Source organism: Kocuria salsicia (genome assembly GCF_039532055.1).
Lineage (GTDB): Bacteria > Actinomycetota > Actinomycetes > Actinomycetales > Micrococcaceae > Kocuria > Kocuria salsicia.
Window position 1 is genome coordinate 1 of record NZ_BAAARF010000010.1, and the last position, 57671, is coordinate 57671.

44 protein-coding genes, 3 tRNA genes and 1 other RNA gene (1 of these 48 running past the window's edge) are annotated in these 57671 nt (G+C 70.1%); 36 read left to right on the forward strand and 12 right to left on the reverse strand.

The features are described 5' to 3' along the window. Positions 1-272 precede the first annotated feature (272 nt). The 3 genes from ABD264_RS09110 to ABD264_RS09120 form a co-directional block, all read right to left on the reverse strand. Positions 273-1460 carry a globin domain-containing protein gene (locus ABD264_RS09110; RefSeq protein WP_344205642.1) on the reverse strand — a complete coding sequence of 396 codons (1188 nt, stop codon included), beginning with the start codon at positions 1458-1460 and terminating at the stop codon, positions 273-275. A gap of 56 nt (positions 1461-1516) precedes the next feature. Continuing rightward, positions 1517-1999, reverse strand: a complete 483-nt coding sequence (locus ABD264_RS09115) for an RrF2 family transcriptional regulator (RefSeq protein ID WP_144941099.1) — start codon at positions 1997-1999, stop codon at positions 1517-1519. A gap of 133 nt (positions 2000-2132) precedes the next feature. Further along, positions 2133-3998 (reverse strand): phosphoenolpyruvate carboxykinase (GTP), encoded by a 1866-nt coding sequence (locus ABD264_RS09120; protein ID WP_344205645.1) that lies wholly within the window; start codon positions 3996-3998, stop codon positions 2133-2135. A 270-nt stretch (positions 3999-4268) separates the two neighbouring features. Here ABD264_RS09120 and ABD264_RS09125 point away from each other — a divergent pair. The 3 genes from ABD264_RS09125 (at position 4269) to ABD264_RS09135 (ending at position 5848) form a co-directional block, all read left to right on the forward strand. Further along, positions 4269-4341: transfer RNA gene (locus ABD264_RS09125), tRNA-Arg, on the forward strand. Between the two features lie 160 nt (positions 4342-4501). Continuing rightward, entirely contained in the window at positions 4502-5554 is a 1053-nt protein-coding gene (locus ABD264_RS09130) for a GmrSD restriction endonuclease domain-containing protein (protein WP_344205647.1), read from the forward strand. Positions 5555-5575: 21 nt separating this feature from the next. Further along, on the forward strand, positions 5576-5848 hold the full coding sequence (locus tag ABD264_RS09135; protein ID WP_344205649.1) for a hypothetical protein: 273 nt from the start codon (positions 5576-5578) through the stop codon (positions 5846-5848). Here ABD264_RS09135 and ABD264_RS09140 read toward each other — a convergent pair. The 3 genes from ABD264_RS09140 to upp form a co-directional block, all read right to left on the reverse strand. Then, the gene (locus ABD264_RS09140) at positions 5830-6351 is read right to left on the reverse strand and encodes a SixA phosphatase family protein (protein ID WP_344205651.1); all 522 of its coding nucleotides are present in this window, start codon (positions 6349-6351) and stop codon (positions 5830-5832) included. The genes ABD264_RS09135 and ABD264_RS09140 overlap by 19 nt on opposite strands. A gap of 120 nt (positions 6352-6471) precedes the next feature. Further along, the gene (locus tag ABD264_RS09145; protein WP_144941109.1) at positions 6472-7269 is read right to left on the reverse strand and encodes a winged helix-turn-helix domain-containing protein; all 798 of its coding nucleotides are present in this window, start codon (positions 7267-7269) and stop codon (positions 6472-6474) included. Positions 7270-7606: 337 nt separating this feature from the next. Further along, positions 7607-8242, reverse strand: a complete 636-nt coding sequence (upp, locus tag ABD264_RS09150; protein WP_144941111.1) for a uracil phosphoribosyltransferase — start codon at positions 8240-8242, stop codon at positions 7607-7609. Between the two features lie 220 nt (positions 8243-8462). On the opposite strand from upp, the gene ABD264_RS09155 reads away from it, so the two are divergent. The 13 genes from ABD264_RS09155 (at position 8463) to ABD264_RS09215 (ending at position 26361) form a co-directional block, all read left to right on the forward strand. Continuing rightward, entirely contained in the window at positions 8463-9428 is a 966-nt protein-coding gene (locus ABD264_RS09155) for an ABC transporter ATP-binding protein (protein ID WP_344205653.1), read from the forward strand. Further along, a complete protein-coding gene (locus tag ABD264_RS09160; protein WP_344205655.1) occupies positions 9425-10708 on the forward strand; it encodes an ABC transporter permease in 1284 nt (427 codons plus the stop codon). The genes ABD264_RS09155 and ABD264_RS09160 overlap by 4 nt, the downstream gene beginning before the upstream one ends. A 51-nt stretch (positions 10709-10759) precedes the next feature. Beyond that, on the forward strand, positions 10760-11464 hold the full coding sequence (locus tag ABD264_RS09165) for a hypothetical protein (RefSeq protein WP_344205657.1): 705 nt from the start codon (positions 10760-10762) through the stop codon (positions 11462-11464). A 5-nt stretch (positions 11465-11469) separates the two neighbouring features. Next, entirely contained in the window at positions 11470-11946 is a 477-nt protein-coding gene (gene tadA, locus ABD264_RS09170) for a tRNA adenosine(34) deaminase TadA (RefSeq protein ID WP_110920818.1), read from the forward strand. Between the two features lie 91 nt (positions 11947-12037). Next, positions 12038-12127: transfer RNA gene (locus tag ABD264_RS09175), tRNA-Ser, on the forward strand. 158 nt (positions 12128-12285) lie between these two features. Then, positions 12286-13338 (forward strand): flavin reductase family protein, encoded by a 1053-nt coding sequence (locus ABD264_RS09180; protein WP_344205661.1) that lies wholly within the window; start codon positions 12286-12288, stop codon positions 13336-13338. 53 nt (positions 13339-13391) lie between these two features. Next, positions 13392-14525, forward strand: a complete 1134-nt coding sequence (locus ABD264_RS09185) for a fatty acid desaturase family protein (RefSeq protein ID WP_425554316.1) — start codon at positions 13392-13394, stop codon at positions 14523-14525. A 197-nt stretch (positions 14526-14722) separates the two neighbouring features. Continuing rightward, the gene (locus ABD264_RS09190) at positions 14723-15544 is read left to right on the forward strand and encodes a thioesterase family protein (protein ID WP_344205665.1); all 822 of its coding nucleotides are present in this window, start codon (positions 14723-14725) and stop codon (positions 15542-15544) included. A 136-nt stretch (positions 15545-15680) separates the two neighbouring features. Next, positions 15681-16007 carry a 2Fe-2S iron-sulfur cluster-binding protein gene (locus ABD264_RS09195; protein WP_055085542.1) on the forward strand — a complete coding sequence of 109 codons (327 nt, stop codon included), beginning with the start codon at positions 15681-15683 and terminating at the stop codon, positions 16005-16007. Between the two features lie 57 nt (positions 16008-16064). After that, the gene (locus ABD264_RS09200) at positions 16065-18950 is read left to right on the forward strand and encodes an FAD-binding and (Fe-S)-binding domain-containing protein (protein WP_303104633.1); all 2886 of its coding nucleotides are present in this window, start codon (positions 16065-16067) and stop codon (positions 18948-18950) included. Between the two features lie 12 nt (positions 18951-18962). After that, a complete protein-coding gene (locus ABD264_RS09205; protein WP_055085538.1) occupies positions 18963-19736 on the forward strand; it encodes a DUF4232 domain-containing protein in 774 nt (257 codons plus the stop codon). Continuing rightward, on the forward strand, positions 19726-24981 hold the full coding sequence (locus ABD264_RS09210; RefSeq protein ID WP_344205670.1) for an Lhr family ATP-dependent helicase: 5256 nt from the start codon (positions 19726-19728) through the stop codon (positions 24979-24981). Before ABD264_RS09205 ends, ABD264_RS09210 begins: the two co-directional genes overlap by 11 nt. A gap of 282 nt (positions 24982-25263) precedes the next feature. Further along, complete coding sequence (locus tag ABD264_RS09215) at positions 25264-26361, forward strand: DNA-formamidopyrimidine glycosylase family protein (RefSeq protein ID WP_303104637.1); 1098 nt, start codon at positions 25264-25266, stop codon at positions 26359-26361. 206 nt (positions 26362-26567) lie between these two features. Here ABD264_RS09215 and ABD264_RS09220 read toward each other — a convergent pair whose 3' ends face one another. Together ABD264_RS09220 and ABD264_RS09225 are read right to left on the reverse strand one after the other, a co-directional pair. Beyond that, entirely contained in the window at positions 26568-27587 is a 1020-nt protein-coding gene (locus tag ABD264_RS09220) for a CAP domain-containing protein (protein WP_344205673.1), read from the reverse strand. Positions 27588-27819: 232 nt separating this feature from the next. Then, a complete protein-coding gene (locus tag ABD264_RS09225) occupies positions 27820-28830 on the reverse strand; it encodes a pseudouridine synthase (RefSeq protein ID WP_344205675.1) in 1011 nt (336 codons plus the stop codon). A 75-nt stretch (positions 28831-28905) separates the two neighbouring features. Here ABD264_RS09225 and idi point away from each other — a divergent pair, with 75 nt between their 5' ends. From idi to ABD264_RS09240, 3 genes are all read left to right on the forward strand, one after another. Next, positions 28906-29448, forward strand: coding sequence for an isopentenyl-diphosphate Delta-isomerase (gene idi / locus ABD264_RS09230; RefSeq protein ID WP_055085530.1), 543 nt, complete (start codon positions 28906-28908; stop codon positions 29446-29448). A 432-nt stretch (positions 29449-29880) separates the two neighbouring features. Next, a complete protein-coding gene (locus ABD264_RS09235; protein ID WP_144941133.1) occupies positions 29881-31065 on the forward strand; it encodes a glycoside hydrolase family 76 protein in 1185 nt (394 codons plus the stop codon). Between the two features lie 62 nt (positions 31066-31127). Then, on the forward strand, positions 31128-31670 hold the full coding sequence (locus tag ABD264_RS09240) for an NUDIX hydrolase family protein (RefSeq protein WP_055086277.1): 543 nt from the start codon (positions 31128-31130) through the stop codon (positions 31668-31670). 7 nt (positions 31671-31677) lie between these two features. Here ABD264_RS09240 and ABD264_RS09245 read toward each other — a convergent pair whose 3' ends face one another. Then, the gene (locus ABD264_RS09245; protein WP_344205678.1) at positions 31678-32760 is read right to left on the reverse strand and encodes an FUSC family protein; all 1083 of its coding nucleotides are present in this window, start codon (positions 32758-32760) and stop codon (positions 31678-31680) included. Between the two features lie 275 nt (positions 32761-33035). Here ABD264_RS09245 and ABD264_RS09250 point away from each other — a divergent pair, with 275 nt between their 5' ends. From ABD264_RS09250 to ABD264_RS09295, 10 genes are all read left to right on the forward strand, one after another. After that, positions 33036-34373 (forward strand): MFS transporter, encoded by a 1338-nt coding sequence (locus tag ABD264_RS09250; RefSeq protein WP_144828295.1) that lies wholly within the window; start codon positions 33036-33038, stop codon positions 34371-34373. A 132-nt stretch (positions 34374-34505) separates the two neighbouring features. Continuing rightward, a complete protein-coding gene (locus ABD264_RS09255; RefSeq protein WP_055086270.1) occupies positions 34506-35780 on the forward strand; it encodes a M24 family metallopeptidase in 1275 nt (424 codons plus the stop codon). 98 nt (positions 35781-35878) lie between these two features. Further along, positions 35879-36676 (forward strand): IclR family transcriptional regulator, encoded by a 798-nt coding sequence (locus ABD264_RS09260; RefSeq protein ID WP_055086268.1) that lies wholly within the window; start codon positions 35879-35881, stop codon positions 36674-36676. A gap of 398 nt (positions 36677-37074) precedes the next feature. Beyond that, positions 37075-38361: a tRNA guanosine(34) transglycosylase Tgt gene (gene tgt / locus ABD264_RS09265; protein ID WP_425554317.1), complete on the forward strand. Its 1287-nt coding sequence runs from the start codon at positions 37075-37077 to the stop codon at positions 38359-38361. Positions 38362-38537: 176 nt separating this feature from the next. Next, complete coding sequence (locus ABD264_RS09270) at positions 38538-39905, forward strand: MFS transporter (RefSeq protein WP_344205683.1); 1368 nt, start codon at positions 38538-38540, stop codon at positions 39903-39905. Positions 39906-39983: 78 nt separating this feature from the next. Further along, positions 39984-41033 (forward strand): NAD(P)-dependent alcohol dehydrogenase, encoded by a 1050-nt coding sequence (locus ABD264_RS09275; protein ID WP_344205684.1) that lies wholly within the window; start codon positions 39984-39986, stop codon positions 41031-41033. Positions 41034-41177: 144 nt separating this feature from the next. Further along, on the forward strand, positions 41178-42017 hold the full coding sequence (locus ABD264_RS09280) for an AraC family transcriptional regulator (protein WP_303104661.1): 840 nt from the start codon (positions 41178-41180) through the stop codon (positions 42015-42017). 271 nt (positions 42018-42288) lie between these two features. After that, positions 42289-44043, forward strand: a complete 1755-nt coding sequence (locus tag ABD264_RS09285; RefSeq protein WP_344205687.1) for a biotin carboxylase — start codon at positions 42289-42291, stop codon at positions 44041-44043. Position 44044: 1 nt separating this feature from the next. Further along, positions 44045-45238, forward strand: a complete 1194-nt coding sequence (locus ABD264_RS09290) for a serine hydrolase domain-containing protein (RefSeq protein ID WP_094393115.1) — start codon at positions 44045-44047, stop codon at positions 45236-45238. Between the two features lie 2 nt (positions 45239-45240). Then, a complete protein-coding gene (locus tag ABD264_RS09295) occupies positions 45241-46095 on the forward strand; it encodes an MBL fold metallo-hydrolase (protein ID WP_425554320.1) in 855 nt (284 codons plus the stop codon). A 49-nt stretch (positions 46096-46144) separates the two neighbouring features. On the opposite strand, the gene ABD264_RS09300 is transcribed toward ABD264_RS09295, so the two are convergent. After that, positions 46145-46858, reverse strand: coding sequence for a queuosine precursor transporter (locus tag ABD264_RS09300; RefSeq protein ID WP_295107967.1), 714 nt, complete (start codon positions 46856-46858; stop codon positions 46145-46147). 173 nt (positions 46859-47031) lie between these two features. On the opposite strand from ABD264_RS09300, the gene ABD264_RS09305 reads away from it, so the two are divergent. The 3 genes from ABD264_RS09305 (at position 47032) to ABD264_RS09315 (ending at position 49271) form a co-directional block, all read left to right on the forward strand. Then, a complete protein-coding gene (locus tag ABD264_RS09305) occupies positions 47032-47859 on the forward strand; it encodes a hydroxymethylpyrimidine/phosphomethylpyrimidine kinase (RefSeq protein ID WP_145012015.1) in 828 nt (275 codons plus the stop codon). A gap of 150 nt (positions 47860-48009) precedes the next feature. Further along, the gene (locus ABD264_RS09310; protein ID WP_145012018.1) at positions 48010-48675 is read left to right on the forward strand and encodes a TetR/AcrR family transcriptional regulator; all 666 of its coding nucleotides are present in this window, start codon (positions 48010-48012) and stop codon (positions 48673-48675) included. Positions 48676-48878: 203 nt separating this feature from the next. After that, on the forward strand, positions 48879-49271 hold the full coding sequence (locus tag ABD264_RS09315) for a hypothetical protein (protein ID WP_344205694.1): 393 nt from the start codon (positions 48879-48881) through the stop codon (positions 49269-49271). 12 nt (positions 49272-49283) lie between these two features. On the opposite strand, the gene ABD264_RS09320 is transcribed toward ABD264_RS09315, so the two are convergent. Together ABD264_RS09320 and ABD264_RS09325 are read right to left on the reverse strand one after the other, a co-directional pair. Continuing rightward, on the reverse strand, positions 49284-52028 hold the full coding sequence (locus tag ABD264_RS09320) for an aminotransferase class I/II-fold pyridoxal phosphate-dependent enzyme (protein ID WP_425554318.1): 2745 nt from the start codon (positions 52026-52028) through the stop codon (positions 49284-49286). Between the two features lie 245 nt (positions 52029-52273). Beyond that, a tRNA-Ser gene (locus ABD264_RS09325) sits at positions 52274-52358 on the reverse strand. 139 nt (positions 52359-52497) lie between these two features. Here ABD264_RS09325 and ffs point away from each other — a divergent pair. The 4 genes from ffs to ABD264_RS09345 all read left to right on the forward strand — a co-directional run. After that, positions 52498-52594, forward strand: an RNA gene (gene ffs, locus ABD264_RS09330) — signal recognition particle sRNA small type. 63 nt (positions 52595-52657) lie between these two features. Next, positions 52658-56299: a DNA polymerase III subunit gamma and tau gene (locus tag ABD264_RS09335; RefSeq protein ID WP_344205696.1), complete on the forward strand. Its 3642-nt coding sequence runs from the start codon at positions 52658-52660 to the stop codon at positions 56297-56299. A 281-nt stretch (positions 56300-56580) separates the two neighbouring features. After that, on the forward strand, positions 56581-57186 hold the full coding sequence (recR, locus tag ABD264_RS09340; RefSeq protein WP_144941157.1) for a recombination mediator RecR: 606 nt from the start codon (positions 56581-56583) through the stop codon (positions 57184-57186). A gap of 151 nt (positions 57187-57337) precedes the next feature. Further along, on the forward strand, positions 57338-57671 hold the 5' portion of the coding sequence (locus ABD264_RS09345; RefSeq protein ID WP_344205699.1) for an aspartate kinase. 953 nt of this gene lie beyond the right edge of the window; 334 of the gene's 1287 nt are visible here — the first part of the coding sequence; its start codon is at positions 57338-57340; the stop codon falls past the right edge of the window.

The following is a 57671-nucleotide window of genomic DNA, read 5'->3' on the forward strand; positions in this document are numbered from 1 at the left end:
CAGCAGTGATGCTGCCCTCCAGATGCTCCAGTGCCTGGAAGAACGCGTCCTTCACCTCATGAGACGCCATGGTCCTCGCAACTCCCCAAAAATTCAGGGCGTTGCGAGGACCACTAGAAACTGCCGGGATCCCGGCGCGGCGTCGTCGTCTGCGGATCCGCTTCGCCCGCGGAGCCCCGGCGCGCTCAGGGCGCCGGAGCAGCGGGGCCAGCGGCCTCGGTGGGGCCAGCGCGGCGTCGGGGTGCGGAACCGACGACGAGGCCCCGGGACACTCAGGCGTCCGCGGTGCGGGCCTCGTCGTGGAGCATCCACAGGTCCGGGCCGAAGATCTCGTAGTGGATCGCGCGGCCGGGGACCCCGCCGGCGACCAGCTGCGAGCGCACGGACTGCATGAAGGCCAGGGGCCCGCACATGAAGACCTCTGCGCCCTCGGGGATCTCCGCCTGGGAGACGTCCATGTGGCCCTCGAAGTCCCCCTCGCCCGGGGCGGCGAGCCATGAGACGAGCTTCGCGTTGGGCATGCGGGAGACGTAGTCGCGCACGAGCTCGCGGCCGGGCCACGCAGCCTCGGAGCGGTCCGCGTGCAGCACGAGCACCTCGCGCTCGGGGTCCTCCCGCGCGAGCTGGTCCAGGAACGCCACCACCGGGGTGATGCCGATGCCCGCAGAGACGAGCACGAGCGGGCCGTGGAAGTCCGGGTCCAGGGTCACGTCCCCGTAGGGGTTGGAGATCTCCAGGACGTCACCCACCGCGATGTCCTCGTGCAGGATGGGCGAGACCTCCCCCTCGGGATCCTCGCGCACCACGATCCGCCGGTGGCCGGGGTCGCTCGGCACCAGGGTGAACTGGCGGGGCTGGCGCAGGCCGTCCATCACGACCACCTGGATGGAGATGTACTGGCCTGCCACAGAGGGCGTCATGGGGGTGTCGTCCGCGGGCTCGAACTCGAAGGCCACCACGCCCTCGGCCACCGGTTCCTTCGAGATCAGGCGGAAGGGCGCGAACATGACGTCGTTGGCCTGCTGGGAGTAGAGCCCCTTCTCGATCTTGATGAGGGCGTCCGCCATGAGCCAGTAGACCTCGTCCCACGCGGCCACCACCTCGGGCGTCGCCGCGTCCCCCAGGTCCGCGGCGATCGCGCCGAACAGGTGCTCGTGCACGGTGGGGTACTCCTCGGGCAGCAGGCCCAGGGAGGCGTGCTTGTGGGCCACGCGGGAGAGCACCTCGTCCGGGTACGAGTCCGGGTGGTTGAGCAGGTGGGACGCGAACATCGCGATGGACCCGGCAAGCGCCTGTGGCTGCGTGCCGTTCTTCTGGTTCGCTCGGCTGAACATCCCGTCCAGCAGGTCCGGGCGGGCCTCGAACATCGACTTGTAGAACACGGGCGTGATGTTTGGGATGCGTTCGGCGATGATGCCGATGGTCGCTTCTACGACCGGGCGGGACTTCTCGGACAGCATGGTGGCTTCCTCTCGTCGACATGTGACGGAAGCCAATTTAGCATTCAAGATGCCACTTAGATAGCCGAGGTGGGCGTCCCCGAATCCGGCTGCTCGGGGGGTCGCAGACCCAGCTGCACGGCGATCGGACCCACCTGCCGCGGATTGACGAGCTCCGCGATGCTCACCGTGTCCAGTTCCCCGTAGAACGCCTCGCGCGCGCCGGCCAGGGCCCTGCGAAGGCGGCAGCCGTGGTTCAGGGGGCAGGCGGTCTCGTCCGCCTCGCACTCCACGATGGCGGTGTCCGCCTCGAGCACCCGCAGCACTTGACCCACGCGGGCCTCACGCCCCTCGTCCGTGAGCATCACCCCGCCGGAGCGCCCGCGCTGGGAGCACAGCAGGCCCATGCCGCGCAGCCTGGCCACGGTCTTGGCCACGTGGTTGTAGGGGGCGCCCACGCCGTCGGCGATCCGCTGGGTGGACAGCATCGTCTCCGGTGCCAGCCCCCCCATGAGCAGCAGCACACGCAGCGCGATGTCCGAAAATGCCGTCAGCCGCACACTTGTCCCTTCTTCGCGGGCCGCCCTCTTCCACGCACGACGACGCCGCGCGGCCCATTTGGCCGCGCGGCGCGATCATATCCCGGTCACCGGGCGGTGTCTCGCCCCGCAAGTTCCCGCCCGGTGCCCGCGGTCAGCTCTGGCGCAGCCGCTCCTCCAGACCGGCGCGCTGCTCGAGGATGACCTCGGGGACGTCCTTCAGGCGGGCGAACCACTCGTCGATCCCGGGCAGCTCGTTCAACCACTCGTCACGGTCCACCCGCAGGGCGGCGTCCAGCTCCTCGTCCGAGATCTCCAGACCGGCGAGATCCAGGTCCTCCTTGGCGGGAAGGATGCCGACGGGTGTCTCGTGCCCACCGGCGGTGCCCTTGAGCCGCTCCACGATCCACTTGACCACGCGGGAGTTCTCGCCGAAGCCCGGCCACGCGAAGCCGCCGTCCGCAGTGCGGCGGAACCAGTTCACGTAGTAGATCCGCGGCATGTTCTCCTCGCCCATGCGGGCACCGGTGTCCAGCCAGTGCTCGAGGTAGTCGTTCGCGTTATAGCCGATGAACGGGAGCATGGCCATGGGGTCGCGGCGCACCACACCCACCGCGCCCTTCGCGGCGGCGGTGGTCTCGGAGGACAGCGTGGCGCCCTGGAACACCCCGTGCTCCCAGCCGAAGGACTCGGAGACCAGCGGCACGGTGGTCTTGCGGCGGCCACCGAAGATGATGGCCGACAGCGGCACGCCCTCGGGGTCGTCGTACTCCGGCGCCAGAATCTCCACCTGCTTGATGGGGGTGCAGAAACGGGAGTTGGGGTGCGCGGCGGGACGCCCGGACTCGGGCGTCCAGTCCCGGCCCTTCCAGTCGGTGAGGTGCTCGGGGACGTCGTCCGTCATGCCCTCCCACCACACGCCACCGTCGTCGGTCAGCGCCACGTTCGTGAAGATGGTGTTGCCGCGGGCGATCGCGTGCATCGCGTTCGGGTTGGTGGACCAGCCGGTGCCGGGGGCCACGCCGAAGAGGCCGGCCTCCGGATTGACCACCCGCGGGGTGCGGTCCTTGCCGAAGCGGATCCAGGCGATGTCGTCGCCCACCATCTCGGCCTTCCACCCGGGCACCGTGGGCTCGAGCATCGCGAAGTTGGTCTTGCCGCACGCGGAGGGGAACGCCGCCGCGATGAAGCGCGAGTCGCCCTCGGGGTCCGTGACCTTCAGGATCAGCATGTGCTCGGCCAGCCAGCCCTCGTCGTGGGCGATCGCGGAGGCGATGCGCAGCGCGTAGCACTTCTTGCCCAGCAGCGCGTTGCCGCCGTAGCCGGAGCCGAAGGACCAGATGGCGCGGTCCTCGGGGAACTGGACGATGTACTTGGCCGGGTTGCACGGCCAGGGGACGTCCTCCTCGCCGGGCTGCAGCGGCGCCCCCAGCGAGTGGACGCACTCCACGAACGGGGCCTTGTCCTGGGACATCTTCTCGAGCACCGGCGTGCCGATGGTGGCCATGATGCGCATGGAGCACACCACGTACGGGGAGTCCGTGATCTCCACGCCGTACTGCGGCTTGGCGGCGTCCAGGGAGCCCATCACGAACGGGATCACGTACATGGTGCGCCCGTGCATGGCACCGGAGAAACGCTTCTCGAGCGTCTCCTTCATGACGCGCGGGTCCTCCCAGTTGTTGGTGGGACCCGCGCCCTTCTCCGTCTTGGTGCAGATGAAAGTGCGCTCCTCCACGCGGGCGACGTCCTCAGGGTCCGAGAACGCGGCGAAGGAGTTGGGGAACTTCTCCTGGGACAGCCGCACCAGGGTGCCCGCCTCGACCATCTGGTCCGTCAGCTGCGTCCACTCGGCCTCGGATCCGTCCGCCCAGTGGATGCGCTCCGGCTGCGCCAGTTCGGCGATCTCCCGCACCCAGTCCGTCAGGGCCCGGTAGTCGGTGGGGGGATCCTCAAGCGAGTCCCGCACCTCGCTGCTGAGCTCGGTGGTCCCGGTGGTTGCCGTGGTGTTGTCAGCCATTGACATGTCTCCTCGTTGAGGCCGTCGTGCATTCCGCGTCCCGGAGGATCCGATGGGTCCGTGCACCGCCCCACGCCACTGTGGAGGGGCCCCGCACACCGGTCCGCCGGGGTTGCGCGTGGGTGTGGCTGGAGTCTATCGCGACCGGGCCCACGCCAACTGAGAGTTACACCACACCGGGCACGTTCTACACCCTCCAGCGATTTGTCGCCGGGGACGCACAGGTGTAAGTTGTTACCCGTTGCAACGGCCACGGCCACCGCAGCAAGGGCGCCTGTAGCTCAACGGATAGAGCATCTGACTACGGATCAGAAGGTTGTAGGTTCGAATCCTATCGGGCGCACCGCATGAGGACCCCGCATCCACCGGATGCGGGGTCCTTCGTCTGTGACCGGTCCCCACCGGCCGCTCCACGAGGATCGAGGCACCCCCTGACTTCCCCCGGCACCGCCCGCTCCCCCCGCGCCCGCAGGTTCGCCCTGGGCGCGGCCGCTCTCACACTGGTGCTCACCGGCTGCGCCATCCCCGGTTCCCCAGGTGCGCCCTCCAGTTCCTCGGGCACGACGGCGCCGTCCCCCGCCTCCCCCACCTCCGGTTCCTCCGCGAGCGTCGGAGCCACCGGCCACGAGACCGCGGACGACGGGGCACCCGCTGGCGCCACGGCGTCGTCGGGGGACGAACCGCAGGACGCGTCCGAGCACGCCGCGGCAGGAACGGCCCTGGCCGCCCTCGGCGAGCTGCCCGTGAAGGGCCGCGCGCCCAAGACCGGCTACTCACGCGACGAGTTCGGCCCGCGCTGGGCGGACACGGACCACAACGGCTGCGACACCCGCAACGACATCCTGCGCCGGGACATGACCGGCATCGAGGTCACACCCGGCACGCGCGGCTGCAAGGTGCGCACCGGCACGCTGCTCAGCCCCTACTCGGGCGGCACCGTGGACTTCACCGCCGGGCAGGACACGAGCTCCAAGGTGCAGATCGACCACGTGGTTGCACTGTCGGACGCGTGGCAGAAAGGTGCCCAGCAGCTCCACACGGACCGGCGCACCGAGCTGGCGAACGACCCCCTCAACCTGCTGGCCGTGGATGGACCCACCAACAACCAGAAGTCGGACGGGGACGCCGCGACGTGGCTGCCGCCCGCCGCCGGGGAGCGCTGCGAGTACGTGGCCACGCAGATCGCTGTGAAGCGCAGCTACGACCTGTGGGTCACGGACGGCGAGAAGAAGGCCATGGTGCGTGTGCTGGACACCTGCCCCGAACAGCCGCTGCCGCAGGCCCGCACGGTGCCGACCCCGGTGGAGGAGCCCGTCGCGGCACCGCTGACAGAGGCCCCCGCGCCCGTCCAGGAACCCGAGGCCCCGGCGCGGCAGGCCCCCGCCGCGCCAGCGGCTCCCGGGGCGGATGGCGGCGTGGCGGGCGGGAATGTCTACTACTCCCGCTGTGCCGAGGCCCGTGCCGCCGGCGCGGCGCCCCTCCACGCGGGCTCGCCGGGCTACCGCCCGGGCCTGGACGGCGACGGTGACGGCGTAGCCTGTGAGGCCAAGCACTGACCCCGACCGGACGGATCACGCATGAGACCCTTCCACCGCACGCTCAGGACACTGTGGACCGCCGCGGGAATTCTCATGGGGTCCGCCGTGGTGCTGTGGGGCGCCGCGTTCCTGGGCATCGTGCTGGTGCCGGACGACGACGGGCTGGGCACGGCCTTCCTCGGCATCTACCTGATCCTGCTGGGCATGGTGCCGCTGGGCGCGTCGCTGGTCGTGCTGCTGCTGTGCCGCGCCCGTGAGTCACGGGAGCGCCGCCCGGCCAACGGCCGGGGCCCTCACACGCGCGGCGCGTAGAACGCCGTGAGGCGGGCGTCCGCGCCGTCGAGCAGCGCCCAGTCCCCCGCGACCTCCAGCACGGCGGTCCCAGCAGTGGGGAACCCGTTCGCGGCGTCCATCATGGCGTCCTGTTCCGAGTCCCGGGAGGCCAGCCGCAGCACGGCGTCCAGCACACCCGGCATGTGCGCCACCACGAGCAGCGTGCGCACCGTCTCGGGCACGTGGTTCACTGCGGCGACCAGCTGCGCGTCCGTGGCGTTGTAGATCCCCTCCCACAGCTGCGGGGTGGGGGCCTTCTCCCCCAGTTCGTGACACACCCACGTGACCGTCTGGCGCGTGCGCAGCGCCGGGGAGGTGAGGATCATGTCCGGGGCGGCGTGACCCGCGAGCCACCGCCCCACGTCCGCGGCCTCACGTGCGCCCCGCCGCGTCAGCGGCCGGTCGTGGTCGGGAACCCCCCGCGGGAAGTCAGCCTCACCGTGCCGCATGATCACCAGGTGCTTGAGGTCGTGGCGCGTCATGCGAGCCAGTCTGTCACGGGCAGCAGAGCCCGGGAACGACGACGCCGGGCCCGCGACCCGGCGTCGTCGTGCGACCACCTGTGGTGATGGCGTCCCTGGACCCGTCGGTTGCCCAGCCCGTCAGATGGAGTACTCGGGGGCGGCCCAGACGACGACCTCAGGGTGGTCGTAGAACCGGTAGCCCTGCCCGCGCACGGTGCGCACGGTGTTGGCCAGTCGCCCGAGCTTGGAGCGCAGACGGCGCACGTGGACGTCGATGGTGCGCTCGGACGGGACTTCGTCCGCGTCCCCCCACAGGTTGTCCAGCAGCTCCGTGCGCCCGACCGTGCGGGTGCCGTTCTCCACCAGGTAGTTGAGCAGCTCGAACTCGCGGTGCGTGAGGTTGAGCAGATCGCCGTCCAGGAAGACCTCGCGGCGGGAGAGGTCGATCAGCACGCCCACGCGCTGGTAGTCGATGGTGCCGCCGCCGCTGGCCGGCAGGGGTGCGATGGGCTCGACCACCGGGTCCGTGAACGTGGGATCGCCCAGGGCGCTGCGCACGACCTCAAGGTCCGTGCCCTCGGCGTTGATGGGGGCGAGCGCGACGGCGGCGTAGGAGTCCGACTCCGGAACCGTGGCGCTGATGTACTGCCGGATGTCCTGCACCAGCTGGACCAGGTTGATGCCGCGGTCCGCGGCGGCCTGCTCGTCCACGCCCACGTAGAGCACGAAGCCGCGCGCCTCGGTGGGTTGCTGCTCCGCGACGGGCTGGGCCCCGCTGCGGGTCTCGGGACTGAATTCCGCGGACACGGATCGCAGGTGGCGGTACTTCTCGGGCGTCGCGGCCACGGGGCGGGCTCCTCGCGGCAGGACGGGGGCCTGGGTGCCGCCCACGCGGTGCCGCTGGGAGATATGGACGTATCCCGGTGCGCCTGTCATTAGAACTCCTGCCTCGTGAAGCCCCGTTCCCGTGAGTTCCCTGGAAAACGGCGTTATCAACATCGTCGGCGATGAAGGTCGAGACTGGCAAGTAATAGAAGCGTATTTTTCTCACATGATGAGACAGTCTGCAGCTCAGACCAGCCGCTGGCGGAAAAGGGTTGCATTGCCGGGCGCAGGGAGGATGAATCCTCACCGAAAGTCCGCGCATTTTTGCACTCGGCCGAGCAAACTCAGGTGAGAGCTTGAGCAATCACACCTGAAAGCGAATGTCAACCAGTCGTGCGAGATCCCCACTCAGGGCGGGGAGCGGGGCACCGGAGGCGGCCCCGGGCCCTCAGTCCACCACGCCGTAGAGCCTGTCCCCGGCGTCGCCGAGGCCCGGGATGATGTAGGCGTTCTCGTCCAGGCGCTCGTCCACGGAGGCCAGCACCACGTTCACCTCGGCATCCTCGAGCTCGCCGTTCAGCCGTTCCAGCCCCTCGGGTGCGGCCAGCAGGCACACGCACGTGATCTGCTCGGCGCCGCGGCGGTAGAGGAACTTGATGGCCTCGCTGAGGGTGCCGCCCGTGGCGAGCATGGGGTCCAGCACGTAGACCTGCCGCCCGGTGAGGTCGTCCGGGAGCCGTTCCGCGTAGGTGATGATGTCCAGGGTGGCGTCGTCCCGGGCCATGCCCAGGAACCCGACCTCCGCGGTGGGGACCAGACGGGTCATGCCCTCGAGCATCCCCAGCCCCGCGCGCAGGATCGGCACCACCAGCGGCCGCGGCCGGGCCAGCGCCACACCCTCGGTCTGCGCCACCGGGGTCTGCACGGTGACGGTCTCCACGCGCACGTCCCGGGTGGCCTCGTAGGCCAGGAGGGTTACGAGCTCCTCCACCAGCTGCCTGAACACGGGCGACGGCGTGTCCTTGTCGCGCAGCACGCTGAGTTTGTGGGCGACGAGGGGATGCTCCAAGACGGTGACTCGCATACCCCAGAATCTAGCAGTCGCCCGGCCCGCCCACTCACCACCCGGGGCCGCCGGGAGGGATCGGCACCGGCCGACGGCACCCGGTGCCGCGCACCAGCTCGTCATCACAAATTCATCACACACCGCTGAACCTGAGGGATTCCCGAACACTTGTGTCCTATTCTCGTAAGCGTCACCCGACAGCGTTCTGTGCATCACACCCCCGGAAGGAACACATCGAATGACGGTTCCGGTTCTCGAGACGGAGAATCTGGTCAAGATCTACGGCCGGGGAGAAACCAGGTTCGACGCCCTCAAGGGCATCAACCTGGAGATCGGCAAGGGCGAGTCGCTGGCGATCGTGGGGAAGTCGGGTTCCGGGAAGTCCACCCTCATGCACCTGCTGGCCCTGCTGGACGGACCCACGCACGGCGTGGTGGCGCTCGAGGGAAGGCCCACCAACGACCTCAGCGCCAAGGAACTGAACGAGCTGCGCAACTCCGCCTTCGGATTCGTGTTCCAGCAGTTCTTCCTCACCCCTGGCCAGACGGTCCTGGAGAACGTGACGCTGCCGCTGAAGATCGCCGGTGTTCCCGCGGCTGAGCGCAAGCGCCGGGGCCTGGCGGCGCTGGAACAGCTGGAAATGGGGGACAAGGCCCAGAACAAGGCCACGGACCTCTCCGGCGGCCAGAAGCAGCGCGTGGTCATCGCCCGTGCGCTGATCAACGACCCGTCCGTGATCTTCGCGGACGAGCCCACCGGCAACCTGGACTCGGCCACCTCCCGCGTGGTCGAGGACATCCTCTTCGGTCTTAACCGGGACAAGGGCATCACCCTGGTGGTCGTCACCCACGACGAGGACCTCGCCCGGCGCTGCTCCCGCCAGATCCACCTGGTGGACGGGCGGATCGTGCCGGAGGCGGAGAAGGCCGCGGGCGGCGGCGTCGTCCCCGGTCCCGCGGCCGCCGACGACGCCGCACAGGCGCCCGCTGCCCAGGCAGCCGGCACACCCTGGGACGGCGCCCCGGAGGCCGCGCCCCGTGAGGACACGGGCGGGCTGACCGTCAAGGAGCCGCGGACCGGCGCGATCGTGATGCTCAGCGAGGCGGACGTGGCCGAAATCGCCCGTGCCGCGCAGCAGCCGCCGCGAACGGGCAAGCACAGTGCCTCCCCCAGCACCCCCGAGCAGCCAGGAGCCACCGCGTGAAATTCATCGATCTGCTGCGCACGGCAATCGGCAACACGTTCCGGTCAAAGGCACGCACGGTGCTGACCGTGATTGCGATCTTCATCGGCTCGTTCACGCTGACCCTGACCTCCGGGATCGGCACGGGCGTCAACGACTACATCGACAAGACCGTGGCCGCGTTCGGCAACGACAACGCCCTGTTCGTGCAGAAGGTCTCCGAGCAGTCCACGTCCGGCGCGGGCCAGGACGACGGGCCCACCGAGTACAACCCGGACGACGCCAACGTGCGGATGGGCTTCGGCTCCATGAGCGGGCTGAGCGACTCGGACATCGCGAAGATCGAGAAGATCGACGGGGTGGAGTCCGTGGACCCCATGTACATGGTCACGCCCAAGTACCTCGAGGCGGCCAACGGCAAGAAGTTCACGCTGAGCCTGGGCTCTCCCCCGGAAGCGGACGGCCTGCAGCTCGAGGCTGGGAAGACGCCGGACCGCGCGAAGGACGAGATCCTGCTCCCGGCCTCATGGGTGGAGCCGCTGGGGCTGGGCTCCAGCCAGGACGCCGTGGGCAAGACCGTGAAGATCACCATCGGCAACGCCGTGGACGAGGACAAGGCGTTCACCGTCACGGTCTCCGGGGTCTCCCAGGCGTCCCTGGCGGGCTCCTCCGACAACCCCATCCCTTCCGCAGGGCTGAACAAGAAGCTCTACGACTACCAGGTCTCTGGCAGCCCCCGGAAGATCCCGAACTCCTACTTCACCGCCACGGCCACCGTGGACGACGCCTCCAAGCTGGGTGCCGTCAAGTCCCAGCTGGCGGACGAGAGCATGATGGGCAGCACCGTGGAGGACCAGCTCGGGATGTTCCGCGCGGTCATCAACGGGATCGTGTGGATCCTCAACTCCTTCGCCATCATCGCGCTGCTGGCGGCCGGTTTCGGCATCGTCAACACGCTGCTGATGTCCGTGCAGGAGCGCACCCGGGAGATCGGGCTCATGAAGGCCCTGGGGATGAGCGGCGGGAAGGTCTTCGGCCTGTTCTCACTCGAGGCCATCTTCATCGGCTTCCTGGGCTCCGCGATCGGCGCCGGCGTGGCCGTGGCGGCCGGGAGCATCCTCAGCGGGGTGCTCTCCAACGGGCTGCTGTCCTCGCTGCCCGGGCTGAGCCTGTTCCTGTTCAACCCCGTGAACATCGCCCTGATCATCCTCTCGGTCATGTTCATCGCCTTCCTGGCCGGCACCATTCCCGCCGTGCGGGCCGCCCGCCAGGACCCCATCACCGCCCTGCGCTACGAGTGACCCCCCACACCTGCACCACCACTCGCACCACCACATGAAAGGGCGGCAGTCATGAGCACCACTCCGAACGAACCGCAGAACCCGCAGTCCGGCGTCCCCGGACAGCCCGGCCCCGCACAGTCCGGCCAGCCCATGCCCTACGGCCAGGGCGCGGTCAACGGCGCACGGCAGGATGGCCCCAACGGCCAGCCCTCCGGCCAGCAGTACGGCCAGGCCGGCGGCAAGTACGGCACCGCGGAGTACAACCCCGGGCAGTACACCGGCCTGATGGAGCGCCCCTCCACGATCGACCGGCTGCTCAAGCTGACGCTGGTGTCGCTGGGGATCTCCGTGCTGAGCAGCATCCTCAGCATCATCGGAGTCCTCACCGCGGACACGGACGCCCTGCTGCGCGAGCAGGGGGGCGCCGCCGCATCGCAGGCCGGCGCCGCAGACGTGGCCCGGATGGTGGGCACCATGGGCACGGTGGTCGGCGTCATCGGTCTCATCATCTCCATCGGCCTGTACCTGCTGGTCTACTTCAACCTGAAGAAGGGCCGGAACTGGGCCCGCATCCTGGGTACAGTGTTCGCCGCCATTGCCATCCTGTCCGGCATCTTCGGCCTGTTCAGTGGCACCAGCGGCATGAGCACCGGCATCTACATCGCAGGCATCGTCCTGGGGGTCGTCAAGATCGTCGTGGACATCCTCTGGATCGTCACCGCGTACAAGGCCCCCACCACCGCCTGGTTCAACCAGAACAGCGTGCAGCGCTGAGTCGCATGGCTCTTCCGCACACCGCCAGGTCCATCCAGCTCGAGGGCTGGATGGACCTGGCGCTTTCCGAGGCCGCACTCACGGCCGCGTCCGGGGACGTGCCCATCGGCGCCGTCGTGCTGGACGCGGACGGGCGGGTGATCGGCACCGGGCGCAACCGCCGCGAGGAGTGCGGGGACCCCACCGCGCACGCGGAGGTGCTCGCCCTGCGCGAGGCGGCGGCGCACCGCGGTGAGTGGCGGCTGGAGGGGTGCACCCTCGTCGTCACCCTGGAGCCGTGCGCCATGTGCGCCGGGGCGGTCGTGCTCGCCCGCGTGCCCACCGTGGTATTCGGCGCGTGGGACCCCAAGGCCGGGGCGTGCGGCTCGGTGTTCGACATCGTGCGGGACCCCCGCCTCAACCACTGGGTGGAGGTCACCGGCGGCGTGCGCGAGGACGAGTGCGCCGCTCTGCTGCGCGAGTTCTTCCGCACCCACCGCTGAGCGCCGCATTCCCCGACGCCGCCGCGCAGCCTGCCAGCCCAGGGCTCCGGTTTGGAGGGGTTGCGTCTCGGCCTGTAAGGTGCTGGAAGCTGGTGACGTGTCCGAGCGGCCGAAGGTGCATCACTCGAAATGATGTTTGGTGTCAAAGCCAACGTGGGTTCAAATCCCACCGTCACCGCCACTGTCCCGATCAGGGACTCCGAGAACACCCCGAACCTCAGGTTCGGGGTGTTCTCCGTTGCAGGGGAGCACCACGCCGCAGAGCGTCCAGGAAGCCCGAAGGATGAAAAGGGCCCGCAGGGATTGCCTGCCTGCTTATCAATCGGATAGAACTTGGGCATGGGCCGCTCCGGGATCGTGAGATTCCTCCACACAGCAGCCGGCATCCTGAGCTACCCCCAGGATCCGCGCTCGTTCGCACAACTCTTCGGCGCACTCTCGAGCGCCCACTACACGCGCGGGCGGATCACCCGCATCCACCGAGAGACGCCCGACACCGTGACCGCGTTCTTCACCGCCGGCGACGGCTGGATCCCGCACCGCGCGGGCCAGTGGGCGCGGATCGGCGTAGAGGTGGACGGGAAGCGGATCTGGCGCCCCTACTCCCTCAGCGCTCCCGAGCAGGGCGACCCCTCGATCACCGTCAGGGCCCAGGGGACCGTGTCCGAGCACCTCGTGCACCGGGCCGCCCCCGGGGACGTGCTGTACCTGGAGCGCCCGGAGGGGCAGTTCATCCTCCCGGAGATGCCCACGGCGCTGCTCTTCATGGTGGCCGGTTCCGGCATCACCCCGGTGATGTCCATGCTGCGGACCCTCATGCCGCGCAGACCGGATCACGACGTGGTCCTGGTCTACGTGGCCAGGAACCGGGAGTCGTGCATCTTCCACGACGAGATCCTGGAGCTCGCGGACCAGTTCCCCGGGCTCCGTCCCGTCTTCTGGTTCACCGAGGAACGGGGCCGGCTGGACGCCTTCGACGCGGCGACGATGACGGCGCTGTGTCCCGACCACCCCGAGCGCACCACGTACGCGTGCGGCCCGGATTCCTTCGTGACGGCCGTGGAGAACCTGGGAGACGGTTCCGGGCGCGCCCCCGTGGTGGAAAGATTCAACGTGACGCGCGCCCCCACCGACGGGCGGCGTGGAGAGATCCGTCTGGAGCGCAGCAACCTCACGGTGGGGGTGGGTGAGGGCGAGACCATTCTGGAGGCCGCCGAGCACGCCGAGCACCCGCTGCCCCACGGCTGCAGGATGGGCATCTGCCACAGCTGCCTGATCCCCCTGACGGACGGGGCCGTGACGAACATCCGCACCGGGGAGCTGCACCGGGAGCCCGGTCCCGTCCAGACCTGTGTGACCCGCCCCGCCCCCTACGCCGTCTTCGACGCCTGAGAAAACCCCGCTCTTCCCGCCGGCACCGATCCCCCGGCGGGCAACCCCATGGAATGAAGGAGCACCCCTTGACGCTCGCACCATCCGCACCCTCCGCTGCCACGGCCACCTCGCCGGCACCCCGGCCTCCTCGTGATCCGCTCCAGCTCACCGAGCGGGAACTCGACGAGCTCGCGGTCGAGCTCGACACCGTGCGGGAGGAGATCCTCTCCCAACGCGGCCAGTCGGATGCCCGCTACATCCGCCGCGTGGTGGCCCTGCAGCGCAGCCTGGAGATGACCGGACGCGCCTGCATGCTCTTCTCCCGCCACAAGCCCCTGTGGTGGACCGGCGTGGGCTGCCTCAGCGTGGGCAAGATCCTGGAGAACATGGAGATCGGCCACAACGTGCTCCACGGTCAGTGGGACTGGATGAACGACAAGGAGATCCACTCCACCACGTGGGAGTGGGACTTCGTGGCACCGTCCGCCGGCTGGCAGCGCACCCACAACGATCTCCACCACACCTGGACCAACGTGCTCGGCAAGGACCGGGACGTGGGGTACAACGTGCTGCGCATGGACCCGGACCAGCCGTGGCGGCCCGTGAACCTGCTCAATCCCGTGATCAATCTCCTGCTGGCCCCGGCGTTCGAGTGGGGGATCGCCATCTACGACGTGGAGCTGGACCGGTTCCGCGCCGGGACCAAGTCCGGCCGAGCCACCTGGGAGGACTTCAAGCGGGTGATGAAGAAGCTCGGGAGGCAGTCCGCGAAGGATTTCCTGGTCTCCCCCCTGCTGGCATCCCTCACCGGGTCGGGGAAGGCGTCGATCAAGGGCTTCCTGGCGGCGAACGTGATCCGCAACGTGTGGGCGCACGCGGTGATCTTCTGCGGCCACTTCCCGGACGGCGCGGAGACCTTCACGGAGGACGAGGTGGAGAACGAGTCGCGGGGGCACTGGTACCGGCGGCAGGCCATGGGATCCGCGAACATCGACGGCTCCCGCCTCATGCACTTCATGAGCGGCAACCTGTCCTTCCAGATCGAGCACCACCTGTTCCCGGACATGCCCTCCAACAGGCTGTCCCAGATCGCACCGCGCGTGCGGGAGATCTGCCGGCAGTACGGGATCCGGTACACCTCCGGCCCGCTGCCCCAGCAGGTCTTCCAGGCGTGGCGCAAGGTGTTCAGGCTGGCCCTGCCCTGATCTCACCCGGAGTCCGGGACAGGTGCTCGACTCGCCGAGAACTTCTGCGAGGCAGGCGCGAGCCCGCGCTACGCGCCGGTAGGCGTTCACACGGCCCTCCCCCTAGGGTGTAATCCGGCACACACTTCGGTCGTGGATGGGGGTGTCCCCTGGGACGCGCCGCGCACCCACGGCCCGGACAGGAAGAGGATCAGAGCATGAGCGACGAGCAGCCCGTGGGCCACCTGGGCGTGAACGGCGAGGACACCCCGGACGCCCACTACATCCGCACCGGGGAGCACAGCTTCCGCACCACCGTGTACACACAGGGCGCGTGGAGCCCCCTGGAGCAGCACATGGCGGCGTCCTCCGGGCTGCTGGTGCACGAGATCGAGCGCAACCACCCGCGTGAGGACATGATCCCGGTGCGGTTCTCGTTCGACATCCTGGGCTTCATCGCCGGCGGCGAGATCGAGGTGCACACCCGCGTGCTGCGCCCGGGCAAGACCATCGAGCTGGTCGAGGCCACCATGAGCAGCGGCGGGCGGGACTGCATCCGGCTGAGCATGTGGCGGCTGAAGACCTCGGACACCCAGGACGTGGCGGGCGGCGAGATCGAACCGCTCACCCCGCTGGAGCAGTGCGAGGAGCTGAACATGTACGAGCAGTGGGGCGGCGGCTACATCGGCTCCCTCGAGGCCCGCGTGGCGCGCATGCCCCGCCCGGGCAGCGGCGCGGGCTGGCTGCGGATCAGCAAGGCCGTGGTGGAGGGCGAGGACTCCTCACCCACCGCCCAGTTCATCAGCGCGGTGGACGCCGCCAACGGTCTGGCGCCCCGCGTGGAGATCGGCCCGTGGGCGTTCCCCAACGTGGACCTCACCATCCACATGTTCCGCGCCCCCGTCTCCGCATGGGTGGGCCTGGACACCAACGTGGAGTTCGGCGGGGACGGCGTGGGCCTGACCCACTCGGAGCTCTTCGACGAGCAGGGCCCTGTGGGACGGGTGGCCCAGGCGCTGACCGTGCGCCGCATGGGCTGAGGGGCACCGCCCCGGCGCGGGGCGGGGCTCATCACACTTCGCCATCCGATGGGGCCGAAGTTGACGGGCAACCCTAGAATAGCGGCTGGTTCCCAGAAGATTCCGGACGGGGTAGCACCCCAGGAGGTCCCAGCACGTGAGCAGCATCCTGATCAATGTGACCGACCGCGAGGGCGAGCGCACCGAGGGCGTGGAGTGGAAGGACTACGAGTCGCTCATGGAGTGCCTCACCCGCCACAAGTTCCCCATCCTGGCCACGTGCGGCGGCAACGCGTCCTGCTCCACGTGCCACTCCTACCTGAACCAGGAGGCGTTCGTGAAGACGGGCGGCCCCAACGAGGAGGAGGAGGACCTCCTCGAGATGCTGGACGACACCCGCCACGACAACTCCCGCCTCACCTGCCAGGTGGAGTGGTCCGAGGACCTCGAGGGCGCGGAGATCACGATCGCCCCGGAGTGGTGAGTCCCGCTTACTGACACGGAGTTGGAAACCTCGCGTCCCGTGGACGAAAGTTGGGGCATGACAACTCTCCGGGAGGATCTCACCACCCGCGCCGCCTACGTCTCGGACGCCTCGATCTACCGCAGGCTGCCCCGGGCCGTGGCGGAGCCGCGCTCGGTGCAGGAGGTCCGGGAGCTGCTCGCCACCGCGCGGGAGAACGGCTGGCCCGTGATCTCCCGCGGCGGTGGCACGTCCGTGGCGGGCAACGCCATCGGCGAGGGTCTGGTGGTCGACACCTCCCGCCACTTCAACCGCATACTGGAGATCGACCCCGCCGCCCGCACGGCGCGGATCGAACCCGGTGTGGTCTGCGACCAGTTGCGGGACGCCGCCTCCAAGTTCGGCCTCACCTACGGTCCGGATCCCTCCACGCACTCGCGCTGCACCGTGGGCGGGATGGTGGCCAACAACGCGTGCGGCTCCCACTCGGTGGCGTGGGGCACGAGCGCCGCGAACCTCGTCTCGCTCACGGTCATGCTCGCCGACGGGCGCCTGGTCACCCTGGATGCCGGTGGCACCTCGGACGCCGCGCTGACTTCACAGCTTGAGCAGCTGCGGGACTCCCACCTGGCCATGCTGCGCACAGAGCTGGGACAGTTCCCCCGCCAGGTCTCGGGCTACGGGCTGCACTACCTGCTGCGGGAGAACGGCTTCGACACGGCCAAGGCCTTCGCCGGGTCCGAGGGCACGTGCGGGATCATCACCGAGCTCACCGTGAAGCTCGTGCCCAGGCCCGCGCACACAGCGCTGGCGGTGATGGGCTTCGAGGACGCGATCGCGGCGGCCACCGCCGCCCCGTCGTTCCGGGTCAGGGGCGTGACGACCATCGAGGGCATGGGCTCGGACCTCCTCGACGCGCTGCGCACCCGTCCGGGTCAGGAGAACGCCGGCCAGGAGCTGCCCAGCGGCGGCGGGTGGCTCTACTGCGAGGTCGCCGGAAACACCCCCGAGGAGGCGCTGGAAGCGGCCCGCACGCTGCCCGCCCTGGCTGGGGACGCCGTCGTCGACTCCGTGGTGGTTGGCGATCCGGCCCGGGCCCGCGCCCTGTGGCACATCCGCGAGGCCGGCGCGGGCATCGTGACCCGCCTGCCGGACGGCGGCGAGGCGTGGCCCGGCTGGGAGGACTCCGCAGTGCCCCCGGCGCGGCTGGGCGAGTACTTGGGGGACCTCTACCGCCTGCTGGAAGAGATGGGCCTGCGCGGCATCCCCTTCGGGCACTTCGGCGAGGGCTGCGTGCACATCCGCATCTCCTTCGACTTCAACACCGAGCCGGGAGTGGCGCAGTACCGGGAGTTCATCGAACGCGCGGCGGAACTTGTGCACCGCTACGGCGGATCGGTCTCCGGCGAGCACGGTGACGGCCGCGCCCGCTCGGAGCTGCTGGGCACCATCTACACGCCCGAGGCGCTGGAGACCTTCGCCCGGTACAAGCGGATCTTCGACCCTGACAACGTCTTCAACCCCGGGGTGCTCGTGGACCCCGAGCCCATGGACCGCGGCATCCGCCCCGGTCCCGGTGCGCGGACCTTCGACCTCACGCCCGTGCACGCGTTCTCGCACGACGGCGGCTCCTTCGGCCAGGCCGTGAACCGCTGCGTGGGCGTGGGCGCGTGCCGCTCGGACAGTGGTGCCATGTGCCCCTCCTTCCACGCCACGGGGGACGAGGTGCACTCCACCCGCGGGCGCATGCGCTCCCTCGCGGAGATGCTGCGCGGCGAGCACCTCACCGACGGCTGGAAGTCCAAGGAGACCTACGAGGCCCTGGACCTGTGCCTGTCCTGCAAGGCATGCGCCACCGAGTGCCCTGTGAACGTGGACATGGCCACCTACAAGGCCGAGTTCCTGCACCACCACTTCCGCCAGGGCCTCACCTCCTTCGTGGGGCGCAACCGCCGCCCCATGGCCCACCTGACCATGGGGTGGATGCCGCTGCTGATGCGTATCGCCACGGCCGTCCCCGGCTCCCTGCGTGCGGTCAACGTTCTGGAGCGGTTCGCCCCGGTGGAGGCACTGACCAAGAAGCTCGGTGGGATCGAGCCACGACGGCGCATGATCCGCTTCAACGACACGCCCCTGACCTCGTGGTTCAGGGACCGCACCCGGCACGACGCCGCGGCGGGCCGGGCACGCGGTGGCGCGCGGGCGTCGTCGTCGAACGAGCAGCCGTCCGTGGTGCTGTGGCCGGACACCTTCACCAACTTCTCCGCGGACGGACCTGGCAAGGCCGCCGTGGAGGTGCTCGAGGCCATGGGCTACCGCGTGCTGATGCCCATGGGGAACGTGTGCTGCGGGCTCACGTGGCACTCCACCGGCCAGCTGGACATGACCCGCCGGACGCTGCTGCAGACCTTGGACGTGATGGCGCCGCTGATCGAGGCGGGGTACCCGATCATCGGGCTGGAGCCCTCCTGCACGGTGATGCTGCAGCACGAGATCACCGAGCTGCTGCCGGAAGACCCGCGGGCCCACGCGGTGCGCGGGCTGACCGTGTCCCTGGGGGAGTTCGCGGCGAAGCACCTGCAGGACGGCGGGGACTGGCCGTTCGACACGCTGCAGACGCGCCAGGGACCGAGCAGCGCAGTATGCCAGGTGCACTGCCACGAGAAGTCCCTGGGGGACTACTCGCCGGAGCTGACGGTGTTGGGCGAGCTGGGTGTGGACACCACCGTGGTGGGCGGCGGGTGCTGCGGGCTCGCTGGGAACTGGGGATTCGAGCCGGGTCACTACGAGGTCTCCCAGCGCCTCGGCGAGCGCAACCTGTTCCCCGCAATCCGTTCCGCGGAGCCCGGGACGATCGTGCTGGCGGACGGCTTCTCGTGCCGCACGCAGATCGCGCAGGGCACGGATGCGGAAGGAGTTCACCTGGCACAGGTGATGCGTGCCGCATTGCGGGCTGAAAAGTAGGACACTGTTGCCATGATCACCACATCGCCCACCCCCAGGGGCACCCGTTCCGCCACCCGTCCGCTGCTTGCCGTGACCGCGCTGAGTGCGCTGCTCGTGCTCTCCGCGTGCGGCTCTTCGGACGACCCCCCCTCCGAGAACTCGTCCGGATCCGCGGCCCCGAGCAGCAGCACCTCCCCGAGCTCCGCGTCCCCCAGCGCCGCGGACGCGAGCGGCTCGGCGTCCCCCACGCCGTCGTCCTCCGAGCAGACTGCACAGGCCGCCGAGGCCTCCCAGTCCGAGCCGGAGGAGACCCGCAGGGCCTCCGCTCCGGAGGTCGGGATGCCCACGGCCAGCCCGTTCGACCAGCAGAAGGCCGACGCCCAGGCGGGTGCGGGCACGTGCGCGGCGGGCCAGCTCAGCGGTTCCGCGGCGCCCCAGCAGGGCGCGGCGGGCCACGTCATCGCGAGCGTCACCCTGACCAACACCGGCTCCACGCCCTGCACACTCAGCGGCTACCCGGGCGTCTCGTTCGTGAACGCGAGCGGTGCGGCGGTGGGTGCCCCCGCCTCCCGCGAGGAGACCGGCGGCGCGGGCGCCGTCGTGCTGCAGCCGGGCGCCTCGGCCACGTCCAGTCTGCAGATCACCCAGCCCGGTGTGGTCGGGCAGGTGTGCAACCCGCAGGACGTCACGGGCCTGCGCGTCTACCCGCCGGGCAGCTACGACTCGCTGGTCCTCTCCTACCCGGGCCAGGCGTGCGGCAACCCGAAGGTCTCCCAGCTGCAGGTCAGGGCATTTGGGTCCTGATCCGGTTCTGAACCTCTTCTCCCCTGCGACCGCGCAGTGGTTCGGGGCCGCGTTCGGCGGCCCCACGGCCGCCCAACGCGGTGCATGGGAGGCCGTGGCGGCGGGCCACCACGCCCTCGTGGTGGCCCCCACCGGCTCCGGCAAGACACTGGCCGCGTTCCTGTGGTCCATCGACCGCCTGCTCGGCGCCAAGTCCGCGTCGGCACTCCCCTCTGGCACCTCCGACGACGACACCGCGGCGTCTGGTGCCGTTCCCGCGGGCAGTGTGCGGACGGCGTCGGGAACGCCCGAGACCCCTCCCGCACGGCTCCGCGCCCCTTCTGGCACGGACCGCGAGGAGTTCCCGGACGAGGACCGCACCACGGTGCTCTACATCTCCCCGCTCAAGGCCCTGGGCGTGGATGTGGAGCGCAACCTGCGTGCGCCGCTGATCGGCATCACCCAGGCTGTGAAGGCCACCGGGGGCGATCCCCCGGAGATCTCCGTGGGCGTGCGCTCCGGGGACACCCCGCAGGCGATCCGCCGCGCCCTGCTGGCCCACCCGCCGGACATCCTCATCACCACCCCGGAATCCCTCTACCTCATGCTCACGTCCAAGGCGCGGGAGACGCTGCGCCACGTGGACACGGTGATCATCGACGAGGTCCACGCCGTGGCGGGCACCAAGCGCGGCGCGCACCTGGCGGTGAGCCTCGAACGCCTCGACGACCTGCTGGAGCGGCCCGCGCAGCGCATCGGGCTCTCGGCGACCGTGGAGCCGGTGGACACCGTGGCCGGGTTCCTGGGCGGTTCGCAGCCCGTGGACGTGGTGCGGCCCCCGTCCGAGAAGACGTGGGACCTCACTGTCTCCGTGCCGATCCCGGACATGACCGTGCTGGGCGGGGCGGCGGCGTCGCCGTCCGCGGATGGTTCCGCCGCGCTGGACGGGAACCTGGACGCCCCCGGGCAGCAGGCCACCGCGTCCATCTGGCCGCACGTGGAGGAGCGGATCGTGGACCTCGTGGAGGCGCACCGCTCCACGATCGTCTTCGCCAACTCGCGCGGGCTCGCGGAGAAGCTGACCGCGCGGCTCAACGAGATCCACGAGTTCCGTCTGGAGAACGCCGCCGAGCAGGCTCGCGGTGGCGGCGGGAATGACCGCGAGGGCGGCGATCCCGTGGCCGTGGGCGACGCACTGAACGGCCTGCTGGTCGAGAGCGGGCGGCGGGCCGCGGGAATCGCTGTCGAGGGGGGCGCCGTCGCCCCCGGACCCGCACCACACGCCGCAATCCCGCGCCAGACCAACCGTTACGAGGGCACCTCCCCCGTGCTCGCGCGCGCGCACCACGGTTCGGTGTCCAAGGACCAGCGCACCCTGATCGAGGAGGACCTGAAGACCGGGCGGCTGCGCTGCGTGGTGGCCACGTCCTCCCTGGAGCTGGGGATCGACATGGGCCACGTGGACCTCGTGGTGCAGATCGAGGCCCCGTTCTCCGCGTCGTCGGGACTTCAGCGCGTGGGCCGCGCCGGGCACCAGGTGGGCGAGGTGTCGGTCGGGCGGATCTACCCCAAGCACCGCGGGGACGTGCGGGACGCCGCCGTGATCGCGGAGCAGATGCTCGCGGGGAACCTGGAGCCGCTCAGCGTGCCCGCAAATCCCCTGGACATCCTCGCCCAGCAGACCGTCTCCGCGGTCTCGGCGGAGGACGTGGACGTGGAGGCCTGGTACGACACCGTGCGCCGTAGCGCCCCGTTCCGCTCCCTGCCGCGTTCCGCGTACGACGCCGTGCTGGACCTTCTCGCCGGGCGGTACCCCTCCGACGAGTTCGCCCAGCTGCGCCCACGCCTGGTGTGGGACCGCGAGACCGGCACCCTGCAGGCCCGCCCCGGCGCGCTGCGCCTGGCGGTGACCAGCGGCGGCACGATCCCGGACCGCGGCCTGTTCCCCGTCTTCCTCGTGGGCGAGCAGGACTCCAAGTCCCCCAAGCGCGTGGGCGAGCTGGACGAGGAGATGGTCTACGAGTCCCGCGTGGGGGACGTGATCGCCCTGGGTGCGTCCAGCTGGCGGATCGAGGAGATCACGCACAACCGGGTGGTCGTGGCGCCGGCCCCGGGTGTTCCGGGCAAGCTGCCCTTCTGGCACGGGGACGGACTGGGGCGGCCCGTAGAGCTGGGGCACGCCGTCGGGCGCTTCACCCGCGAGCTCGCAGGCGCGGCGGCGCCCGAGGCCCGCGAGCGCCTGGCCGCCTCCGGCCTGGACGAGTGGGCGCAGGACAACCTGCTGGCGTACCTGGCGGAGCAGCGCGAGTCCACGGAGCACGTTCCCGACGACCGCACGCTGATGGTCGAGCGCTTCCGGGACGAGCTCGGGGACTGGCGCGTGGTGCTGCACAGCCCGTTCGGCACGCCGGTGCACGGGCCGTGGGCGCTGGCCGTCCGTGCCCGGCTGGACGAGCGCTGGGGTCTGGATGCCTCCGCCCAGGCCGCGGACGACGGCATCGTGCTGCGCGTGCCCGCCACGGACGAGGAGCCCCCCGGTGCGGAGCTGTTCCTCTTCGAGCCGGAGGAGCTCGAGCAGATCGTCACCGAGGAGGTGGGCGGTTCCGCGTTGTTCGCGTCCCGGTTCCGGGAGAACGCAGCCCGCGCCCTTCTGCTGCCGCGCGCGGACCCCGGCAAGCGCACGCCGCTGTGGCAGCAGCGCCAGCGCTCGGCGCAGCTGCTGGACGTCGCACGGAAATACCCGCAGTTCCCGATCATCCTGGAGACGGTGCGCGAATGCCTTCAGGACGTGTACGACGTCCCCGCCCTGCTGCAGCTGCAGCGGGACCTGGCCGGGCGGAAGCTGCGGGTGGTGGAGACCACCACGGACTCCCCCTCGCCCTTCGCTCGCACCCTGCTGTTCGGGTACGTGGCGCAGTTCCTCTACGAGGGCGACTCCCCGCTGGCCGAGCGCAAGGCCGCCGCGCTGTCCCTGGACCCGGCCCTGCTCAACGAGCTGCTGGGCCGCGCCGAGTTGCGCGAGCTGCTGGACCCCGAGGTCATCGAGACCACCGTCCTGCAGCTGCAGCGCCTTGCCCCGGACCGCCGCCTGCGCGGGGTCGAGGGTGCAGCGGATCTGCTGCGCCTGCTCGGCCCCATGACCGCCGACGACGCCGCCCTGCGCCTGCGCGGGGACGGTTCCGTTCCTGCGGGGTCGGCGGCCGCGGGGTCCGCCTCCACCGGGGCAGGTGCCGCACCTCCCGACACTCCGGCACCCAGCACCGAGGCGTCGGAGGCGGCGAGCACCGCCGTCTCCGCCCGGGTCGGGCACGTGGGTGGCCCCGGTGACGCGTTGGCGTCGGGCAGTCCTGACGGTGAGGACGAGCCGGAGCGGGCCGAGGACCCCGCGTACCGGGCGATCGCCCCCGAGACCGCGCGTGAGCTGCTGGAGACCCTCGTGGACACCAACCGCGCGATCGTGCTGCGCGTGGGCGGGCGTGAGGTGTACTGCGCGGTGGAGGATGCCGCCCGGATGCGGGACGCGCTCGGTCAGCCCCTGCCCATGGGGGTTCCGCTCGCGTTCCTGGAACCGGTCGCGGATCCCGTGGGGGACCTCGTCTCCCGGTATGCCCGGACGCACGGGCCGTTCAGTGTGGCCGAGGCCGCGCAGGCCCTGAGCCTGGGCCCCGCCGTGGTGGAGTCCGCGCTGCGGTCCCTGGCCAGGCAGCGGCGCGTGAGCGAGGGGGCGTTCCGCCCGAGCGGTGACCCGGCCGCGTCGGACTCGGAGTGGTGCGACATCGAGGTGCTGCGGACCCTGCGGCGTCGTTCGCTGGCGGCCCTGCGCGCGGACGTGGAGCCGGTGGACCCGCAGGCGTACGCCACGTTCCTGCCTGCGTGGCAGCACGCCGTGAAGGGGCACCAGCTGCGCGGGCTGGACGGGGTGATGACCGTGATCGACCAGCTCGCCGGGGTGCCGATCCCGGCGTCCGCGTGGGAGCCGCTCGTGCTCGCGCAGCGTGTGGTGGACTACCGGCCCGCCATGCTGGACGAGCTCATGGCCACGGGCGAGGTCATCTTCTCCGGCGCAGGGTCCCTGGGTACCGAGGACGGCTGGGTGGCGTTCCACCTGGCCGAGTCCGCGGAGCTCTCGCTGCCGCCCGTTGCGCAGCTGGACGCCACCGCGGAAGCCCTGGACTCTGCGCTCGAACGGGAGCTGCTGACGGTCCTGCAGGGCGGTGGCGCGTACTTCGCGTGGCAGCTGATCCAGCCCCTCGCCGCCGCGGGCGTGAGCGTGGACATGCCCCAGCTGCGCACTGCGCTGTGGAACCTGCTGTGGGCGGGGCTGATCACCAACGACACGTACGCCCCGGTGCGCGCGCTGATCTCCGGTGGTCACTCCGCGCACAAGACGCCCAAGCGGCCGGGGCGTTCCCGCTCAGCCGGGCGCCGGGGTGCGGCGCGGTTGCGCGCGGTGGGTCGTGGTCCGGCCGACTTCGACCCCGCGGGTTCCTCCGACGACGCGGCTCCGTCCGGCACGCGCGTGGCGCGTGCCTCCGGGGGCGGCGAGGAGCGCACGACGGCGGGCCGGTGGTCTGCGCTGCGCCCGGAGCCGCTGAACTCCACCGTGCGGGCACAGGCCCAGGCGGAGCTGCTGCTGGACCGCTACGGGATCCTCACGCGCGGACCCGTGTCGGTGGAGGACGTGCCGGGCGGTTTCTCGACCGTCTACAAGGTGCTGCGTGCCCTGGAGGACGCGGGGCGGGCGCGGCGCGGCTACTTCATCGAGGGTCTCGGTGCCGCCCAGTTCACGCAACCGGCAACGGTTGACGTGCTGCGCAGCTTCACGGACGACGACGACGCCCGCAAGGCAGGGCCCCAGGTCCTCGCCCTGGCGGCCACGGACCCCGCGAACCCGTACGGCGCCGCACTGGACTGGCCGGAGGCGGTGGTGCTGGAGTCCAGCACGAAGCACCGGCCGGGGCGCAAGGCCGGTGCCGTGGTGGTGCTCGTGGACGGTGCGCTCACCCTGTATCTGGAACGCGGTGGGAAGACGGCGCTGGCGTTCGTCGCGGATGCGGGCCTGCTGCACCTCGCGGCGGAGGCGGTTGCCGGTCTGGTGCAGCGCAAAGCCGTGGACTCCCTGGTGGTGGAGAAGGTCAACGGGGACTCGGTGCTCTCCTCGGAGGAACTGGTCACCGCGGTGCGGGACGGGCTGCTCGCGGGCGGCTTCTACCAGACGCCCAAGGGCCTGCGGATGCGGGCGCCCGTGGGTGGGGGCAGGTCCTGACTTCTGCGGTCGTCCCTATCCCCCCAGGGTGATACCGCCCCGACACCATGGCTCTCATGGCCATGACGTTGCGACTGACGGACGAGCACGTTCTCGTCGGCCTCGCGTAGGCCGACGGCAACAGCCGGCAGGACGCGGTGATCCGCGCCATCCGTGGGGTGGCCGCACGCCTGGATCGACCATCCGCGACACCACGGGCCCCGCCGTCCACAAGGGCCATTCGGCCACGCTTGGGGAGTCACGACGTACGCTGATCGCCACACCCACAACCCAGGAGGCCCCGTGCCCGAAGGCGATTCCGTCTACCGCCAGTGCAAGATGCTGCGCGAGGCGCTGGAGGGTGCGGTGATCGAGAGTTCGGACTTCCGGGTGCCCGCCCTTGCCACCTCGGACGTCTCCGGGCGCACCGTGGTGGCGGTGGTGCCGCGCGGGAAGCACATCCTGATCCGGCTCTCCGCCGCCCCGAACACTGAGGAGATGAAGTCCGGTGCCGAGCCCCTCACCCTGCACTCGCACCTGATGATGGACGGCACATGGCGGGTCTTCGACAGGGCTCACAACGACGACGCCGGGCACCTGGGGGAGCCCCGCACCAGCGGAGCCGACGCGGGTAGGAGCGGCGCAGATGCACGCGGACCAGGCAGGGCGACGTCGTCGTCTGGGCGGGGCGGCCTGCAACGGAGCCGGCCCGGCGCGAGCCCCTACCGCCCGCGCGGACAGGCCCGGCGAGGCGGCAGCGTGCGTTCCGCAGCCGAGTCGCGCACCCGGATCAGCGCCGACGTGTCCGTCGGGCAGGGCTCGCACACCATCCGCGCGATCCTGCGCACCAAGGACGTGGAAGCCGTGGGCTTCGACGTCAAGGACGTGCGCCTGGTGCCCACCCGGCTGGAGGACCAGGAGCTCGTGGGCTACCTGGGCCCGGACATCCTCGGGCCGGACTGGGACCTGGAGAAGGCCCTGGACCGGCTGAGCGCACAGCCGGACCGGGCGATCGGCACCGCCCTGATGGACCAGCGCAACCTCGCGGGGATCGGCAACGTCTACCGCGTGGAGGTGCTGTTCATGACCCGCACCAACCCGTGGGCCCGGGTGGACTCCCTGCCGGAGGGCAGGCTGCGCGAGATCGTCGTGCTCGCCCACAAGCTGCTGCACCTGAACAAGGACCGCTCGATGCGCTCCACCGTGGGCCAGGCGCCGCAGGGCCGCCCCCTGTTCTGGGCCTACGGCAGGGATGGTCAGCCGTGCCGACGCTGCGGGGTGCAGCTCAAGCGCGGGGAGATCGACGACGCCCTGCTCACCGTAGATCCCGCACCCTCACGCACTGCGGTCCAGCACCTGCGCACCATCGCGTGGTGTCCACGGTGCCAGGTCGCGGGCTGACGCGGCGCCCGGGGCTGCGGCCGACGACGTCGTGCCCCGCCGAAAGCTCCGGGCGACGGGATCTCGGCGACCCCACGCCTTCGCCAAAGCGACCCGCTTCCCGCTGAGGCAGCAGGCTGGCGGGGTCCCGAAGCCGCGGCCAACGACGTCGCACACCGGGCAGGGTCGTCACCAACCGGGCCGCGCCACCGCTGCCGCTGCCGCCGTCAGCGCGTGACCCAGGTCTTCCCGGTCACGCGGGACCAGTGCGCCACGTACCCGTTGGAGAACCGCTGCCGGACCTCGTTGCCGGCGCTGTACTCCTCGGTGGTGGGGTAGCCCCAGCCCCGCTCGTACCCGGCCTTCTGCCAGGCCCGACCGATGGCCCCGCTCTCCTTCACCGCGTGTGCGCCGCTTGCGGAGGACCAGAGGAACTTGTAGCCAGCTCCGGTGGAGGTGCGGAAGTTCTGGTAGACGCCACCGCGGACCAGTCCGCCGCGCTCGTTCATGGTCGGCTGGCCGAAGACGGCTGCTCCACCGAGCGCGGTGTAGCGGGTCTTGATCCCGCCGCGCACGGTGTAGCCCTTCACCACGGGAGCAGCAGCGGCGGGAGCCACCTTCGTGGGCTGGGACGCGCCCCCCGCCACGGTGGTGCGCGCATCCGCCGGTCCCCCGCCGTTCGCGTAGCCGTAGGAGTCGACGGTGCCTACGAGCCGCCAGCCCTGCCCATTGCCGGTCAGGGATCCGTCCACGTAGGTGAGGCCGATGCCGATGACCTGCATCTTGGGGTCGGTGAGCACCTTGTTGTGCGCGGTGGAGCCTTTCCACCACGTCACCAGATCGGTCACGGAGTGCTGCCAGGACAGTGCGTGGATCTCCCCCACCGCCGTGTAGGAACCGGCGCGCGGGTCCGTGAGGAACGTGTTGGAGTGGTCGATGACCTCCTGCTTGACCAGCCGGTCCGACTGCCCCTGCGAGATTCCGGACAGGGACGCCGAGTACTTCACGGGGGACAGCCCCTTGGACGCGCGGTGCGCGTTGATCAGCGACAGCATCTTCTGGGCGTCCGCGGTACGAGTTGCCGCGGACGCTGTGACGATGTCCTTCCCGGCGGCGCTCGCGGGTGCGGCGGTGCTCAGCCCCGCGATCAGCAGGGCCACGGCCAGCAGCAGCGCGGCGAGGGTACCGGACAGGGTGGCCGACAGCGGGTTCCGCGCACGGCGCGGGCAGGAGTTGAGAGAGGACATGGGGCCCGTTTCGTCAGGGTGGGCGCTCGCGAGGACGCCGTGACAATTGGCCACGGGGCAGCGCGCGGGTGCACACGGTGAGGACAGTTGGTGGCGGCGGATGCGCGCCGTCCGGAGCTGAAGGAGTACAGCATCTCCGGCACGTGGGCCCGATGAGGGGGGAAGACCCGCGGGTAACGCTACCTCGCAGAAACTGCATTCGTATGCAACAGATCACAACATAACGGAAAAGTTACGACGCATTCCTGTCAAGCATCCCCACGGGCCCTTCCGCGAGTGCCGCGTGCCCCCTGCGCCACGCCTCGTGGCTGCTCGGGGTCAGCCGCGACTCGACGACCGTCTCCCGCCCCGTCCTGGGGTGCGTGAACGCGATGGACCGGGCGATCAGCTGCAGCGGGTTGTCCGGGTCCTCCACGTCGAAGTCCTCGCGAGGGTCGGGGTAGAGCTTGTCTCCGCGCAGCGGCAGGCCCAGGGACGTCATGTGCACCCGGATCTGGTGCGTCCGCCCAGTCAGGGGCGCCACCTCGTAGAGACCCCACTCGCCGTCGTCATCCGTGAAGCGCTTCGCGAGCCGGACGTCCGTGACGGCGTTGACCTCGCCCGGCTCCTCGAACGCCTGCACCACGCCCTGGATCTTGCGGATCCGCGACTCCACCCGTACCGTCTCGCGGTCCACACGGTCGTTCACTCGGGCCACGGCCCAGTAGGTCTTGCGCACCGTGCGCTCCTGGAACATCCGGTGGAAGTCTCCCCGGTCCTCGGCGTGCCTGCAGAGCAGCAGCACCCCTCCGGTGGAGCGGTCAAGGCGGTGCAGGGCGGCGATCTCGTCGTTGTGGAACTGGCAGCGCGCGGCCACCACCACCGAGCGGCGCACGTTCTCTCCCTTGGGCGTGCTGCACAGCCCGTGCGGCTTGTCCACGGCGATGATCCACTCGTCCGCGTACAGCACCTCCAGCGTGACGGGCGGGGCGTCCTCGTCCGGCACGGGGCGGTGGAACCACACGGACGCTCCGGGGTCGTAGGGCGTTTCCGGGGTCACGACGACGCCGCCGTCCCCGACCACACGACCGGCGGCCACCTGCTCGGCGAACCAGGCGGCGGCGTCGGGGAAACGGGCGGCGACGTACTCGACAGCCGTGGCCGGCATCCCGCAGGCCGCCAGAACCGGGTCGGGGGCGCCCGGGCCCGGCATCCGCACCCGGGTGGGGCCCACTCCGCGGACCGTGCGAAGCGGAGGGGTCACGCGGCGCCTCCCGGAACGCCTTCCCCCTGCCGATACCATGGGCTGGAAACTAGCACACGACCGTGAGGTGGCCTCGTGAACGAGCAGAGCAGCCCGGAGCACGTGGTGCTCCTGGACGACCAGCACCACCCGATCGGCACGGCCCTGAAGTCGCAGGTCCACACAGAGGACACCCCGCTGCACCTCGCGTTCTCGTGCCACGTGCTCAACACGGACGGCCAGGTGCTGGTCACCCGCCGCGCGCTGGACAAGCGCACCTGGCCCGGCGTGTGGACCAACAGCTTCTGCGGCCACCCCGGCCCAGACGAGCCGTTCCAGGACGCGATCGCCCGCAGGGCCCGCCAGGAACTCGGGATGGAGGTCCGGGACCTCGCGGTGATCCTGCCGCAGTTCAGCTACCGCGCCACGGACGCCTCCGGGATCGTGGAGAACGAGTTCTGCCCGGTCTACGTGTGCCTCACCGATGCCGAGCCAGAGCCCGCCGCCGCGGAGGTCGTCGAGTACGCCTGGGTGGACCCGGCCCGCCTCGCGAGCGCAGTGGCGGACGCCCCCTTCGCGTTCAGCCCATGGCTCGCGGAGCAGGTCGCGGACCCCCTGCTGCGGGCCGCGCTGGCCTGAGGCGGCAGCGCCGAGCTGGCAGAGCGCTCTGGTCTGAAGGGCGCGACGACGCCGCGGCGCCACGCCGTCCTCCTCCGCCGACAGCCCGCGCTACCTACATCCCGGCTGCACCACCAGCCTGGGCTACGAGCCGGACTGCCCGCGCGTCCCGCGCGTGCTCTCGTGAGAAGTCCGCGAGGATCCGCGCGGCGAGCGCGTCCGCGGACTGGGGGGGGTCTGCCCGGTGTAGAGCATCCCGTCCACCTCCACGAAGGGACGCGGCGGCAGCCGACCCTTGCGGTACTCGATCCCGGCCTCCTCCAGGGTGTCCTGGAGGTACCACTTGGCCTTCCAACCGAATGCGTTGAGCTTCCCCCCCCCCCCCCCCCCCCCCCCGCAGCGGCGCCCGGTAGGCTTCTGGGACACCCCGTCCGCCGTCGCAGGAGCCCCGCCATGTCCGAGTCCCCCGCCCACCGGGCCGCCAAGGCCGCCCACTCCGTGGACCACCTCTTCGGCTCCCGGGCGTTCCGCGTGCCGGGCACGTACCTGGGCGCCGTCGCATTCCCGCACCCGCGTCGCGGCCCCTGGCACTACTGGTGGCAGGCGCACCTCATGGAGGCGTTCCTGGACGCCGCCGCCCGCGAGCGCCGTGCCGCTCACGCCGACGCCGCCGCCTTGGCCCGCTCCCGCGCGCACCAGCTGCTGCGGGGCATCGCCGTGCACAGCGGCGGCCGGGTGACGAACAACGTGTTCTTCGACGACATGGCCTGGCTGTCCCTCGCGCTGGGCAGGCTGCGCCACGAGGACGTCGCGGCCACGGGCCGCACCACGCGCACGGTGAAGGACGACGGCGTGGCGCTGGCCAGGCGACTCGAGGCGGGGTGCGACGAGAATCTGGGCGGCGGCTCGTGGTGGAACACGACCCGCGACTACAAGAACACCGCGTCCACGGCGCCGGTGGCGCTGAGCTTCCTGCGGATGCACCGCGTCGAGGAGGCCCACGCCCTGCTGATGTGGCTCTTCGACACGCTCTTCGACGCCGAGCGCGGCGTGTTCCTGGACGGTGTCCGGCTGATCGCGGCGGGCTCCGGCACGGAGACGACCGCCGTGGACCCGCACGTGTACACGTACAACAGTGGACCGGTCCTGGGTGCGGCGCTCGAACTCGCGCAGCACGTGACGGACCCGGCGCAGCGGAAGCTGTGGTTGGACCGTGCGGCACGCCTCGTCCACGGGGCGGCCCGCGAGTTCACCGTCGAGGGACCGCACGGCCTGCCCGTCCTGAAGGGCCAGGGCGGTGGAGACGCCGGGCTGTTCACCGGGATCCTGGCGCGTTACCTGGGCGAGGCGGCGTCGTCGTCGCAGCTGGAGCCGACAGCGCGCATGACTGCTCGCGCGCTCGTCGCCGCCACCGCCGACGCCCTGTGGGACGGCCGCCGTGAGTTCGACCCGGACGTGGACTTCTCCCGGCCCGGCGTCACCGCGCAGACCGTGGATCACGAGACGGTGGCCGTGTTCTCCCCGGAGCCCTCCCGCCACGCGAACGACACCCAGCGCACCGGAGCCCCCGTGGAGCTGAGCACCCAGGTGCAGGCGTGGACGGTCCTCGAGGCCGCGGCGCTTTCGGCTGACCGCTGAACCCGGCGCGGCACGCGAATCCGCTCTGGCCCGAAAGGGTGTGACGAGGGTAGAAACGACTCATGAGTTCAGTACGCACACCGGACCCGAACCCTGGTTGGCTCAGCGAAGAGGACCTCAACCGAGCACGCGCCACGCTGCCCATCGTGTACGTCCAGGCCATTCCCGTGCGCCTGGACCCACTGGGGTGTCTCTCTGAGATCGGGCTGCTGCTCACCGCCAACGACGAAGGCCGCATGGTGCGCACGTTCGTCTCCGGGCGTGTGATGTACCGAGAGACGGTGCGCGCCGCGCTGCTGCGCCACCTGGAGAAGGACCTCGGGCGCCTGGCGATGCCGCAGATGCCCTCCACCACGGTGCCGTTCGCGGTCTCGGAGTTTTTCCCGTCCCCGTCCGAGACGGGGTTGACCGACGACCGCCAGCACGCCGTGGCGCTGAGCTACATCATCCCCGTGCGCGGTGAGTGCGAGCCCCGCCAGGACGCGCTGCAGCTCTCGTGGATGACCCCGGACGAGGCCCTCTCGCTGGACGTCCAGGATGAGTTCGAGGGCGGCCGCGAGGACCTCATCCGCCAGGCCATCGCCCACGCCGGCTGGGGCCGCTGAGGCCTTCTCAGTCTTCGTCCCGCGTCGGGACCCTGGGCATCATTCCAGTGGCCTGCCGGATGAGCGGCAGGGCCTGCGTGTCCGCGATGCGCTCCTCGCGTGATCGGAACACGTAGACCACAGCGAGTCCGCACGCGGCACCGATGACCGTCTCCACCGCGCGTGCCTGCAGCAGCGAGGACGCCCCGCCAGGGTTCGCGAGCTCGGTCATCAGCAGGGCCAGCGGGGTGATGAACAGAAGCGCCACGGAGTAGTTGCGCCCCACGAACAGCTCCGCGAGGAACTGCAGCAGGATCACGAACACCACGATGTGCCAGCTCTGCAGTTGCAGGGACAGCAGGAACGCGGTGACCCCCACACCTCCCAGGGTGCCAATCACGCGGTGCACCGCGCGCAGGGTGCGGGCGGTGAGGTCCGGCGCGGCAATTGGGGCCGCGGCCGCCACCATGGCCCAGTAGCTGTGGGAGAGTCCGCTCAAGCTGCCCAGCACCGCGGCCAGGCCCGTGGCTACGAAGAACCGCCCGGCGTGGGCCCACAGCTGCGCCCAGCTCAGGCCGTGGTGCGCAGGAACGGGTGCGACGTGGCCCCGCACGCCCTCGCCCACGAGGGTGAAAGCGGCACCGAGGCCCACGGACAGTGCTGCGGAGACGGCGGCAACCGCACCGGCCTGCCACACGGGGGCCGCGTCGGGCAGCGTGCCGATCGCCCCCGTCGCGAAGATGAAGAACAGCGAGCCCGCCGGCTTGAGCGTGAGGTATGCCGCAAGCAGCGCACCCACCCCGGCCACGACCGCCGTGACGGCCAGCACCGCAGGCTCCGGTGCCCCCACGTCCGACAGCAGAGCACCCAGCATCACGCACAGCACCACCAGCAGACCCGCCCAGGACTGGTGTGCCGCACGTGCGCGGGCGGGTTCGTTGCGCGCGTAGATGGAGGTGAAGGCCCCGAACGCCGCGTAGATGGCCAGGTCCGTACGGTCCACGAGCAGCAGCACCAGCAGGGGGATCGCCACCGACAGGGCGATCCGCGCCGCCGGGACGTGGTCGCGCTGGGACGGCTGGATCGTGAAGAACTCGGAAATCTGACTCACGTGTGCTGGAGCGCCTTTCCACGGGGTGACACGGGGACGCCCCATTCTCCCTCAGATGCGTCCCCCCGTCCGCACCCACCCAGGAAATCGTTCCCTCGCTCGCAACGGTGTTGCAACACGACCGTAACGACACGCGTGTTCTGTGAGGAGTAGGCCGCTCACCCGCTCTCGATCCGGCAAGCAGACAGAGCTCTACCCCTTGACGGAACGATCGGCCACTACTACTTTGAAGCAACCGCGTTGCAGACATTGCAACATCACACCCTGGGGGACCCATGACCCACGAAGCCACAGCCCAACCCGCGCCCGCGGCGGGGAGTCCCGAGGCGCCGTCTGCCCCGGTCTCGGCCGCCACCCGACGCCGCGTGATCTCCGCGAGCTTCATCGGCAACTTCGTCGAGTGGTTCGACTACGCGATCTACGGCTACCTGGCCGCGACCATCGCCGTCGTGTTCTTCCCGGACTCCGATCCGCAGACGGCGCTTCTGGCCACGTTCGCGCTGTTCGCCATCTCGTTCTTCGTGCGGCCCCTGGGCGGCTTCTTCTGGGGCCACCTGGGCGACAAGCTGGGCCGGCGCACCGCGCTCTCGCTGTCCATCCTGATCATGACGGGCGCCACGTTCTGCATGGCCCTGATCCCCGGCCATGCGAGCATCGGCATCTTCGCCCCGATCCTGCTGCTGATCGTGCGCATCGTCCAGGGCTTCTCCGCGGCGGGCGAGTACGCTGGCGCCTCCGCGTTCCTGGTCGAGTACGCCCCGTCCAACCGGCGCGGAATCTACGCCGCGGTGGTTCCGGCCAGCACCGCAGCCGGTCTGCTGTTCGGCTCGCTGTTCGTGGCCGCACTGTCCGCACTGCTCTCCGGGGACCAGATGAACTCGTGGGGCTGGCGCATCCCGTTCCTGCTGGCCGCCCCCATGGGCCTGATCGGGCGCTACGTGCGCACCAAGCTCGAGGACACTCCGGTCTTCCAGGAGCTCGCCAAGGATGACGAGGTCATCCAGGCCCCGGTGAGGGACATGTTCCGCCACCACTGGGCCACCCTGCTGCGGGCGTGCGGCGCGGTGCTGCTCAACGCCGTCGGCTTCTACATGCTGCTCAGCTACATGCCCACGTACCTTTCCGAGGAGATCGGATTCGGCAAGACGGAATCCTTCCTGGCCACGTCCCTGGCACTGCTGTCCTACATCGGTTTCATCTTCCTCACGGGCCTGGCCTCGGACCGCTTCGGCCGCAAGAAGATGCTTCTGGCCGCAGGGATCTGTTTCATCCTCTTCACGGTGCCGCTGTTCATGCTCCTGGACCAGGGCACGTTCGCGGTGGTGCTGCTCGTGCAGGTGCTCCTCGGGGCCATGCTCACGCTCAACGACGGCACTCTGCCCAGCTTCCTGGCCGAGCAGTTCCCCACCCGGATCCGCTACAGCGGCTTCGCGGTCAGCTTCAACCTGTCCAACGCGGTCTTCGGCGGCACCGCCCCCTTCATGGCCACGCTGCTGATCTCAGCCTTCGACTCGGATCTCGCGCCGGCCTGGTACCTCATGGTCGCCGCCGCAGTCTCGCTCGTCGCCGTCGCCTTCTCCCACGAGACGTGCGACAAGCCCCTGACCGACTGACCGCCATACCGGGGGCGACGCCGCGCGGCGTCGTCGTCCCCCGCCTCACCCGCCACCCCGCCCGAGAAGTCCCCCGTCCAGGCGAGAACGACCACCCCACCAGAACACGACAGCACACCACCAAGGAGGATCATGAACACCTCACCCGCCACCGAAGCCACGCGCACGACGGAAGCCACCGACGTCTCCGAGCTGGCCCGCCTGAAGGTCATGCACAACGGCGAGAAGGAGCAGCTGACCTTCTCGGACGCCGAGTTCGAGCGCCGCCTGGCCGGACTGCGCGCGATCATGGCCGCCCGGCAGATCGACGCCGTGATCCTCACCAGCTACCACGGCATCAAGTACTATTCGGACTTCCTGTTCACCACGTTCGGCCGCAGCTACGCGCTCGTGGTGACCGCACTGGACTCGGTCACGGTGACCGCGAACATCGACGCCGGCATGCCGTGGCGCACCAGCTACGGCGAGAACGTGATCTACACGGACTGGCGCCGGGACAACTACTACTTCGCACTGCAGGAGGTGCTGCGCCAGCGCAACGTGACAGCGCGGCGGATCGGTGTGGAGGACGACGCCCTGCCCCTGCTCAACCGTCAACGCATCCAGGATGCGTTCCCGGACGCCGAGCTGGTGGACGTCTCCCTGGACGCCATGCGCCAGCGCATGATCAAGTCCGCGGAGGAGATCGCGGTCATCACCCACGGTGCGCGTATCGCGGACCTCGGCGGCGAGGCCATCCGGGAGGCTATCCGCGAGGGGGTGAGCGAGTACGAGGTGGCACTGGCCGGCACGGAGGCCATGGTGCACGAGATCGCGCGGACGTTCCCCCTGCGCGAGGTTCGGGACACCTGGGTGTGGTTCCAGTCCGGGCTCAACACGGACGGCGCCCACAACTGGGCCACCACCAGGAAGCTGCGGCGCGGGGACATCCTGTCCCTGAACTGCTTCCCCATGACCTCCGGCTACTACACGGCCCTGGAGCGCACCCTGTTCCTGGGTGAGCCGGACGCCCGCTCGCGCGAGCTGTGGGAGATCAACGTGCAGGTGCACGAGCGGGGCCTGGAGCTCATCAAACCGGGTGCGGTGTGCAAGGACATCGCCGCGGAGCTCAACGAGATCTACATCTCCCACGGGCTGCTCGCCAACCGCACGTTCGGTTACGGGCACTCCTTCGGCGTGCTCTCCCACTACTACGGCCGCGAGGCGGGACTGGAGTTGCGCGAGGACATCGACACCGTCCTGGAACCGGGCATGGTGGTATCCATGGAGCCGATGATCACCATCCCGGAGGGCGAGCCCGGTGCCGGAGGCTACCGCGAGCACGACATCGTGGTGATCGGGGAGGACACCACGGAGGACATCACCAAGTTCCCCTACGGTCCTGAGCACAACATCATCCCGGCCTAGTCAGTCGTAGCACCGCGGGGGTGGCACCGTGTCCGCACGGCGCCACCCCCGAGGCCTGCCGTGGCTCCGGCCCCATCTGCGCAAGAATGTAAAGTCCTATGGCACCCCCGAGATCCGAGTCCGCAGCCGACTCCCGCACCACCCCCGTCATCGCCAACGCAGTCAGCGTGCTGCGCTGCTTCTCCCACGACGATCCCCTGTTGGGTGTCACCGACATCGCCGGGCGGGTGGGGCTGCACAAGTCCACCGTTTCCCGCATCCTGGCGACCCTCGAGCAGGAGCACCTGGTGGAGCGTGACCCCCAGAGCCGCCGCTACCGTCTGGGGCTCGGGCTGATCACCCTGGCCGGGCCGCTGCTGGCCGATCTGGACGAGCGCCGCGTGGCCTACCCAGTGCTGCAGGAGCTGACCGAGCAGACCGGCGAGACCAGTGCCCTGGTGGTCTGGAACGGCTCCGAGACCGTGTGCGTGGAGCAGATCCCCAGTCCGCAGGAGATCCGGCACACGATTCCACTCGGCACCCGGTACGACACCGCCCTGAGCTCGTCCGTGCAGATCTTCCTGGCCCACCAGCCCGCGGAGCGGGTCCGCGCCCTTCTGCTCGCGGGGACCGTGACCCACCACTCCGCGGCCGACGACGCCGTCGCCCGCTACCTGGAGGCCCTCACCGAGGTGCGCGCCGCCGGGGTGGCCGTGAACTACGGCAAGACCCGCGTGGACGAGGTGGGCGTGGCCGCGCCCGTCTTCGACCACCGGGACGAGCTCGTGGCCGCCGTGATCATCGCGGCGCCGCGCTACCGCGTCACGGAGGACCAGGTGGAGCAGATCGCGGCAACGTGCACCGCCGCGGCGGACGAGGTGTCCCAGCGGCTGGGACACGCATCGCACGGCGGCTGACACCCTTGCCCGGCTGGCCACGATCCGGTGCCCCGCACAGACCGGGTGGCCCGCAGTCAGTCCAGACGGGGGACGTGCTCCGGATGACTCGCGCCCAGCGCCCGGTCAAAGGTTGCGAGCTCCACCCCGGCAAGTGCGGCCAGTGTGACGAGGTATTCGTCCGTGACCTGACGACGGCCCCTGAGAGTTTCAAGGCCGACCTGCGTGTAGGGCGGCGAATCCGTCAGGAAATCGACTCGGGGGTGTTCGTGGAGTGCCGTCAGCGGCCGTGCGAGGGACAGCGATGGGAGGCCGGTGGCGGGACGCACCGGCAATGCACCAGGGATTGTTCTGCGGGATCAGCGTCGTCACGCCGGAAGCGGCACCGTGGGGATTCCGCGGTCCGGCACAATGGTGGTGTGCCTTCCCCAGACTCCGTTCCCGCGTTCAGCTTCCAGTTCCACACCCGTCTGCGTGACGGCAAGGGTGTGCCGGAGGCGCGGATCCGCGAGAACGGCGGGCAGTTCCAGGCGCGCACCGGAACCATCACCACGCCGCACGGTCAGATCCAGACGCCCGCGTTCATCCCCGTGGCCACCCAGGCCGCGATGAAGGCCGTGCTGCCCGAGTCCATGGCGGCGGAGGGCGCGCAGGCGATGCTCGCGAACGCCTACCACCTGTTCCTCGAACCCGGGGACGACGTCCTGGACGAGGCCGGCGGGCTCAGCACCTTCATGAACTGGCCGGGCCCCACCTTCACGGACTCCGGCGGGTTCCAGGTGATGTCCCTGGGCTCGGGTCTGGGCAAGGTCATCGACATGTCCACCGGCGCGAGCCCCCTGGGAGACTCGCAGATGGCGCCGGGCCAGAAGCGCATGGCGCGGGTGGACGACGACGGCGTGTGGTTCCGGTCCTACCTCAACGGTGACCTGCACCGCTTCACCCCCGAGGTGTCGATGCGGGTGCAGCACAACATCGGCGCGGACATCATGTTCGCCTTCGACGAGCTCACCACCCTCCACAACACCCGCGCGTACCAGGAGGTCGCGCTGGAGCGCACCCGGAAGTGGGCGCTGCGCTGCGTCTACGAGCACCACCGGCTCACGCAGGAGCGCGCCCACAAGCCCTACCAGGCACTGTTCGGCGTCATCCAGGGCGCACAGTACGAGGATCTCCGCCGCCAGGCCTGCCGGGACCTCTCCGGGATGGGCTTCGACGGCTTCGGGATCGGCGGCGCGCTGGAGAAGTCGCAGCTGGGTACGATCGTGCGCTGGTGCACGGAGGAGCTGCCGGAGAACACCCCCAAGCACCTGCTGGGCATCTCCGAGCCGGACGACATCTTCACCGCGATCGACAACGGGGTGGACACCTTCGACTGCGTCTCCCCCACTCGAGTGGCCCGCTCCTCGGCCGTCTACTCGCCCACGGGCCGGTTCAACCTCACGAACATCCGCTTCAAGCGGGACTTCACCCCCATCTCGGACACGTGCCCCTGCTACACGTGCACACACTACACGCGTGCCTACCTGCGGCACCTGTTCAAGTCCAAGGAGCGCAACGCCGCCACCCTGGCGTCCATCCACAACGAGCGCTTCGTCCTGGACCTCGTGGCCGGCGCCCGCGCCGCGATCGAGGCGGACACCTACTTCGAGTACAGGGACGAGTTCCTGGGCAGCTACTACGGCACGTCCCAGCCGAGCACCTGAGGACGACGACGCCGCGGGGCCGGGTCAGGAGGCGGCGGTGCGCCGGACACGGAACGCTGCAAGAAAGTACTGATTTCAGACATCGCATGCACTGGGCCGCCGGCAGCTGATCTGGTGGGGTAGGTCTGTGAACGACGACACGTTCACACGAGACCACCCAAAGGAGTGCGGTCCTCTTGACACCTCAGAGCACACTGTCGCCTCAGGGCACACCCCTGATCTTCGGCATGCCCAAGAAGCTGGTCTTCGGCTACGTGGCGCTGGCGATCTTCATGACCGGCGACGGCATCGATCTCGTGTTCCTCTCCCGCTACCTCGTGACGGCGCAGGGTTTCACCCCGGAGCAGGCGGGACTGTGCTTCACCGTCTACGGCTTCATGGCTGCGCTCGCGGCGTGGACCACGGGGGTCCTGGCAGACCTCTTCGGCCCCAAACGCCTCATGCTGCTCGGCGGGACACTGTGGATTGCCCTGCACGTCCTGTTCCTGCTGGTGGGCATCAGCGACCCGACCCTGGCAGTGATCACCTATGGTCTGCGGGGCATCGCCTACCCGCTGTTCATGTACTCGTTCGTCGTGCTGATCGCCGAGTCCACGGAGCCCGGCAAGCTGGCCAGCGCCATGGGGTGGTTCTGGGCGGCCTTCTCGATCGGGCTGGGAACGCTGGGCGCCTTCATCCCGTCCCTCACCGTCCCGGCGATCGGCGAGATGGCCACCCTGTGGCTCAGCGTGGCGTTCGTGGGCGCAGGAACTCTGATCTGCCTGTTCCTGGTGCCCGGTGCTCCCAAGGACGCTCTGGTCAACCAGCCGCTCACCCGGGAGGAGAAGACCCGTGAGCTGCTGCGCGGCATCACGATCCTCGCGGAGAAACCCCAGATCTGCCTCTCCGTGGTGATTCGAGTGCTGTGCAACCTCACGCTGTACGGGTTCCCGCTGATGATGCCGCTCTACCTCACCGGGGTGTACTCGGACTCGCAGACCTGGTTCACGCAGGAGGAGTGGATGCGGCTGTGGGCCGTGACGTCGGCCGTCCAGATCCTCACCAACATCATCTGGGGTCGTCTCGGTGACCGCTTCGGGTGGATGCGCCAGATGCGGTGGTTCGGTTTCGTGGGCATGGCCCTCGCAACGCTGGCCTTCGGCTACTTCCCCCTGTTCTTCGGGGACAACCTGCTCATGATGTACCTCGCCGGCGTCCTGTTCTCCGCCTCCGTGACGGCCTTCGTCCCCATGGGGGCCATCTTCCCGGCTCTGGCACCCGAGCACCGAGGAGCCGCCATCTCGGCCCACAACCTGGCCTCCGGACTCACGACGTTCCTCGGCCCGGCCATCGTGACCGTGTTCCATCCGCTGCTCGGTTCGCTCGGCGTGATCTGGGTGTACGCCGCCCTCATGCTTCTCGGCACGGTCACCACGTTCTTCATCCACCCGCCCCAGCCGGGGATCACGGACGAGCAGGGCCGGGAGCTCTCACGGGAGGAGAAGGCCGCGTACCGGGCGGAGCACGGCGCGCCGGGCAGCCAGCGCGTCGTCGTCGACGCCTGACCGCCCGACAACCTGCCGGACCACCAGCCACGAACGACCCGCCGCACGGTCTCTGCGTGCGGCCAGAAGGAGACGACAATGAGCCAGACCATGAAAGCCGTCGTCCTGCAGGAGCAGGGCAGGATCACCATCGACGAGATCGAGCGCCCCGGCGCCCCGGGTCCCGGCGAGGTCAAGATCGGCATGCGCACCGTGGGCATCTGCGGCTCGGACGTGCACTACTACACCCACGGAGCCATCGGGGACTTCGTGGTCCGTGCACCCATGGTGCTGGGCCATGAGGGATCGGGAACGGTGCTCGAAGTCGGCCAGGGTGTGACCCACCTGCAGCCCGGGGACCGGGTGTGCATGGAGCCCGGCATTCCCAATCCCCGGTCGCGCGCGTCCCGCGAGGGCATGTACAACGTGGACCCCGACGTGCGCTTCTGGGCCACCCCGCCCGTGGACGGCTGCCTCGCGGAGGAGGTTCTCCACCCGGCGGAGTACACCTACAAGCTGCCCGACGCGCTGACCTACGCCGAAGGTGCCCTCATCGAGCCGTTCGCGGTCGGCATGCAGGCGGCCACCAAGGCAAAGCTGAAGCCCGGGGACATCGCCGCCGTAGTGGGCTGCGGGACGATCGGAATCCTCACGGCGATCGCGGCGCTCAACGGCGGCGCCTCCCGCGTCTACATCTCGGACGTGGCCGCGGAGAAGCTGGCCCTCGTGGCGGACCTCGACGGCATCGTGACCGTGGACGCGTCCCAGGAGGACCTGGGCGAGCGCATCCGCCAGGACACCGACGGGTGGGGTCCGCAGGCGGTCTTCGAGGCGTCCGGCGCCGCCGGCGCGTACAAGACCCTGTGGGATCTGCCTGCCCCCGGAGGGGTCCTGGTTCTCGTGGGCATGCCCACCCAGGAGGTCCCGCTGGACGTGGTCAAGATCCAGTCCAAGGAGCTTCGGGTGGAGTCCATCTTCCGGTACGCCAACGTCTACCAGAAAGCCATCGACCTTGCGGCCGGGCCGGGAGTCGACCTTTCCCGCCTTGTGACCGGCACATTTCCGGTGGACGAGTCTGTGGCCGTGTTCGACCGCGGTGCCGAGGGCCGGCCCACCGACACCAAGCTGCAGATCACCTTCGACAGCTGACCACGGCGCCTAGACTCGCCTTGCGTGGCGGCACTGCGTGTGGTGCCGCCACGCAACGCCACACCGTGCGGCAGACGAGGATGGTGAAAGGTGCGCGAAGGGTTGCCCGCTCCCCTCCATGAATCCGTTCACGAACTGGTCGTCATGGGATCAGCCAGCGCGCTCCGGTCGTTCGACCACGACTATCCCCATCCCCTGGCCCGGTGGCACCACCACCCGGAGATCGAGATCCACCTCATCACGTCGTCCAGTGGCACGGCGCAGATCGGCGACTCCGTGCACGCGTTCGGCCCGGGTGCCTTCTACCTGATCGGCTCGGGGCTGCCCCACAACTGGGTGTCATCGCTGGACCCCGGCGGCGTCGTCCACGACCGGGACGTGCTCGTTCAAGCTGATCCCGGCCTTCTCCTCGAGCTGGCTGAGCGAGTCCCAGATCTGGGGGCTGTGCGGAATCTGCTGAACGAGGCGAGGCGGGGCGTTCAATTCACGGGATCCACCCGTGACCAGGGGGAGAATGCCCTCCGGGCCATCCGAGACACCAGGGAGATCAAACGGTTCGCCCTGTTCCTGGAACTGCTGGACATTCTCGTTCGCGCCCCGGCGGAGGACCGGCGGCTGGTGTCCCAGCACATCATCGAGGCACCGTTGGGCACCTCAGAATCCGACCTGTACAACGCCGCACTGGCCTACCTCCACGATCGTCTCTCCACGGGTCTCACGCTGGAGGAGACGGCATCGCACTTGGCGGTCAGCCCATCGCACCTTTCCCGGGTGTTCACACGCGCCACGGGCGGTGGATTCTCCCGCACCGTGAGGCGGTTGCGAGTCTCTGAGGCGTGCCGCCTGCTACTGCACACGCGGGAGCCCATCGGGCAGGTGTGCTTCCAGGCTGGTTTCGGCAACCAGTCGAACTTCAACCGTCGGTTTCGGCAGGAGACGGGGATGACGCCGCAGGAGTACCGCTCCTCCGGGGCACTCGCGTGATGGGGGGGTCCTGGCTCGCGCCGGTCTCGTCCGCCCGCGCGGGTCGCGGTTCGCATGGACGGCGTCCCGCCCCCGCACGTCGCACGCACCGTCCCCATGACCAGGGCCGATATCATCCGAAAGCATGATCGCTCTGGCCCTGATCGCCGCGCGGGCTCTCCACATCACGACACGTTGTGCGCAATTACCCGTGCTCGGCTCCTCTGTGTTGCTCCTCACAAACGGCGGCCTGTATAAACGGAACTCACATCGATGCAGAGGAGTGGTCATTGTGACCGACACCGCAGGTCGTTCGGAAACTCAGGGGACTTCAGGACGGGGTGCGTCGGAGGAGGAGCTGCTGCGGGCGCAGGTCTCGCAGACCATGGCCGCCACGCCCGCCGTCGACGACGCCGCGGGGCCAGACCTCGCCACTCCCCCCGTCGAATCACTGCCGGAGGACGTGCCTGCCGAGCCGGAGACCGGCCGCCCGGGCTCCGTGGACGACTCGCCGGAGACCTCCGCGGGAGGCTACGGGGTGGCGGCGGACGCCAAGTACGTGCCGTTCGACGTCGTCGGCCCCACCCGCCGGGTGCTGCGCAACATGTCCGAGGTGCGCCACTTCTTCCGCGTCAACGACGTCCCAGTGTTCTTCGTGGGCGCCACGCCGTTCAACCTGCTGGGCCTGGACCGCTGGGTCCGCAACCTGTCCTACGTCTCGTACTACGACGGCTGGGACGGAGCCCACCCGCGCATCTTCACGCCCAAGGACAAGCCGGCCCGCGAGTTCGAGTCTGGCGAGGACATCAACAACTGGCTGCTGCGCCACCACGAGGTGCGCGCGCACATCGAGTCCCGCACGCCGCACGGCAACCGGCCCAAGATCGCCCTGGTCTTCTTCAATGAGGAGACGGAGGAGATCTGCGAGGAGCTCGGCTACGACCTGATCCTGCCCAAGGCGGAGCTGCGCGAGATGCTCGACTCGAAACTCGTGACCACGCGCCTCGGCAACGAGGTGGGCGTGCCGTCCGTGCCGAACGTCCTCACCACCGTGGACTCATGGGACGACCTGCGCGAGCAGTCCGAGGACTACGGGCTGGGCACGGACCTGGTGGTGCAGACCGCCTACGGGGACTCCGGCAAGACCACGTTCTTCATCGCCTCGGAGGAGGACTGGGAGAAGCACTCGGGCGAGATCGTGGGCCACGAGGTCAAGGTCATGAAGCGCATCAACAACGTGCCCGTGGCGGTGGAGGCGGTGCAGACGAGCGCCGGCACCATCGTGGGCCCGTTCATGACCGAGCTCACAGGCTATGCGGAACTGACCCCTTACCGCGGCGGCTGGTGCGGCAACGAAACCTTCCCAGATGTCCTGGACGACGAGACTCGGGCCGTGGCCGCAGGCATGGTGCGCCGGCTGGGCGACCGCCTGGGCCAGGAAGGTTACAAGGGCTTCTTCGAGGTGGACGTGCTTGTGGACACGGACACCAAGGACGTCTACCTGGGCGAGCTGAACCCGCGCATCTCCGGCGCCACGGCCATCACGCAGGTCACGGCAGGCGCATACGCGGACATCCCACTGTTCCTGTTCCACCTGCTGCAGTACATGGACGTCGAGGTCCAGCTGGACGTGGACGAGATCAACGAGCGCTGGGCCGAGCTCGCGGCCGTGGACGTGTGGAGCCAGGCAGTGGTCAAGGAGACCGGTCCCGGGGTGGCCCGGATCGACAAGGCGCCCCGCACCGGCCAGTACTTCGTGAACGCGGACGGCGAACTGGTCTTCCGCCGCGCGGCACTAGACTGGCACCAGCTCCAGAACTCGTCGGAAGTCTTTTTCATGCGGATCTACGGTCCCGGCGAGTTCCGCTGGAAGGGCGCAGACCTCGGCATCATCGTCTCGGTGGGACGGCTGCAGCGCGCCACGCGGGACGGGCTCGGCCTGAGCATCAGGGCCAAGCACCTGATCGAGTCCTTCCGGAACATGTACGCCGTGACTCCCCTGGTTCGCCCGGCAGGGGCCAGGGGATCCGCAGGTTTGAAGGCCTGACTTGCTGAGCGAAACCAGTAGCTCTCCTGGCGCGGGGGTCACTCTCAACAACTGGCAGACGCCCGAGCAGCTCGCGTGGTCTTTCCAGCACATCGCGGACATCCTGCCCACCGCCGTGATCTCGCGCGCCGCGGCACCCACCGCCCCGTTCGAGAGCGCACCCGCCCCCGTGGATGAGCTGCCCCTCGTCACGGTGGATGGCCGGTTCCTGACGGTGCGGGAGGTCATGGACTGGACGTACACGGACGGCTGGCTCGTGGAGCACGACGGCCGCCTGCTCGCGGAGCACTACCCGAGCGGCATGGCCCCGGGCACCCGTCATCTGCTGATGTCCGTGAGCAAGTCCCTGGTCAGCCTGGTGGCCGGCTCCCTGTGGGGCGCGGGCCTGCTGCACCCGGACGCGCCCGTGACCGCGTACGTGCCGCAGCTCGCGTACTCCGGCTACGCCGGCGCCACCGTGCGCCAGCTGCTGGACATGCGCACCGGCGTGCGGTTCTCCGAGGAGTACACGGATCCGGACGCCGAGGTGCGCCAGCTCGAGGAAGCCATCGGCTGGAAGGCGTGGACCCACCCGGGCCCGCGCAGCATGTACGAGTTCCTCCTGGGTCTGCAGAAGGTCCGGGAGCACGGCGGGCTGTTCGAGTACCGCTCGGCGGAGACCGACGTGCTCGGATGGATCTGCGAGGCCGCCGGCGGCGCGCGCATGCCTCAGCTGATGTCCCGTCTGCTGTGGAGCCGCATCGGCGCGGAGGAGGACGCCAACATCGGCGTGGACTCCACCGGCACAGGCATGTTCGACGGCGGCATCTCTGCCTCCCTGCGGGACATGGCCCGTGTGGGCCGCGTGGTGCTGGGCGACGGCGTGTCCATGACGGGCGCGCGGGTCACCCCGGCCGAGTGGATCCACGACACGCTCACCGGTGCACCGGACTCCCGGCAGGTCTTCGCAGACTCCCCCACGGACACCCGGATGCCCGGCGGCATGTACCGCAACCAGTTCTGGATTCCCCGTGAGGGCTCGGACGTGGTGCTCGCCCTGGGCATCCACGGCCAGATGATCTACGTGAACCGCCCGGCCCGCGTGGTCGCCGTGAAGCTCTCCAGCTGGCCGGTTCCGCAGGACGCGTGGATGCTGCTCAGCACCATCACGGCCTTCGACACGATCGCGGCGGCGGTGCAGGAAGGCCGCCTGTGAGCCTGGCCCGCCCCTACGAGGCCGTCCCCGGCAAGCTGCACCGCGTGAGCAGCTCGGCGGGCGTGGTGCTCGCCCCGAACCCCGGCCCCATGACGCTGGACGGGACCAACACCTGGATCCTCTCGGGCCGGGGTGAGGGCCCGGAGCACCCGCACTACGGCAACCACCCGTCAGCGCAGGGTCGCGGCGAGTGGCCCGGCCCCGACGTCGTCGTCGTGGACCCGGGCCCCGCGGACGAGGAGCATCTGCAGGCCGTCGCGGCCACGGGCACCGTGGTGCTGATCCTCGTGACGCATCGCCACGGGGACCACACGGACGGCATCGACCGGCTCCACGAGATCACCGGTGCCCCCGTGCGCGCCGCGCTGCCGCAGTTCTGCCGGGACAGCGGCGAACCGCTGCGGGACGGGGACTCCGTCCTGGCCGCCGGCGTGAGCATCCGCGTGATGGCCACCCCCGGGCACACCTCGGACTCGGTATGCCTGCGTCTGCCCCACGACGTCCCGGAGACGGTGCTGACGGGGGACACCGTGCTGGGCCGCGGCACCACCATGATCGATCACCCGGACGGCTCCCTGACCGACTACCTCGCCTCCCTCGAGCGTCTCTCGCAGCGCGCCGATGTCGTGGGCCTGCCCGCCCACGGGGACCCGTTGCCGGACCTGCGCGAGACGTGCCTGGAGCTGCTGCGGCACCGGCGCGCGCGCCTCGAGCAGGTGCGCGACGTCGTGAACAGGCTCGGCTCCGGGGCCAGCGTCGAGGCGGTCACGGACGTGGTCTACCCGGACGTGCCCGGCGGCGCGCGCCGCGCGGCCGAGCACTCGATCGCCGCGCAGCTCGCCCACCTGGACCGCTGAGCGCTCCTCCTGGGCACGACGAGGCCGCTGCCGCCGGTGCCCGCCAGCCTCACCCCTGGCTCGTGGCGGACTGCGCGTAGCCGGGCTCCCGGCGCTTGATCCAGGCGATAGCCGCGTATGTCACGGGCATGATCACGACCTCCACGAGGCACTTGTACACGTAGCCCACCACGGCGTAGTTCACGAACGCGGACCACGAGTCGATCCCGATCACGGGTGCGGCCACCGCGCAGAAGATCAACGTGTCCACGAGCTCCCCCACCAGTGTCGAGGAGATCAGCCGCGCCCACAGGTGCTTCTCGCTGGTGCGCTCCTTGACCTTGACCATCACGTAGGCGTTGAGCAGCTGCCCCACCAGGTAGCCCAGCAGCGAGCCGGCCACGATCAGCGGCACCGGGCCCAGCACCGCCTCGAACGCGGACTGGTTCTCGTAGAACGGGGCGGCCGGGAGGGCGATCACGATCCAGAACACCAGGGACGAGAACGCACCGAAGAAGAACGACGTGAGGATCGCCCGGCGGGCCGCGCGGAAGCCGTAGACCTCAGAGACCACGTCCCCCAGCACGTAGGCCAGGGGGAAGAGGAAGAAGCCGCCGTCCGTGATGACCGGCCCGAACTGCACGCCCTTCGTGGCCCCGATGTTGGAGAGCACGAGAATCACGCAGTAGCCCGCGAGGACGAGGTCGAAGTACGTGCGGGGGCGGCTTGCTAAGGCGGCCCCGCGTGCGGGAGGCGGGGCGGCGGCGTCACCGGACGGGGACACGACGGCGTGCGGCGCGGCGGCAGAAGGGCGCGGCGGGGTGGCGTGGGAAGACACAGATGTCCTTGGAGTCGAGGGACGTCGAGGGGACGTCGCCTGCCACCCGACGTCGCACCCAGTGTAGTGGGGCGTGGGGAACTCGCGGGGCCGGTGCGGGGCGGAGCACAATACTGTCCATGAGTGAAACCACACGAAACCAGCCGCCCGTCGCCATGACCGTCGCGGGCTCCGAGGCCACCGGCGGTGCCGGCGCGCTCGCGGACATCAAGACCTTCACCTCGCTGGGGGTCTTCGGCTCCCTCGCACTCACGTGCATCGTGGCGTTCGACCCGGAGAACGGGTGGGACCACCGCGTGACCCCCGTGGACCAGCAGACCCTGGCGAACCAGCTGCAGACCATCACCGCGGCATTCGACCTGGACGCCGTGAAGATCGGCATGCTCGGCCACCCGGACACCATCCGCACCGTGGCCACCGCCATGAAGGAGCTCCGGCCGAAGCACCTGGTGCTGGACCCCGTGCTGATCTGCAAGGGCCAGGAGCCTGGTGCCGCCCTGGACACGGACCAGGCGCTGAAGGCGGAGGTGCTGCCGCTGGCCACGTTCGTGACCCCCAACCACTTCGAGTCCCTCTCGCTGTCCGGGATGGAGTCCATCGACTCGGTGGAGGACCTCAAGGAGGCCGCGCAGCGCATCCACGACTCCTCGGGCGCCGCGGTGCTTGCCAAGGGTGGAGTGCGCCTGGCAGGAACGGACGCCGTGGACGTGTTCTACGACGGCTCCACCCTCGAGGTGCTCAGCGAGCCCAAGGTCAGCGAGGTGCCGGTCTCCGGCGCCGGGTGCTCCCTGGCCGCCGCCATCACTGCCGAACTCGCCAAGGGTGCCGCTCCCCTGGACGCCGCCCGGACCGCCAAGCGCTTCGTCACCGCCGGGATCCGGCACCGGTTGAGCTCGCGCCTGCCCTTCGACTCCCTGTGGCAGGGCGGGCTTGCCGCTGAGGTGTGACAGAACACCGGCACTGAGATTCCTGTAAGCCTGCCGGGAATGCCCTGTTGCGCAGGGCATTCCCGGCTCGGGTGGGGTGGAATGGAGGCAAGAACCCACGGCAGTCGGCAAGCCCTCCATTTTGCTGACAGAATCGGATAAGGTGTCGTTATGCCCCGCATCTCAGCCTCCAGCAACGCCGCACAGCGTGAGCGCACGCAGCGCTCCATTCTCGACGCGTTCGGAGAGCTGCTCTACAGCAACGGACTGACGGACCTCACGATGACCCGCGTGGCCAAGACTGCCGGTGTGGGCCGCACGGCGGTCTACAACTACTTCGCGGACATGGGCGAGCTGCTCGTGGCCTACGCCTTGGACAAGACCGAGCGCTTCGTCTCAGATCTGAACCGGGAGCTCGCCGCCGTGGAGAACCCGGTGGACCAGCTGGGCGTGTACATCCGCGTTCAGATCGAGGACCTCAGCCGCCGCCACCTGCCCCCCGGCCAGGCCATGCGCACTGTGCTCTCCCCGGAGGACTTCGCCAAGCTGGGCAAGCACGTGGCCCAGCTGCAGGCCGTGCTCTCGGAGATCCTGCAGCGCGCCATGGACGAGGGCTACCTGCCGCAGGGCGACACCGCCGAGCTGTCCCAGCTGGTGCATGGCTCCCTGACCGCCACGGCGGACCGCAGCAAGAGCGTGGAGAGCACCCGCGCCCAGAACGAGCGCACGCAGGCCACCGTCCGCTTCATCCAGCGTGGTCTCGGCGCCCAGTTCGACGCCGATTTCCACCCCGTGCGCCTGCCCGTCCAGCCCCCGGTGCTCAGCGCGGTCTCCTGAGCACCCTCCCCGAAGCACCGGCCCTCGCGTCACAATCCGTCGCAGGGGCCGTTTTCATGCGCAAACGTACCGGGTGGTCACTGGCCGGGCTACAGTTCTGCCATCCCCATCGGACGTGACGACGACGGCGCGCAGCGGCGGGCTGCCGGTCCCCCTGTGCATCGGGCTGGGTGCCGCGGTCGTCCGGAACAAAGGACCCTCTCATGGTCACTGTCTCCACCCTTCGCCGCTCATCCGCCACCGCCCTCGCGGCGCTCGTGCTGACGGCGGGCCTCTCCGTTGCCGGAGCCGCTCCCGCGGAGGCCGCCACTGTGCGGCCCTGCCAGGCAAGCGTCTCCGTCAAGCAGCCGCGCCAGTACACGACCACCGTGGTCAACGTGTCCAAGGTGGGCAACGGCGCGAAGGTCACGACGAGCGCCCGCTACAAGACGACCACAAACACCAAGTCCACCAAGGCCTCCACCCGTGGCACGGCCGCCGTGCGCTATCCCATTGCGGGGGCAATGCCGGGTCGCACGGTGCGCGTGGACGTCGTCGCCACCGGCGGGGGCACCACCTGGAAGTGCTCCACCACGTTCACGCCGCGCCGCAAGTAGGCACGGAGCGGGTCATCGGCGCATGATGCGGTAGCCGCGGCGGGGGTCGTAGCCGTGGACCTCGCGAGTGTCGAGCACAGCCATGAACGCGAGGACCTCCGCCGTGATGGCCTGGCCCGGCACCAGGATCGGGAAACCGGGCGGGTACGGCGTCACGAAGGCGGCCGAGACGGGTTCCTCGCCGCGCGCCACCCGCTCGCGCAGCGTGTCTCCCAGCACGTACTCCACGGCCCCGCGCTGACCTCGGTAGAAGGCGGCGCGCATGTCCCCGTCCGGCAGCACGCCGTCCGTGGCGTAGGGCGGGGCGAAGGAGCTGAAGTCCGGCAGAGGCGGCATCTCCCGCTCGTCCCGGGCGACGACGCTCGGGGCGCTCTGCGCCCAGTCCTCCTCGAAGCGTTCCGCGAGCTTCACCAGCACCTCGATGAGGTAGGCGATCGCGCTGCGGGAGGTGCCGATGTTCGTCATGAACAGCACGGTGTTGCGGCTCGTCTTGTTGACCTGGATCCCGTAGCGGTCCATGAGGTACTCGTGCTTGAACGTGTCCCCGTCCACACCCGTGCGGCTGATCTCGATGGTGATGCGTGAGGGGTCCACCACGAACTCGTCCTCGGCCCACGCCTTCCACATGGACGCCGTGCCGTCCCGCATGGGCATGGGCCGCTGGGTCTGCCGGTTCTCCGGCGGGATCAGGTGGTGTGCCGTGAGCACCGTGAAGGTCCTGCGCAGCAGCGGGTGCCGGGCAATCGCCTGGGCAAGACTCGTGGCGAGGTCCAGCTGCTTCTGCACGAGCTCGTAGCCCTCGAGCTCCACCTGCCGGCGCCCGATGTCCAGGGACGCGAGAATCTGGTAGTTCGGGGAGGTCGAGGTGTGCGTCATGAACGCCTCGTGGAAGGGGTCCTCCGCCTCCCGGAACCACTCCTGGTCGTAGACGTGGATCATGGACCCCTGCCGCAGCGCGGTGAGGGTCTTGTGCGTGGACTGCGTGGCGTACACCCGGATCTGGGCGTCCGGGGCGGGCACGAGCCGCTCGGCAAGCCAGACCTCGTCCGGTGCGGGGGTGCCGTCCGGGGCGTAGAGCCGCTCCTGCTGCTGCCGGTGGGCGGCCTCGTGGGCGCGGGTGCCGAGCCGGCGCTCGAGCCTGCGGGCTGAGGCCATGGCCGTACGCCGTCGTGTCACGGGGTGGAACGCGGCGAACGCAAACCACGCCTCGTCCCACAGGAACACGAGGTCGGGCTTGATGGCCAGACACTCCGCCATGACCCGCTCGGGGTCGTAGACGATGCCGTCGAAGGTGCAGTTGGTCAGCGTGATCATGCGGACCTCGCCCAGGCGGCCCTGCGCACGGTAGTCCAGCAGCAGCTGCTTGATCCGGCTCAGTGGGACGGCCCCGTAGAACGCGAAGTCGTTGAGCGGGTACGCCTCCAGGTAGGCCGGTCGGGCGCCGGTGAGCATCACGGCGTGGTGGTGGGACTTGTGACAGTTGCGGTCCACCAGCACCACGTCGTTCGGCGCCGTGAGCGCCTGGTGCACGATCTTGTTCGCCGTGGACGTGCCGTTCGTGACGAAGAACGTGTGCTTGGCCCCGTATGCGCGGGTGGCCAGGTCCTGCGCCTTCTTGATCGCCCCGGTGGGTGCGAGCAGCGAGTCCAGCCCGCCCGACGTCGCGCTCGTCTCCGCGAGCAGCAGGTTCAGTCCGTAGAAGTCCGAGAGGTCACGGATCCACGGGGAGGACATCACCGAGCCACCACGAGCCACCGGCAGCGCGTGGAACACCCCCACGGGGCGCCGGGCGTGCTCCTGGATGGCTGAGAAGAAGGGCGTGTCGTAGAGGTGCGAGACCCGGCGCAGCAGAGACAGGTGCAGCTCCAGCTGGTCCTCGCGCCGGAACACCCGCCGGAACCGCCGGGTCAGCGCCCCGGCCAGGTCCTCGATGTGCGCGCCCGCCACCAGGTAGAGGTCGAGTTCCGGACGCAGCCCTGAGAGGGTGTCCGCCAGCCCGAGCACCCGCTGCACTGACGCGAGCGAGCTGCGCCCGGACGCGGCCCCCGGGACCACCTGCTCGCGCGCCAGGCGGACGGTCTCCGTCAGGTCCTTGCTGAACTTCTCCCGCGTGTGCTCACTGAAACCGGGGCGCAGCACGCACGCAAGGATGTGCGGGTTCGTGAGGACCGCTGCCACGGCGTCGTCCGCGGACGGGACGATCACGTAGTCGTAGACGAAGTCGTCCGCGGGGTTGCGCAACCGCAGCGTCTCGACGCGCAGGGCGTCCCTGTCCTGCGGCCGGATCTGGTCGACCACCAGGACCTCGAAGCGCGGCCGGGTCTCCTCGTCGTTGAGCTGCTCCGCGCGCTCCTGCTCGTCGAGGAAGTCGTCCCGGGGCTCCTCCGGGAGGGAGTCCCTGCGCAGCCGCCGGACCACGCGCCGGATGCGGTCCTGGGCGGTAGGGTAGTCGCCCGCCTCGAGCAGGTCGCGGATGGCCATCACGTAGCGCTGCCCGAAGCCGCCCCAGTAGAGCTCGATGGTCTCCAGCGCCCGGAGGTTGCGCTGGATCTCGCCGTCGCCCGCGAGCGCCTCCGCGTGGTCGTGGTCCGTGGCCAGTCGCTTGACCGCGAACCCCAGATACTCCCAGCAGTCGCTGCGCAGCCGCCACGTGGACACCGGCGTCCCGGGGTCGCGCTCCATGGGGGCCGGGCGGGCGGAGATCCCCCGGGAATCCTGCGCGCGCGGTGCGGCGGCGTCGTGCGGCCGTGGTGTCATGGTTCCCCGATCATCGACTGTGTCCTGGCTCACGGTCAAGGATACGCACGGGGGCTCCTGTGGCCCGGGTCTGCGGCGGGATGTGAACCTACGGGCCCGGGTCGGGGGACGACGGCGCCCGAGGGCCTGGAGAGTCGGGGATCGGAGCCCCGGCACCTCCGCAACCCCGGGAGTCCAGGGGTCCCGGGGCGTACGAAAATACCCCCTGACCGGCATTTCTGCGGGTCAGGGGGTATTTCCTGCGGCGGAGGATGGGGGATTTGAACCCCCGAGGGCGTTAACCCAACACGCGTTCCAGGCGTGCGCCATAGGCCGCTAGGCGAATCCTCCAGGCATGCACGTGCGCCACTGACGCGGGCAACGTGCGGAAATCAGCATAGCGGAGGTCGGGCGCTGGACGCGAATCGCCGTCGCCACCGGGTGGCGGAGGGGCGGTTCGAACTCCTGGCGTGAGTGGGCTAAAGTATGGGTCAGCCCCTCGTGTGGCGCCATCTCGTAAAACTCCCCCAGGGCCGGAAGGCAGCAAGGGTATATGGGCTCTGGCGGGTGCACGGGGGGTCTTCTCATTCCCGCTCCCCACCCCCGCGAGCACCCGGTGCGTGTCCGAGACCCCCGCTAAGGTTTCCTACGTGACTACAGCCCTGTACCGCCGCTACCGCCCGGAGACCTTCGAGGACGTCATCGGTCAGGAGCACGTGACCGAGCCCCTCATGACGGCTCTGCGCAAGAACAGGGTGAACCACGCCTACCTCTTCTCCGGGCCGCGCGGCTGCGGCAAGACCACCTCGGCCCGCATTCTCGCGCGCTGCCTGAACTGCGCGGAGGGCCCCACTGCCACGCCCTGCGGCCACTGCGAGTCCTGCCGGGACCTTGCCCGGGACGGTGCCGGCTCCCTGGACGTCATCGAGATGGACGCCGCCTCTCACGGCGGCGTGGACCATGCCCGTGACCTGCGCGAGCGCGCCACCTTCGCGCCCGTGCGGGACCGCTACAAGATCTTCATCATCGACGAGGCTCACATGGTCACGCGCGAGGGCTTCAACGCGCTCCTGAAAATCGTGGAGGAGCCGCCGGAGCACGTGAAGTTCATCTTCGCCACCACGGAGCCGTCCAAGGTCCTCACCACCATCCGTTCCCGCACGCACCACTACCCGTTCCGGCTGGTGCCCCCGGAGCCGCTCATGACGTACCTGGAGCAGCTGTGCCGGGAGGAGGGCGTGGCCACCGAACCGGGTGTGCTCTCCCTCGTGGTCCGCGCCGGCGGCGGCTCCGTGCGCGACTCGCTCTCCGTGCTGGACCAGCTCATGGCCGGCTCGGACGAAAACGGCATCACCTACGACCTCGCCGTCGCCCTGCTGGGCTACACGCACGCCGCTCTGCTCGACGACGTCGTGGACGCCTTCGCCGCCGGGGACGCCGCCACGGTCTTCTCCTCCGTGGACCGGGTGATCCAGACGGGCCAGGACCCCCGCCGCTTCGTGGAGGACCTGCTGGAACGCTTCCGGGACCTTGTAGTTGTCAACGCGGTGCCGGACTCCGCGGACAACATCCTGCACGGCATGCCCACGGACCAGATCAACCGGCTGCGCAACCAGAGCACCCAGCTGGGCGCGGCGGAGCTGTCCCGGTCCGCGGACATCATCAACGAGGCGCTCAACGAGATGACGGGCGCCACCTCCCCGCAGCTGCACCTGGAGCTGCTGTGCGCGCGGATCCTGCTGCCCGCCGCGGACCACACCACGCGCGGCATCACCTCCCGCGTGGACCGGCTGGAGCGGCGCCTGAGCATTCCGCGCGGAGCCGGGATCCGGCAGGGAACGGGGCACACGGCGTCGTCGTCCGCCGGGACTGCGGCGCCCGAATCTGCAGCGCCGGAACCCGCTGCGGCCGCGCCCCCTCCCACGGTGACAGCGGTCCTCGGGACCTCCTCGCCGGTCGTCGAGCAGCCACGCCGCGAAGAGCAGGACGGGCCCTCGCTGCCGGTCGCCCCGGACGGCTCAGCACCGGCCGGCGCGGGCGGGAACGGCTCGGCCGAGGGACGGCCCGCTGAGCAGACCCCGGATGCCCAGGAGCCCACCGACCCGCAGGACGAGTCCGAGGAGACGGAGGGCAGCGCCCACCCCGCGGCGGGTGAGCCCGTGCCGGAGCAGGCCCGCGGACCCCAGGCGCAGCATCCCCCGGCCGATGGCACCGTCGACGTCTCGCAGCCGTCCTCGCGCTCCGGTTCCGGGGCGCAGGAGGGGCCGTCCCGTCCAGCGCAGCCGCACGCACCCGCCGCGCCGTCGGACTCGGGCTCCGGACCCGGCACTGCGCGCCCCCAGGACGACGCACCCGCCACACCCTCGACCGGCGCCCCCGCATCCGACAGGTCCACGTCCAGCACGTCGGCACCCGTCGGTGCCTCCACCACGGACGACGTCTCCGAGCGCACCGCCTCCCGGGAGGCCGCCCCGCAGCCGCCGCAGGTTCCCGACGAGCAGAGCGCGCCGAGCGACGTCACCAGCGGGGAGCTCGAGCTGCTGCGCTCCTCGTGGCCCGAGATTGTCTCCGCCCTGGCGGAGATCCGTCGTGTCGCCTGGGCCATCACCGTGCGCGGGACACCCATCTCGTACGAGAACGGCACGCTGCGGATCGCGTTCGAGGGCGACGGCGACATCCTCAACTTCCCCCGCTTCGAGGCGGACGTCCGCACCGCCATCCAGACCGTCGTGGGCCTGGACTGCGCCGTGGAAGCCGTGCGCCCCGGAGACACACAGGGCCGCTCCCGGAGCCAGGAACCCGGAGGCCCGGGCCCCCGTCCAACCACCGCCCCCGGCGGGTCGAACGGGTCCCCCAACCGGCCGAACGGGCAGAGTCCATCCGGCACTCAGGGTTCCTCGCGTGGCTGCGGCCCGTCAGGAGGAGTGCCGGCCGCACGGGCACCCACCGGCGGAGGCTCCCGCGATCAGCCCGACTACTTCCGCGAGCCCGAGGGATTCGGTGTCAACCGCCGCCGTAGCCCGCAGAATCGGGACACCGCTCCGTCGCGGACCGCCACCGCTCCCGCGGAGGACGACGAGCCCGTCACGTCATGGTCCGTCGCCGCCATCCCGCAGCCGGGTTCCACCACGACGCCGAGCACGGGCCCCGGCGCCACCTCCGACGCGCCCGACGTGGCCCACGCTGCTGACGCTGCGGCTATGTCCGGCCCCCCGGGGGGCGAAGATTCCACGTCGGAGCGCCCCCGGCGGGAGCACGGTGGGCCCGAGCGGAGTGCGGCCATCACGCCCAACGCTGTCGGCTCGGAACCTTCTGACCACGGGGATCCCACAGATCCCCCCGCGGTGGCCGCACAGCCGGACGTGCCGGGATCCCCTGCGGGGGAGCTGGCTGAGGGAGAGTCCGCAGAGGCGGTAACCGAGGACCCCGGGCTGGCAGCGCCGGGGACGTCCGTGCCCGGTCCGATGTCGTCGGCCCCACCGTCATCCCAGTCCGAGTCCTCGCAACGGTCCGGAGGATGGTCTCAGCCCGGGGGCTCTGCCGCGACCGGAGCCTCGTCTCGGACCGGTCAGCCCGTGGATTCTTCCCCCTCCGGATTCCCGCACCAGTCCTCGCCTCAGTCATCGCGCGGGACAGATCGTCACGCGGACCGCGGGCCAGAGTACTGGAGCCCGGACGAAACCCCGCCTCCCCCGGAGGACGAGCCGCCCGCGGACATGTACGACGCCCCGCTCAGTCGGACACGACCGGTCCTGCACCGGGGCACCTCGGCAGCAGATCAGGCGGCGGCCCCCGGATCCGGAGCCCAGGTATCGGCGAGCACCGGTGTTGGCGGCGCAGGGTCGGGCTCCGGCGCTGGCCCTTCCCCCCGCCCCGGAATGAACGACGCTCCTGGCACCGGCGAAGGCAGTGACAGTGACAGCCGCAGCCCCGGTGCCACCGGCATTGGACGGGGCACCGGCCCCAGCAACGGCAACGGCAACGGCAACGGCAACCAGGGTGGCGATACCGCATCTGCGGGCTCGCAGGTCAGACCCCCGGGGAGCCGCCCCAGCTGGCGCGAACGCCACGCGGCCGCGATCGCCGCGGCAGGTGGCACCAACCCCGGGGCTGCGGACCACCACGGCCGACAGCGCGGCGAGGGTTCCGGCAGCGGCGTCGAGGACGAGAACTTCGTCCCCGGTGCGGACGACGAGTCCCTCGAGGACTCATCCCTGTACGGTCGGGCCGCGATCGAGCGGATCCTGGGTGGCATGCTGATCGACGAACGAGCACACGACGCGAACCAGTGAACCGTGCGCCCCGTCCCCGTGTGCCGAGCGCACAGGCCGCAGCGGGATGGGGATCCCGGTCCTGTCCCCGGAGCGCGCCAGCCCGGGGACAGGACGTGGTCCGGCCCTCCGGAGCAGACAAGTTGCACCCGCGCACGGGGCACAGGGCACAGGGCACACAGCACAAATTCCACGATCCAGCACGCGGAGCCCGGATCCCGGAGCGCAGAGCCTGGGGCGAGCGAACGGGGCGGCGTCATCGAGCGGGCGACTCCCGCACCGCAGACTACTGAAGGAGCAGGGTGTACGAAGGACCGGTTCAAGACCTGATCGACGAGCTGGGCAGGCTGCCCGGCGTGGGCCCGAAGTCCGCCCAGCGCATCGCGTTCCACCTGCTGGACGCGGACAAGGATGAGGTCCAGCAGCTCGTGGACGCAATCACCACGGTGAAGACCTCCGTGTCCTTCTGCGTGATCTGCGGCAACGTCACCGAGCAGGAGGAGTGCGCCATCTGTCGTGACGCCCGCCGGGACCGCAGTGTGATCTGCGTGGTCGAGGAGTCCAAGGACGTCATGGCCATCGAACGCACCCGCAGCTTCCGGGGCCTCTACCACGTGCTCGGCGGTGCCATCTCCCCGCTGCAGGGCGTGGGCCCGGACCAGTTGCGCATCCGTGAGCTGATGACCCGCCTGTCGGACGAGACCGTGCAGGAGATCGTCCTGGCCACGGACCCCAACCTGGAGGGTGAGGCGACCGCCACCTACTTGTCCCGGCTGCTGAAGACCCTCGGCATTCGCGTGACCCGCCTGGCGTCCGGACTGCCCGTGGGCGGTGACCTCGAGTACGCGGACGAGGTCACGCTGGGCCGCGCGTTCGAGGGACGCACGGTGGTCTCCGAGGCTGGCTGACACGCGGCGTCGGGCCCGGAAGTCACCGCCGACGTGTGTGACCTGCGCCGTCCCACCGGCTCGGGGCCGCGGCGGGTGAGCCGATAGCATGGGCACTGATCCCCGTCACCACCCGCCCGTCGGGATGCGTGCCTGCCCGTGAGAGGAATGCATGAGCCTCATTGTCCAGAAGTACGGCGGTTCGTCCGTCGCCGATGCCGACGGCGTGCGTCGGGTCGCCCGGCGGGTCGCCGAGACCAGGAACGCCGGGCACCAGGTCGTGGTCGTGGTCTCCGCCATGGGCGACACCACGGACGACCTGCTGGATCTCGCCAACGAGGTCGCCCGCACGCCACCGGCCCGCGAGTTGGACATGCTGCTGACCTCTGGGGAGCGGATCTCCATGGCGCTGCTGGCCATGGCCATCTCGGACCTCGGGGTGCCCGCGCAGTCGTTCACCGGCTCCCAGGCCGGGATGATCACGGACGGCGCCCACGGGGCCGCGA

Coding starts and splice junctions, on each gene's coding strand:
- ABD264_RS09110 (WP_344205642.1), bottom strand. CDS start 1,460: ATGCTGTCCGAGAAGTCCCGCCCGGTCGTAGAAGCGACCATCGGCATC.
- ABD264_RS09120 (WP_344205645.1), bottom strand. CDS start 3,998: ATGGCTGACAACACCACGGCAACCACCGGGACCACCGAGCTCAGCAGC.
- ABD264_RS09135 (WP_344205649.1), top strand. CDS start 5,576: ATGAGACCCTTCCACCGCACGCTCAGGACACTGTGGACCGCCGCGGGA.
- ABD264_RS09140 (WP_344205651.1), bottom strand. CDS start 6,351: ATGACGCGCCACGACCTCAAGCACCTGGTGATCATGCGGCACGGTGAG.
- ABD264_RS09145 (WP_144941109.1), bottom strand. CDS start 7,269: ATGACAGGCGCACCGGGATACGTCCATATCTCCCAGCGGCACCGCGTG.
- upp (WP_144941111.1), bottom strand. CDS start 8,242: ATGCGAGTCACCGTCTTGGAGCATCCCCTCGTCGCCCACAAACTCAGC.
- ABD264_RS09155 (WP_344205653.1), top strand. CDS start 8,463: ATGACGGTTCCGGTTCTCGAGACGGAGAATCTGGTCAAGATCTACGGC.
- ABD264_RS09165 (WP_344205657.1), top strand. CDS start 10,760: ATGAGCACCACTCCGAACGAACCGCAGAACCCGCAGTCCGGCGTCCCC.
- tadA (WP_110920818.1), top strand. CDS start 11,470: ATGGCTCTTCCGCACACCGCCAGGTCCATCCAGCTCGAGGGCTGGATG.
- ABD264_RS09180 (WP_344205661.1), top strand. CDS start 12,286: ATGGGCCGCTCCGGGATCGTGAGATTCCTCCACACAGCAGCCGGCATC.
- ABD264_RS09185 (WP_425554316.1), top strand. CDS start 13,392: ATGAAGGAGCACCCCTTGACGCTCGCACCATCCGCACCCTCCGCTGCC.
- ABD264_RS09190 (WP_344205665.1), top strand. CDS start 14,723: ATGAGCGACGAGCAGCCCGTGGGCCACCTGGGCGTGAACGGCGAGGAC.
- ABD264_RS09200 (WP_303104633.1), top strand. CDS start 16,065: ATGACAACTCTCCGGGAGGATCTCACCACCCGCGCCGCCTACGTCTCG.
- ABD264_RS09205 (WP_055085538.1), top strand. CDS start 18,963: ATGATCACCACATCGCCCACCCCCAGGGGCACCCGTTCCGCCACCCGT.
- ABD264_RS09220 (WP_344205673.1), bottom strand. CDS start 27,587: ATGTCCTCTCTCAACTCCTGCCCGCGCCGTGCGCGGAACCCGCTGTCG.
- ABD264_RS09235 (WP_144941133.1), top strand. CDS start 29,881: ATGTCCGAGTCCCCCGCCCACCGGGCCGCCAAGGCCGCCCACTCCGTG.
- ABD264_RS09240 (WP_055086277.1), top strand. CDS start 31,128: ATGAGTTCAGTACGCACACCGGACCCGAACCCTGGTTGGCTCAGCGAA.
- ABD264_RS09250 (WP_144828295.1), top strand. CDS start 33,036: ATGACCCACGAAGCCACAGCCCAACCCGCGCCCGCGGCGGGGAGTCCC.
- ABD264_RS09255 (WP_055086270.1), top strand. CDS start 34,506: ATGAACACCTCACCCGCCACCGAAGCCACGCGCACGACGGAAGCCACC.
- ABD264_RS09260 (WP_055086268.1), top strand. CDS start 35,879: ATGGCACCCCCGAGATCCGAGTCCGCAGCCGACTCCCGCACCACCCCC.
- ABD264_RS09275 (WP_344205684.1), top strand. CDS start 39,984: ATGAGCCAGACCATGAAAGCCGTCGTCCTGCAGGAGCAGGGCAGGATC.
- ABD264_RS09280 (WP_303104661.1), top strand. CDS start 41,178: ATGGGATCAGCCAGCGCGCTCCGGTCGTTCGACCACGACTATCCCCAT.
- ABD264_RS09305 (WP_145012015.1), top strand. CDS start 47,032: ATGAGTGAAACCACACGAAACCAGCCGCCCGTCGCCATGACCGTCGCG.
- ABD264_RS09310 (WP_145012018.1), top strand. CDS start 48,010: ATGCCCCGCATCTCAGCCTCCAGCAACGCCGCACAGCGTGAGCGCACG.
- ABD264_RS09315 (WP_344205694.1), top strand. CDS start 48,879: ATGGTCACTGTCTCCACCCTTCGCCGCTCATCCGCCACCGCCCTCGCG.
- ABD264_RS09320 (WP_425554318.1), bottom strand. CDS start 52,028: ATGACACCACGGCCGCACGACGCCGCCGCACCGCGCGCGCAGGATTCC.